The organism is Sphingobacteriaceae bacterium GW460-11-11-14-LB5, assembly GCA_002151545.1.
In the GTDB taxonomy this organism is placed as follows: domain Bacteria; phylum Bacteroidota; class Bacteroidia; order Sphingobacteriales; family Sphingobacteriaceae; genus Pedobacter.
The window spans coordinates 4786735-4844405 of sequence record CP021237.1; the positions used below are offsets into that span (position 1 = coordinate 4786735).

Genomic DNA, 57671 nt, shown 5'->3' on the forward strand with positions numbered 1-57671 from the left:
ATTTCTGTTGTTTAAACTTTTCAAACTTATTATTAGGAATATATCCATTATATTTATAAAGACTCTCGTAACCAATGCACTTTTCTTTATCTAAAAACTTAATGATTTTTGCTGGATTGCCACCAATAACACAATAACCATCAGCAAAAGACTTTGTCACTACTGATCCCGCACCAACAATGGTAAAATCTCCCAGTTCTACATTAGGTAAAATGACTGAATTCATACCCACCCAACAATATTTTCCAATCTTTACAGTACCTTCCAAATGCTTAGTTGTATCATAAATATCATGATTACTGCTAATAATCCCAACATTCGCAGCAATTTGAGAATAGTCTCCTATAATTATCTTTCCCATGCCCTGAATATAACATCCAGGCATCATCCCAGGTGATGTTTCAATTCCTGCTTCAATATTTTTAGGATAAGTAACAATACTTGTAAAGTGAACCTGCCAATAGGCAGATCGGTTGAATCCTAATATTTTTTGAAAAAAGAAATACCTAAAATTAATAGGGGTCTGTGTATTTCTTGTTTCATAGATACACCTTGTAAATGGGAGGGTTTTGATTATACCCCAATATATATTCTTTATTATCCTTTTCATATATCTGATACCAAAGCTCTTTTTTTGGAAAGTTGAAATGACCGCACTAAATAGATGATATATATTATCGAAAAATTGATCGCATAAAGTTTCACTGTAAGTAATATATCTTTATAAATAACTGCTCCAGTATATAAAACTAAAGCAGTGCTAAATAAGATATAAATATGCCAAATAAAGTCTTCTTTCTGTTTGTGTACAATATAAAATATAAAGCTTAGCGGGCTTGATATGAATTTGAAGAAAAACATGAAAAGTAGGATGTCTAGGAATTTCCCCGCTGGAGCCCATTGATTTCCAAATAGCAAAACTATGAAATGATCTCCAAATAAGTATAATAAAATAAAAGGAAATACTGAAATCGCTAACATCTTTTTCAAAGTACTCAGATACGCCTCCTGGCAACTACCAGTCTCTCTATAATCTTTAGCAGCTCTTTCTTTAAACACATCAAGAATAGCTCCTGCCAATAATGAGATTGGAATATTCAAGAGTGTAAGAATAAATGAAAAATATCCTGAATCTTTTGGATTAAACAACCATAGAAAAACAAAAACTGGCATTTGTGCACAAAGTACATTCATCAATTCAGCAGGTAATATATACATTGGGAACTTAGCATATTTTTTTCCAACATTCTGATACTGCGCCCTCTGTTCTGTGCTTATCGACAATGATGATTTCATCTCGATAGTCTTTATCTTGTATCTTAAAAAAAGATTTGAAAACAAATGGCTCAAAGTTAACGCCGAGGCTAAGAAAATTGCTGTTGGAAAGAAGAAACCTATCGATACGGCAAATGCCCCAAATAACACGCTCCTCAAAATCTTATTGAGAGAAAGTACTGTAAACTTCTTTTCCCTAACAAGCCAATAGTTTAATATCTGAAATGAGCTTAATAAATATGTTGCGATTGGGATAATCAGAAATATCCATCTGTGCTTATCTTTAATCCCAAATATTGAATTCAAAAAATCAAGTGGCAAGGCGATCATAAAGATTGCTATGATACCGCAAACAGCAAGATTAATCCAATTACAGAGATGCATCAGGTCGATAACTTCATTCTCTGTATCCGGAAGCATTATTGCAAGTTCGTACTTACCTGTTGATAAAATGCTCAAAATGCTAATGGATGCCAAAAAGCCAGCATAAATACCATATTCTGCCGGTCCAAATTGTTTTGCGATGACTGGAATAATCAGAAAAGATATGGCCTGTGCCATTGCTGTGCCAGAAAATAATTTAAGAATATTTTTGTCATATTCTCCAAGTCGTAATCGCATTTGATTTAGCTTAGTTTCCAGCCTTATATATTCTTTCGATAATATCTACAACCTTTAATCCTTCTAAGGCATTTGTAGTTATATTCCCATTTCCATTAATCACATCTACAATATTTTCATAAATATAGTGGTGATTTGCCGCCGAACCTTTATAAGGGCCGTAATCATTTGGTGGATTACTTTCTTTTAATACAGGCATTTCATAATCCTTAATATGGCAATACTCTACTTCATTCATATATTGCCCGCCTACTTTAAGCGAACCGTTTTCAGCGATAACAGTGATTGAGCTTTCCAAATTCTTATTCCACACTGCTGTTGAATAGTTTAAAGAACCCATTCCACCATCTACAAAGTCGAAACTAACAAAGCCCGAGTCCTCAAAATCTGTACTTGTATGGTGACTAAAATCATTGAGTTTTCCTTGAATATTATGTATATCGCCAAAGTACCAATACATTAAGTCAATAAAATGAGAAAATTGTGTAAACAAGGTACCTCCATCTAATTCTTTCGTTCCATGCCATGAGCCTGGTTTGCCCGTTTTAGGATCTGGTTTATAATATCGATCATCTCTATTCCAATAACAGTTGATCTGAACCATAAATATTTTGCCCAGTATGCCCGCTTCTAAAATGCCTTTTAACCATTCTGATGGAGGCGAGTAGCGATTTTGCATTACGCAAAAAACTTGCTTATGTTTATGTAATGCCTTAAATATAACGCGTTCACAACCAGCTTTAGTTAAAGCCATTGGTTTTTCAACTACGATGTGGCAATTACGATCTAATGCTTTAATTGCCTGTTCTTCGTGAAATCCGTTTGGCGTAGCAATAGAGATTACATCAATCTCTAAATTAGATTTTATTAATTCATCAATCGAAGAGAAAAATTTAGCTTCTTTATATGCTTCAATGCCAAGCTCTTGTGATGATTTGGTATCACATAATGCAACTAGTTCACAATTTTCATTGCCTTGAATCATACTTGCATGACGTTTCCCAATATGCCCACAGCCTATTACTGCAAATTTTATTTTTTTGTCAGTTTTCATTCTATTTAACTCTGATTACTAAATTATTTTCTAACTTATATTCTTGTCCACTCTCTTCACATATTGCGATGCCACTATTATCGAAATTTAATCGATGTCCGTACTCGCTTACCCAACCTATTTGTTTAGCAGGATTACCTACAACTAATGCATATGGAACTATCGTTTTGGTAACAACAGCACCAGCCCCTATAAAAGCAAACGCGCCAATATCGTGGCCACAAACAATAGTTGCATTCGCACCAATTGAGGCACCTTTTCCAACATGAGTTTTTGAGTATTGCCCTCTTCTATTTACTGCACTTCTGGGGTTAATCACATTTGTAAAAACCATTGATGGCCCTAAAAAAACATCATCATCACAAGTAACGCCCTCATAAATTGAAACATTATTTTGAATCTTGACGTTTTTACCTAACTCAACCCCTGGAGAAATCACCACATTTTGACCTATATTACAATTTTCACCAATTATACAGTTTGACATCACATGCGAAAAATGCCAAATTTTAACTCCTTCTGAAATATTTGCCCCCTCATCTATCACAGCTGTTTCATGTGCGAAAAATTTACTATCCATCTATTTAAAAAAGTTAATTATATTTTCAATAATGTAGTCTTGAACTTCAGTTTTCATTTCGGTATGGATAGGAAGAGAAATCACTTCCCTGCATAATCTTTCCGCAACTGGGAAATCTCCTTCATTATAGCCATAAACCAAATAAGCTTCTTGTAAATGTACCGGAACAGGATAATAAACCATTGTGGGGATGCCATTATCCTGAAGATATTGCTTGAATTCATCCCTTCTTCCATCCTTAACTTTACAGGTATATTGATTAAATACATGCGTAGAATAACTTGCTCTGGCCGGAATAACAAGGCCATTCAGACCTGAAATCATTTCATCATATTTTTTGGCTACCCCTTGTCTGGCAAGGCTGTAGTCATCTAAATATTTAATCTTCACATTAAGTATAGCAGCCTGCACAGTGTCTAATCTCGAATTAATACCAACAACTTCATGATAGTATTTTTTTCGCTGACCATGATTGGCAATGATATGAATTTTTTCACCCAAGGCTTCATTTTGGGTCAGCAAAGCGCCACCGTCGCCAAAACAGCCCAAATTTTTTGATGGAAAAAAAGAGGTAGTGCCAATATTACCAATGGTTCCTCCAAAGGCTTTTGAGCCATCCTTAAAAATGTATTGAGATCCCATGGCCTGAGCTGTATCCTCGATAACAGCAATACTATACTTCCTGGCGATAGCTAAAATCGCTTCCATATTGGAGCATTGACCAAATAGGTGAACAGGAATAATCCCTACAGTTTTATCTGATATCAGTTCTTCAAGTTTCGTATGGTCTAACTCGAAAGTATCTTCTGTAACATCAATAAATTTAGGGATAAGCCCTAATAAGGCAATCACCTCGACAGTTGCAATATAGGTAAAGGCAGGAACGATAATTTCATCACCGGGTTTAAAGCCCAAGGCCATCATAGCTATTTGAAGTGCATCAGTCCCATTTGCACATGTTACCGCACTGTTAACATTGTTATATTCTTTTAGGCTATTGCTGAATTGCTTTACCTGTGGCCCGTTTATATATGCTGCTCCTTCTACTGCCTCCAGCAATGCCTGATCAATTTCTGATTTGATTTTTAAATATTGACCTTTAAGGTCTACCATTTGGATGGCATCTTTCATAACTTTAATTTAGAATTTTATCACTGATTAATTTCCCAATCGACAATGATGAAGTTGCGGCGGGAGAAGGTGCATTCCTAACATGAATGATATTTGCATTTTGAAGAATATTAAAATCATCTATTAAATTTCCTTTTTTATCACAAGCCTGCGCTCTAACACCTGCTCCACCTTCAACCAAGTCACTCTGATTGATCTCTGGTATTAGCTTTTGTAAGGAACGGGTAAATGCTGCCTTTGATAAAGACCTATAAATTTCGCCCATCCCAGTTTGCCCATATTTCGCAACAATTTTCCAGAACCCGGGCCAGGCTAATGTATCACCCATATCTTTCAAACTGAAATCACTGAATTTATATCCTTCTCTTTTAAAAGCCAGAACAGCATTTGGTCCAGCTTCAATTCCACCGCCAATCATTCTGGTAAAATGAACACCTAAAAATGGAAATTCCGGATCGGGAACTGGATAGATTAAATGTTTAACTAAGCTTTCGCGCTCAGTTTTCAATTTGTAGTATTCGCCCCGAAAAGGTATAATTCTAAGATTATTGTCATCCTCCGTTAAAGAGGCTATGCGATCAGAAAATAGTCCACCACAACTTACTAGTTTAACAGTACTGTATACTTCAAGATTAGTCTTAACAATTATGCACTTACTATCTTGTTGAATCTTATTAACTTCCTGGTTAAAAGATATTTCCCCACCAAGTGCCATAAAAAGTTCTAAAATCTTTTCTGCCATTTTCGGATAGTCAATGATACCTGTTTGTGGAACGAAAATTGACTCTAATGCAGCACAGTGTGGTTCAATCTCTCTACTCTCAGCAGCTGAAAGTCTTTTCAAACCTTTTAAGCCATTTTCAATCCCCCTCTGATAAATGTTGTTTAAACCAGGTAGCTCTTTTTGATCTGTAGCGACAATAATTTTCCCACAAATATCATAAGGAATCTCATGTTGTTGAGCAAACTCAATTATAGATTGATAACCCGAAATACAATTCTGAGCTTTCAGACTTCCTGGTTTATAATAAATACCACTATGTATAACACCACTATTATGGCCAGATTGATGCTTTGCAACACCATCTTCCTTATCTAAAATTAAAACATTTAACTCAGGTTGAGCAATTTTTAATTGATAGGCAGTAGATAAACCAACAAGCCCTGCACCAACAACGATGATATCATATTTTTTAATTGACATGAAAATAATTATAATCTACCATCAACAATATTCCTATCAATAAATGATTTAGTATCAAAAATTACTGCCCCCTTATCTTTATAAGTCTGAAAATCGATAGATAAAAACTCATTGTGCGATACTGCCACAATGATGGCTTTATAATCAGTTCCATTTAAACGATCAATAATTGGCACGTTATATTCATGTTGCACATCTTGCGGATCAGCCCATGGATCATAAATATCCACATCCAATCCAAATTGTAATAATTCTTGATAAATATCAATTACCCGCGTATTCCTCGTGTCAGGGCAATTTTCTTTGAATGTAAAACCTAGTATTAAAGCTTTGGATCCTTTAATAAGATGTCCCTTACCTATCATTAATTTAATAACCTTGTTTGCGACGAACATGCCCATGTTATCATTAACTCTTCTGCCAGATAATATTACCTGTGGATGGTAACCTAAAGACTCTGCTTTATGCGCCAGATAATAAGGATCTACACCAATACAATGCCCGCCTACTAAACCAGGTTTATATTTGAGGAAGTTCCACTTTGTTCCAGCGGCCTCAATTACATCTGTGGTATCTATACCTATTCGATCAAAAATTAAAGCCAGTTCATTAACAAAAGAAATATTTACATCTCTCTGTGCATTTTCAATAGCTTTACTGGCTTCAGCAACCTTTAAACTTGGAGCTTTATGTGTGCCGGCAGTTATAATGCTACTGTATAAGTTGTCAACAACTTCAGCAATTTGAGGTGTAGAACCAGAAGTTACCTTTTTTATTTTAGTTAATGTGTTTACTTTATCTCCTGGATTGATTCTTTCTGGAGAATAGCCGCAATAAAAGTCCTCGTTAAATTTTAGCTGGCTAAATTTTTCCAGTACTGGCACACATTCCTCTTCTGTACAACCAGGATATACAGTTGATTCATAAATCACGATATCACCCCTCTTTAATATTTTGCCAAGCATTTCTGATGCTTTTAGCAGAGGCGTTAAATCTGGAGCTTTAAATTGATCAATAGGGGTGGGAACTGTTACTATATATATGTTACTGCTTTCTATGGCACTAACAGCTGAGGCAAATGACAATCCTATACCATTCTTAACGCGTACACTTCTAAGCGTTTCTAAATCGGCCTCTTGTGTGCGGTCTTCGCCATTATTCAGTTCTTCAACTCGTTCCTGGTTGATATCAAACCCAATAACTTCATATTTTTTAGCAAACTCTATAGCAAGAGGTAAGCCTACGTAACCTAAACCAATAATAGCAATCTTATGTTTACTCATTTATAAATTTTTATTAAAATCTAAAGCATATGTGCATTTAAGTACACTAAAACATTTATTTGATCTTCTAGTCTTACAACAACAAAATCAATTTTCTACTTAAATATCTTTTGATACCATTTTAAGTCCGCACTTTGTCCATAATTACCATAGCCATAACCATAGCCATAATATTTACTGACAATATCATTTACCACTATTCCAAGGTTCTTCATTTTCTTTGTCTGATATAGGTCTTCAACGATTTTCAACTGATCCTTTTGCGTAATTTTTTGTCTAACAAGGTATAGCGTTACATCAGCATACCTTGAAAGTAATTGCGCGTCAGCTATTATACCTACTGGCGGAGCATCCATAATGATATAATCAAATTCCTTCTTTAATTCCTCAATAAGCTTTGGTACATGCTCATTCATTAAAGTCTCAGCCGGATTAGGTGGTAGCGGCCCCGATGAAACAATATATAAATTTTTATTAATCGATAAAGGCTTAACTATATCGGTCATCTTGATTTCAGAATTTATAGTAAAATTACTAAAGCCCATATCATTGCGAACAGCCAGTTTAGCGGAGAGACCTGGTTTACGTAGATCCAATTCCATTAACAGCACTTTTTTACCAGCTAATGCTAAAATATTACCCAAATTAATTGCGGTGAATGACTTACCTTCCCCGCTCATGCTTGAAGTTAAAAGAATAACTTTTTCATTTTCTGTCTTTAAGTAAAATGAAAGATTGGTTCTTAACGCCCTGAACTGCTCTGAAATGGCAGAACGGCTCTGATTCGCAACAATTAAATTATCTTCACTCAAATTATGACTGATTTCACCAATTACAGGAACATTAGTAAGGGCCGCAATCTCCTCCTTTGTTTTAATACTGGTGTTTAACAACTCTTGGCCGAAAATAAATGCTATGGGAATAACTAACCCCGCGAGTAGTCCGATCAGGTAAAAAAGACTTTTCTTTGGGCTTATTGGGTTAACATCAGATTTCGGGGGATCGATGGTCTTCGCAATTGAGATATTAGAAGTTTTAGAAATATTAGTTTCTTCAGCTTTTTGCATCAAAAATATATACAATTCCTGTTTAATTTGCTGATTTCTGGCTAGTTTTAAATAATTCTTTTCAATTTGTGGAACACCAGAAATTTGATCCTCTGCAGTGTTTAATTGCTTTCGAAGTTTATCTCTTGTAAATAAAGCAGTTTTTTTAGTACTTTGGATATTGGAAAGCATATTGCCACGCAGCTCTGCAATCTGCTTGTCTATATTTTGAATAAATGGACTTTGCTCTGTTAAACCTAGCAACTGTTTTTCCCGTTCAATGAGCAAAGAATTATAATGCTCCATAATATTGGAAAAAACCATATCCTGAGGGATTAGTGCCGAAGGAAATACTTTTTTATTGTCTACGTTATTTTTCAAATATTTTTCAAGTTCATTGATCACAGTAACCTGAGTTTCGGCCTTGGCTAATTCTGCAGCAAAGCCCCCAGAGTTTTGAACCAATAACTTACCCTGCTCACTCATATCAGACAACCGATTCCGTTGTTTAAAGGATTCTACTTCATTTTCAACATCACCCAGTTCAGAAGCAATCACATTTAATCTTTCTTTAATGAAACGGTAAGTGCTGTCAGCTACAGCATTTTTATCGTTCAAATTGGACTGTGTATATTTTTTTATCAAAGTATTTAAAATATCTTCCCCTTTATTAGGTAGCGGATATGAAAGTCTTAAATCGATGATACTTACCTGCTTATTACTTGCAGCAACAGCCAGTAATCCCATTAAGGAAGCTACTCTGGAATCTATAGAACTAATGGTAACATAATATTCACTATTGTCTATTTTATAGTTTTGGTTAGGCTCAATTTGTAATATTCCTATTCCATTAACTTTAAAAGGTTCATTCCATCCAATCTCCTTTTTAAAATCCTGGGCGCTTATTAAAAATTTATTTGCTGATACCTTAACTACATCTAATTTAGTGGTGCTAATCGTATCTACCCCTTTAATTATATTAATTTTAAATGGTGCCTCGTATAATTCCCGGCTAACAAAATCTGTTTTTTTTGAGTATACAATGTTTAATTGCATTTCCCGGACTACCTGTTCCATCAGAAATCTTGTTTTTAAGATCTCGATTTCATTGTCAACAGAGTTTTTAGAGCCCATTAATCCACCTAGGTCCATCAGTGCCGTATTCTGCTTTGCAATTCCACCGCCCTTCTGATCGTCATTTACAATTAGTTTAGCTTTGATCTGATAGCTTGGTGCTGTATATTTCCCATATATAAAAGCAAATAGCAGGCAAACGAAAATACTAACTAGACACCAAACCCATTTGTCTAAAAGTTTACTAAAAATATCTTTTAAATTAAGCTCAAGCTCATCCCGGCTTTGCACTGTATTCATTTCTGGAGGGTTATTCATTAAAGATTGCTATTATTTAAAACTAGAAATGGCTAGAACAATTACAGAAATTACCGAAGCGATTAAACCAATGGTTTGAATCTGGGCTGAATTTGTTGCTGCAACTTTTCTTTTATTGGGTTCTACATAGATAACGTCATTCTGTTTTAAATAATAGAACGGACTGCTAAAAACACTACTGGAATTAAGATCCAAACGAGCAAACTCTTTTTTACCATTGTTATCGCGAACAATTAATACATTTTCTCTTCTCCCGTAAATGGTTAAGTCGCCAGCTAAACTTAAAGCATCCAAAATCGTAACCTTTTCATTAGGTAAGGTATATGCGGAAGGCGCGTTTACCTCACCCAATACACTCACTTTAAAGTTAGCAAAGCGGAGTTGTACATTTGGTTGTTTGTAAACATCAGATGCTTTTTCGCGAATGAGCTCTCTTGCTTGGTAAGTAGTTAAACCGACAACCTTTAATTTCCCGATAAGGGATAATTCGATTTCGCCATTTTTGTCGACTAAAAAGCCTGTATTTTGTGTCGATACACTGTTATTGGTATTGCCTCCTAAGGTAGGTGTTGCTGCGGCTTGATTAATAATTGCTCCGCTCTGAGGATTAAGTGTGAAAATATTAATACTTAAGATATCGTCAGGTTGTATTATTGGCTCTGTGAAAGCGATTGCACTATCTAAGCTAGCTTGTTTAACAGACTGAATGTCCTGAAAATAAGCAATTTTTTTATTGCTAACACAGGAAAAGGAAAGGGTAATCGCAAAAAACAGAACTGCCAACTTCGATCCCTTATTCACATTATTTCTTTTATTCATAGGTATAAATCTGTCCTAATAATATTGTAGATTATGAACAGTTTGCAAACTTAATCATTTAATTGTAATATCTAAAAGGCATAATTTCAGATAATCTTGATATAGTTTAATTGTGAGCGTTAATCATAAAAATAATGCCAGAATTTTAATCCTGATTAGAAGTAATTATTCATGAGGCTAAAACCGATCCAAAAATTTCTTGATTTTTAAAATCATAAAAACCAATCAAATCGTAAAGTCTTCCAGACTGGACTGCTTCTGTTAATGTATTTAAATGTTTATCATGATGTAAGTCAGTACCTGCAAAATCATACATTTTTTCCTTCAAAAGCAATTCTGCCAGATGTTTAACATCTTTACCATAGTAGCCTAATACCGAAAGTAAATTAAGCTGCAGTAAACACCCTTTTTCTTTAAATCGTTTTAATCGGCTTTTATCTTTAAAATAAAAAGTATAACGTTCTGGATGGGCCAATACTGGCCGATATCCTTTAATTTCAATATCAAAGATCGTTTGACTAATGCGAGGACTTTCTGATAAGTATGACATTTCGATCAATAAATGTTTTTGATCTAACGTACACAAATGTCCATCTAAGGTAAAATCCTGATCGACCATATATTCTGCCCCAGCACCCAATTTGGTTATTATATTGGCTTGATTAAGTGCTGTTTGTAAATTCTGCTTGGCCTTGGCTATACTTTCTGGTGTATTGGGATAAAGTTCTTTTAAGATATGTGGCGTAGCGATCAATTGCTCAAAACCCAGTTCAGTCAGTGATTTCACAAATCGAACAGAAGTTGCCACATCTGGAGAACCGTCGTCAATACCAGGTAAAATATGCGAATGCATATCCACCCCAAGCCAGGAGATATCGGTAACTTTATTCTTTTTACTAAAAAAACTTAACATATAACTTAACGGGTGATTGGGCTATAGTACTAAAAACATCATTTAACTCCTAAATGCCCTCATGGTAAAGGTCAGCATATTTATATACCTTAACAGAGACAACAATATTCGTACATACTTAACTGATAAAAAACAAATTTATTACGCAATATGCATCTAGGCATCCGGATTAAAAATAAAGGTAGTAATTAGGATTGTAAAAGTAGACGAAATAAGACAATAAGTAGATCTTTTTGAAATTTTTAATAAAAAATTAATCTGCTTAAACTAAATAATCTAAACAGTAGATAATTCGATGCATTAATAGCTTTTCCTTAACAAAATCATAATTATTAGGATCAATGCCAGCAATTGAAATATACTCCAAATTCAAAATAAATTTTACTTCTCCAAGGATAATTTGTTCATAAGTATTAACATAGATTACCTTTCGGTAATAACAGTGTAGCCTATTGTTTTTCCAGTATTTTATCTTTCGTTAAAAGGTGCTGATAAATGGATTGAAGCATAAGCTCAATACTATTTAAAGTTTTATAGTTGCCCCGTTTTTAGATATTCCATCCTTTTTCATTAAATGAGAATCAGATATCACCGTAACTTTTGCCTTTAAGTAAGTGATAGGCGATTCAAGGTACAGAAAAAGAGAAGTTATCAAAGGGCTACATAGTATAGAGAAAACCTAACGTTAAAGTGAAGCCTGTATCAATCCTATCTTATCTTTGATTTTCGCAATATAAAGATTCTTTGATTAGGGCAAAAACGACAAACGAAACACCCACGCACAACTCCGCTCTTTTGGCGAAAAACTAGAAATCTCCAACAAATGTAGTTGTATCTATTAAAAACCAATGAAAATATGACATAAATAGACTTACTTAATTTGCTTAAGCAGATAACTGCCATAACCACTTTTAACTAGTGGAGTAGCAATAGCCCTAAGCTGTTCTGCATCGATAAACCCCATGCGGTAAGCAATCTCTTCGATACACCCAATCTTTAAACCTTGTCTTTCTTCGATAATCTGTACAAATTGTCCAGCTTGCATTAACGAGGTAAATGTTCCGGTATCTAACCATGCAGTGCCTCGGCTCAATACACCCACTTTTAATTTACCACGTTCCAAATAAACACGATTAACATCAGTAATCTCATATTCACCACGGGGAGAAGGTTTAATATTCTTGGCAATTTCAACTACCTCATTATCGTAAAAATATAATCCAGGTACCGCATAACTTGACTTTGGTTGAACAGGTTTTTCTTCAATGGAAATAGCTTTGTTGCTTCCATCAAATTCAACCACACCGTAACGTTCCGGATCTGCCACCTGGTAAGCAAATACCACCCCTCCATCAGGATCGGAACTGGCTTGTAACAATTTAGCCAATCCGTCACTATGAAAAATATTATCGCCCAGCACCAGCGCCACTTTATCTTTACCGATAAACTCTTCTCCGATCACAAAAGCCTGTGCTAATCCATTGGGCTCTGCTTGCACCGCATAACTGAATTTACAGCCCAATGAAGTGCCATCACCCAATAGCTTCTGGAAATTAGGAAGATCATGCGGAGTAGAGATAATCAGAATTTCTTTTATTCCAGCCAACATCAAGGTAGAGAGCGGGTAATAAATCATTGGCTTATCGTAAACCGGCATCATCTGTTTACTACAAGCGAGTGTTAAGGGATGCAAACGGGTTCCGCTGCCACCAGCTAAGATTATACCTTTCATATTTTAGTCATTAGTTCATTAGCCATTGCTTCATTGGTCATTACAGACCTAAATGAATAATGATGCCTATTTATTGTATTTTAATTTGTTTTATACACTCCACCAAGCTATCTCTCCAGTAAGGAATTTCAATATTAAATGTACTTTTTATTTTAGATTTATCCATTACTGAAAATGCGGGACGAGTTGCATTTGTCGGGTAAGCAGATCCAGGTATCGGATTTACCTTAATTTCTGTTTTACTGATATCAAATATGGCTTTCGCAAAGTCGAACCAGGACGTTACTCCTTCATTGCTATAATGGTAAAGGCCATAGCTAGTTTGACCGGATTCAATAATATCATAAATAGCATTAGCCAGATCGATTGCGTAAGTTGGTGTACCTACCTGATCGGCTATGATATTCAGTTCATCACGTTCAGTTCCCAATTTCAACATGGTTTTTACAAAGTTATTGGCATATTCTGAATACAACCAGCTCGTACGGATAATAAAGTGAGCTGGTAATCTAAACGCTACTGCATTTTCACCATCCAGTTTCGTTAGGCCATAAACATTGATGGGCCTAGCCTCATCATCTTCCTTAAGCAATTTCACTTCATTCCCTTCAAAAACGAAATCGGTTGAAACATGAATTAAAGTCGCTCCTTTTGCTAAACAGGCCGAAGCCAGATAAGCGGCACCAGTCTCATTAATGGCCTTGGCCAGATCAGCTTCATCTTCAGCCTTATCAACAGCGGTATAGGCCGCACAATTGATTACAAAGGCAGGTTGTTCCCTTGCTAATAGTTTATTTAAGCCACCCTCATCCAGAATGTTGGCATATTGTTCGGCAGGAAAAATAACTTCAGCTATCCCCCTGCGTTCGGCTACCGTTTTTAAACATTGACCTAATTGCCCGCCAGCACCAATTACTAATATTTTGTTCATATATACTGTAAAGCTGAGAATGGTTTTAGAAGTAAATCTTTATCAGACACGGCCTGATCCTGTTCAGGGATTAGCCAATCGATATTCAGATCAACGTCGTTATAAATTACCCCTGTTTCTGAAGCTTTATTAAAAAAATTATCGCATTTATATAAAAATTCTGCCGTTTCGCTTAATACTGAAAAGCCGTGAATAAATCCTCTTGGGATATATAACTGTAATTTATTCGCTGCGCTTAAACGTATGGCAAAATGTTTACCATAAGTTGGCGAGCTCGGGCGTACATCTACCGCAACATCGAGTACTTCTCCTTTGGTTACACGAACTAGCTTAGCCTGTGCAAATTCTCCGGCTTGGGCATGCAAGCCCCTAATTACACCGTATGAAGAATAAGATTCGTTGTCTTGGACAAACCTGCCCGACAAACCCGTTTTTTCTTCAAAGGTATTTTGATTAAAACTTTCAAAAAAATAGCCTCTTGGATCTTCAAATATCCTCGGCTTAATAATCAGACAATCTTTTAATCCTGTTTGTTCAATTTCCATTATTTATGACTGTACTGCTGTTCGTAATAAGATTGATAATTACCTGAAGTTACATTATTTAACCAGTCTTCGTTTTGAAGATACCAGTCTACTGTTTTGGCCAAACCCTCTTCAAACTGTAAACTCGGTACCCAATCCAATTGTTTTTGGAGTTTACTAGAATCAATGGCATAGCGCAGATCATGCCCGGCCCGATCGGTTACATAAGTAATCAGTTTAGCTGATTCACCAGCTTCCCGACCCAATTTTTGATCCATAATTGTACAAAGCAGATTAATCAGATCGATATTTTTCCATTCGTTATGCCCACCAATATTATAAGTGTCACCGGTTTTCGAATTGTGGAAAATCACATCAATTGCCCTGGCATGGTCTTCTACCCATAACCAATCACGTACATTCTCTCCTTTACCGTATACAGGTACCGGTTTGTTATTTTTAATATTATTAATCGCTAATGGAATCAGTTTCTCTGGAAAATGATGAGAGCCATAATTATTAGAGCAATTAGAAATTACACAATCCATACCATAAGTATCATGGTAGGCCCTTACAAAGTGATCTGAACTCGCTTTCGAAGCAGAATAGGGGCTATGCGGATCGTAAGCGGTGGTCTCGGTAAACATACCTGTTTCTCCTAAAGCGCCATAAACCTCATCGGTACTTACGTGGTAAAAACGTTTTTTATTATAGTCACCTTTCCAATATTCGCGGGCTGCATTTAATAAATTTACAGTACCAATAACATTAGTAATGACAAAAGCTGTAGGGTCAGAAATAGAGCGATCTACATGGCTTTCTGCCGCAAGGTGAATCACTGCATCGAAGTCTTCTGATTTAAACAGATCAAACATCGCATTAGCATCTGTGATATCTTCTTTTACAAATCTATAATTTGGTTTATTTTCAATATCGCTTAAGTTAGCCAGGTTACCTGCATAGGTAAGTTTATCTAAGTTTACGATCTCATATTGAGGATAGTTATTTACAAAGCGACGGACTACATGAGAGCCTATAAAACCAGCCCCTCCAGTAATTAAGATTTTTTTCACGGTATAAGAGATTTATAAAATGCTAAAATAGTTTACATAAACTAAAAAATCACTGTTTTTTAAACTAAAAACAAAAATGAACAAATTTTGTAAACTCATTTGCACTTTTAAATACTGAATAGGATCTGTATAAGCCTATTAGCATACCATTTAATTTAAAGACGGCTATATATTGTACTATGAATTAAAACAGAATTGCTTCAAATCGGATTAGGCCAATAATTGAATGAAATAACCACCAAGATTTAAGAAAGAAATAAAACTACATTGCCGCTACTGAACTTTCAAGCTCCTTATACCACTCTTCGCCGTATTTACGGATCAGCGGTCCTTTCAAAAAACTGTATACAGGAACTTTCAATTCGCGGCCAAAGGTACAGGCATCGTGGCAGATGTGCCAACGGTCGTAATTTAACACATCAAATTCCGGATATTTGGTTATCCGGATAGGGTAGAGGTGGCATGAAATCGGTTTCTGCCAATCTACAATACCTTGTTCATAGGCTTTCTCGATAGCACATTTGGTAATGCCACCTTCGAACAGTACATAAGCACATTCTTTATTTTTATCTACGCAAGGTGTAGTTAAATCGCCATCTTCATCCACTACATATACGCCCTGCTCTTCTATGGCCTTAATGCCTTTTTCATTTAACAGGTGTTTTATCTTTGGATAAATCTCTTCTAAGATAGCCTTTTCATCATTATCCAGCGGTGCACCCGAATCACCTTCCACACAGCAGATCCCTTTGCATTTGCTTAAATTACAAACAAAGTTTTCTTTCAACACGTCTTCGTGCACTAGCACCTGTTCAACTTCTATCATCATTATTCTTTTGCTAAAGCATATTTCAGCCCAGTGGCCGATTTTAATTCCATGGTTACCGCCCCCACCAATATCTCTACCTGAGCCTTTACGGGTACGCGGTTTCCATCGTCAGTTACCCAAAGGTATAAGCGGCTATCTTTTTTAAATATCCTGCCAGGTTTTATCGACGGACTAAATTTTAAGCAACGGATATTCCCTAATTTACTCTTAATGGTTTCTTTACCCACATATTCAACCTCTAAGGCAGAAATTTCATCGCCTAAAAAATAGTTCAACTTAAACTTATCACCAACTTTGATTTTACCAATATCCAGGCTTCGGGCAAAGTAATAAGCCGAAACCAAATCAAAAGTCTGATCAGTCGGTGTCGTAAAGGTTCCCCTGTTCGAAACTACTTTTTTAGCATTTTGTGTAAAACGTGCCTTATCCTGGCGCCTGTAGCTAGCCTCTCGTATATTTTCCTGGTAGAAGTATGGCAAGAGACTGGTTTTATCGATATACGAATCGTAATGATCTCTTATCTTGTAAAAAACATCAAAAGTTCCTGAAGTCTGCGCGTCGACTGTAAGTTTATAGGTAGACCTGTTATCAAACTTTAAATCAGAGTTTGTTACCTTAATGGTGGCCTCTGCCGCGGTAATAAATCCGTACCTTAATTTATATTGTAAAACTTCGCCTTCCTGAAACACTGCTTCTTTCTTCAGGGGAAGTTCCTGAGCCATTGTGATCAGACTGCATAAGCCTGCCGTGAGGGTTATCAATAATTTTTTCATTGCTTTTGTACTCATTTGTGTGTGTTGTTGGGAAAAAACCATTTCCTAAAAAATACAGTTAAATTCTTTCCTCTATGAAGATATACAAAAAGCAAACCAAAATTTAATCTTTTCTTTTATATACAGGAACGGTAGAGCAGGGCTCGCCAAACATAATGCTTTTTACTACTGGGGTAAGCAGGTTGGTTACCTCTACATAGGCTGAAACCGGAACTTCGATATCGCCACATCCTTTTACCACTACACGTTCGTTAGCATAATCCTGGGGATTAATTTTAGCCAATGCCTTGGTAAATAAAACCGCTTCTAAAGTATTTAAGTCGCCAAATACCACTTCATTGGCATATGGTTTTAATTTATTCGCCAGCAGCATGTAAGCCCAGGTAGGAACAATTGCGTCAGCCGAACAGATAATGGCTACATTCTTATCCTGATATTGCGCCCAATCGTGATTTTTAATAAACTCTCTAAAATCCTTTTCCCTTAACATTAAACCATGAAATAGATTATCTACAATATCATAAACCACTCTTTCGCCTTTATGATAAAAATCCTCCAGATTTAAGGTTATTAAACCGCTGTTAGCTACTTTATTAATGATGTTTTCCTGAATTTCCATGGCCTTAAATAAAAAAACCGTTCCGACTAATCATCGGAACGGTTACAAAATTACGTATTTTCTGCTTAATAGAATTTCACGCGATTGTCTTTTATCTTCGCATTTTCCTGTAAAGCCTGGAAAGCTGATCCTAATGAACGTTGTCCTAAACTTAACATCATGCTTTCTTTCTGTTTAAACATGTTGGCAATTGGTGCAGGGCTTGTAAATCCATCAACTGAAAACACATAAACACCACGCTCACCCTGAACAGGAGCAGATAATTTACCTGGCTGTGAACCGAAAACGCTTCCTACTAAAGCATTTTCCTGTGCTACACCTGGAATTACCGGATTGGCCATAACTACATTCTGTACTGGATTAACCGGACGTGCTACTTTAGCTGCAACCTGCTCGATACTTCCTTTACCTGCGTTAGCTAATTTTTCTTTTAATTGTTTTGCTTTAACGGCATTAATTACCATCGGCTCAATTTCTTTCTTCACATCAGCTAAAGATAAAATACCTTTTGGACTGATTGTAGTTAAACGGGCCACCACATAAGCATTGCTCATGGTATAAATTTCAGGTAATACATCACCTTTATCTGCTGCGTAAGCATCTTGAATTAATTTACGTGGATTATCCAGTCCAGCCGCAAATCCTTGTGTTGATGCCACCTTATCAGCAACCGCAACCTTTAATCCTTTTTGTGCAGCAAATTTGCTAAAGTCGTTACCTTTTACTTCAGTTAAGAAATTGCTTGCAGCTTTGTAAGCCGCTGCCTGGGTTTTGCTACTTGCATTTAATGCTTTTTCTACGTAAGCTAATTTAGCCACTTTAGATGAACCGATTTGTTTTTCGATTTTAAGCACGTGGTATCCGAACTGAGATTTTACTACTTTAAGATCTCCTGTTTTGCCATCAAATGCTGCATTCTCAAACTCAGGTACCATAGCACCACGGGCAAAAGCCGGCATTTCACCACCTTTATCTTTTGAGCCATCTACACTGTAGGTTTTAGCCAGTTCTCCAAAGTTAGCACCTTTTAAAATTAATGCTTTTAATGAATCTGCTAACTTCAATGCTTTATCTTCACCACCTACTTTAGCCGGATCGATTAAGATATGGCTTGCTTTTACGGAGTCAGGAGAGATACGGGTAGAAACTACCTTTACAATTTTGTATGAATTACCTGTTAATTTAGGACCATAAAAACCGCCTGCTGGTAACGCAAACACTGCTGAATCAACCGCAGGATCTAATTTACCTTTTGTGATATAAGTAAACGGAACTTTTACGTCTGAATTGATTGCTGCGAAAAGCGAATCGTTTTTAGCTACCTGGAAATCAGCAGCAATTTTATCCACCTGAGTTTTGATGGCTAATGAATCGGCTTTTGTTGGACTGATACTGAAAGTAACATATTCGAAAGCACGTGTTTCTTGTGGATTGTTGAAACGTGCTTTGTTCTGATCGTAATATTCAGAATAATCGCCATCTGTTAATTTAACTGAGGCATCTGGAATAGAAGTATAATCTAAACTTACATATTTAAAGTTAGCCAGTTTATTGCGGTTGGTATACTCATCTGTAGCTTCTAAAGAAGTTACGTAAACCGAATTACGGATTAAATTAGAATATTTTGTTTGCAGGGCCTGATTTTTAATTTCTTCCTGTAACATATTAGACTGTTGCAAAGCCTGAGGTTCTTTCGATTTTAGAAAGTTCATCAAAGTAGCACGGTCTAACTGTCCTGTTTGCGGATTAGAGAAATATTGTTTGATTAGCGGGCTAGGGTTTTGACCTTGCAATAAATCTAACAATTCATCTTCAGAAACGGTTAAACCTAAACGGTCATATTCTTTAGTTAACAAAACTTTCGCTAACTCTGCATTCCATGCCTGATCAACAGCCATAGCAGTCATCTGTGCATTTGCACTGCCGCCATATTGTTGTTTCATTTGGTTTACACCTTGATCAACCTTTGGTCCGAATTCATCAATATTGATATCCTTACCATCAATAGACCCTACAACTTTTTGATTTGCCGACCAAAAAGGTTTACCCACGTTAATTGCATCACCTACTAAAAATGCAACAATTGCAAAACCGATGGCAAAGACCAGAATATAGCCTGCACGGTTACGCAAAAATGTCATTAATCCCATATTGTAATTATAAATTTATTTAGTTCTTTTTTAAGAGGGCGCAAGATACAAATTTGCCTCAAAAAAGAAAACACAAAATTTTATTTATCAAGCGCTTAATTATTAGGGCAATGGATGAGGTAATATGACCAGGAAAAGATGATGGATTTAAGGTTAAAATTGGCTTCAAAACTATGGAGATTTGATCAGGTTCTTCATACCTTATCCATCTTACCTCCCACATTTTACATCACGTTAAGGCGCTACACCTTCCTTCATATTCAATTCACCGTTTCCGCTATCCATTTCATAAGTGCTAAAATCCTGCGGAGCTTTGAAGTTAATACCTTCGCCAATGCTACCATCTACCCCTTTCACATATACCCTTTGATTGGAATAAAAAATCTTTTTCGATTCATCCCAGATTAACTCTTGTGATGAAAAAGTATCGCCCTTACTGTTTTTTACCACCACATTCTTCCTGAATTCGGTTTTGAGCTCATTATCTTTCCGAATGGCATAATCGCAAACTAGGTTTCCATCAACAGTTCCGTTCGGATTATAAAAATCGATGCTCACCCCTTTAATCATTTCCTGGTAAGTACTTCCATTACTAGGGGTAACCTTATCCATTATCGGGGCGTAACCTTTCGCCTTAATTCTGGCCGAATCGCTATAAGTAATGTCGACACCGATGGTTCGGTCTCTGCTTAAGATTACTTTATTTGAAGAAACTGCATTGGCATTTTTTAGATCGTCGTCTCCACAGGAAGCCAGAAAAAAAGGCAACATCAGAAACAGACCATATAAAAATGTTTTCCAATTCATTAGTCTACACGGTACTTACGGAACCAGGTATCATTCAGGGTAAAACCTAAGTGGAAATTAATATACTGCTCTTTAACCAGATTATTATTTAATGTTCCTCTTTGTCCGAGTTCTGTTGTAAAGTTGATTTTATAAAATGCTGTACCACCGTTGGCAGTAGGTAAAGGGAAGCCAAAACCTAATGATGCACCCATTTGTTTAATATCCTGATTACCGATTTTAATGTAGGTTTTATCGTAATTAAATCCAATGCGATAGTCTACACGTTTCATGTAACTGTTATAAGAAAACGCATCTGGCGTCCACTGGCCACCTAATGATGCTCCCCAGCTATCCTGCAAACCCTGGTTTACATTATTGATGCTGGTTGCAGCCCATTTGCCCATTCTAAAATCGGCACCAATCATCCACTTATCATTTTGCTGGATAGAGATCCCAAAATTGTGGGTCAATGGTAAAGTAAGGTTAGATCTTCCGTTATTCACGATATTTAAGGTATCGGCTGCAGGGTTTTCATTACCGCTTTGATCTCGGGTGTATAAGGTAGCAAAAGAAGTTTGTGTTGAATTTATTTTCCCTGAGGTGCTTCCAGAATAACCCAGGGTCATGATTGTTTTCTTACCGATATTAAAATCGTACTGGATACCATAAGAATAATTAATTCCACCAACACTGTTTTTATTCTGAAGTTTGGCGTTATAAGCACCTACCGATTGAAATTCGGTAGCCCGCGTAGTTTGGAGATTACCAAAAATATATTCCAGGTTACCACCAATTCTTAAATGATCGCCAAAACGATAACCATAACCTAAGTAGGCTTTTGATAAACCACCCTCGCCTTCATAAAGCTGATCTAAAGTGGTTGTATCTACTTTGGTCGTGTTTCGATAAGAATAACCTAAATCCGAATAAGGTAAAATACCAAAACTCAGGGCCGATCTTCTGGTAACAGGAGCCGCAAATGCCAAATGGCTAAAAGTAGAGTTGAAACTCGTTTCCTTTAAATTGTTTCGCGACAGACTGGTTAAACCAGCACTCATGCCCACATCAATAGTGGTTAAAGTTATTCCCGCATACGATGAAGGGTTTTGCATATTGATATAATTGAACCCTGTTACTTTACCTACTGCGGTAGAAATTCCACCCATTGCTCTAAGCTGGGGCAACAAAGATCCCTTTATATTTCCAAGTCCATATCTTGAATATGGTGATGAAGTGGTAACCTGTGCCTGAGCACTTAAACCACAAACTAGAAAGAGTATGGCTGCAATATAATTTATTCTTTTGTACATTTTAATCTGCAATAGCTTCATTTAATCCTTTTAATACTAAGTAAGGATCTTTTATAATTTGAGGCGCAAAGATGCTGTTTTGTAATTGTTTATACAAAAAATTAGCATCACCCCCCGTTATAATTACCTTCAGAGCACTTTCTTTTTTATTATTTAGGGCAATAAAGCCTTCAATTTCGTTTATTATTCCTTGTAAAACGCCGTTCTTGATTGCCGATTGTGTATCAGTACCTTCCACAATATCTTCATTTGCATCCCACTCAACCAAAGGTAAACGGCCGGTAAATTCGTGCACAGCCTTAAAACGCATTTTAATACCAGGGCTTATACTTCCGCCAAAATATTCCTTTGAGCTGGTTAAAACATCGTAGGTAATACAAGTACCGGCATCAACCACTAAACTTGCATTTGCCGGATGTAAGCCATTTGCACCTAAAACAGCAGCCCATCTGTCTAATCCTAAAGTAACCGGCGTTTTATATCTATTTTGTACACCATTCGTTAACAGGGTTGAAAAACGGATATAACCAGTATGCTTTTTTAAAAATACTTCTAAGGGCCCAATTTCCTGGCTAACACTACTGATGATGGATTTTGCCGGCGAAAACTTCTCGATCAATTGAGCCAAATCAAGTATTCCAATTTTATTGAAACGCTGATGATGAACAATTTCCTTATTTTCAAAAACAGCAACCTTAACAGCAGAATTTCCAATATCAATGCTTAGCCTACGCATTTAAAATCTCCCACTGCAAATAATATGTTCTTAGAAATTCCAATGATTCCATTTTTTATCCATCTTAATTAAAACTAAAAAAGCTTTAATTCTAAAATCATGCACAAAGCTATTAATCTTTGTCAAGTTTCGTTCTAGTTATTTGTTAAAAAAGGTTAAACAAACAGAAAATACTGTATCGAAAGCACAAATAAAACGAACAATGTTTCGTAAAACCAGCGTTTTTTGGCATTGCTAAAATAGTAGGCTAACAGTACCGATCCGGGTGGTACGCACAGCAAAAAATGCCAGGTCCTGAAATCGGGTTTAAGGTAAAAACTAGCTGCTGAAATAATAAACATAAAAAACAACAGCTGAAAACTTTTCCTTGTACTGATAAAACTCCTGAAGAAATTTTCGCGGAGCTGTAGCGACGCCAGTATGATAATTACCGTTACCGGAATCAGCACCAGATAATCGTTATAGTTGATTTTAAAAACCGAAGGGAACTTATTGCCTAATGGTTTCCAGATTTGATAAAACGAGCTTAAATTATCTTTCCAGTAATAAAATACGGCCAGAAAAAAGAAAACCGTAATAAAGCCAATTAAACCCGCCACCCATTCGCGCCAGTTAAACGACCTGAAAAGCAACAGCGCTAAAAAGATCATAAGCAACATCGTCATAAACGGAAAGTAGATCAATGTTCCAACCCCTATAATCATCCCGATATCGAAAACAGTGGTAATGGAATTCGCACTTTTACCCAGCTTTAAAAACTTATCTATAATCCAGATTAACAGAAAATTACACAACAATGCCGGACTCAGAATCATAAATGGCATAAACAAGCTTGTTCCTGTGATAAACATCAGCCCCGGAAGGAAACTCGGTTTGGTCAGTAAATTATGGTTATTAACAACCCGGTTGAAAATTAGGGCCTGAACATAAACCAAAAGTGCTGCAATAAAAATATTGGTATAGGGCGTAAAGGCGTTGTCTAAATCTATATTGATCAGTAACCGGGCAAATGGCTCCAAAAAATCAAAGTTCAGCTTATCGTGCGTTTCATGAAAAATGGCAATACGCAAAAAGAACGTGTATGCCAGCAAGAATACGAGGTTAATTGGATTTAGCTTTCTAAACTGATTAATCATGCCTTTTTAAAGAGTAGGCAAAGTAAAGAAAATAATTTAACAGTAGCAGAAGAAAGATGAAGCGCGGAGAACAGTAAGCGTTGAGCGCATAGCAGAAAGATCAAAGAGAGGATCTACATTGTCATCTTAATAAATACATCCAAATGCTGGTCAGTCTGAGCGGAGTCGAAGACCTTTTGCAGGCAAAACAAAATGAGTTTTTTAGAAAAGCAGGTTCATGTACTTTTCGGTTAGGGTAGTCCTGCCATACGCTTTACCTCACTACGTTCAGTGCCCGCTCTTGTCAGGTTTAGATTACGTAGGATTGTACCACGGATTAGAATACATACACCGAAATATCAAAGCAGATAGGCGTCTAAATGGTCCTCGTTTGTAACGAGGATTAGCTAGATCCGCATTTGTAATGCGTGATACCAGCACGATCTGCAACAAACCATGCCCAAATTGTTGCTGTACGTTAAATAACCCTGGGAGTAGCTGCTACCCGCATTCATTTCCAAAATCAGACCAGTAACTCAATTCATCGTAAAGATCCTTCGACTACGCTCAGGATGACAATAATGAACTTTGGACTCAGGACTGAAGACTTAGGACTAAAAACTAAACCCTCGCATATTTCTTCACCATATCATCAATAATCTGAGCCGTCTCATCCGGAAAATTAAACTCATGCTGTTGAGGATTTTCTACCCAGTTTTTAATAATTGGCAACCAGTTTCTGGTACTTCCCCATATTACAGGCAAACCAAACTGCTTTAAGGCATAGGCGTTACACTGCTGTTCGAACTGGAAGCGCATCGGTGCCACGAGCAATTTTTTCTTTAAATAAAGTGCTTCTGCGGGGCCTTCAAAACCACCGCCGGTGAACAAACCTTCGCAGGTGGCCAGACTTTTATTAAATTTTTCGTTGTTAACCGGCTCTACAAAAACATTCCCTTCCCGGTAGGCAACTTTACTGTGTTTAGAGAAAACCTGCCAGGTAACATTTGGTAGTTGTGTAAAGAGCTTGACCAAACGTTTATCATCAATGGCTGGAAGATAAACGGTATAATGTCCTAAATTTTCACTTTTCAGATTTCGGATTTCTGCCCTGATTACGGGTGTATGGATAAAAGTATCATAACGATCGAAATGAAAGCCAATGTGGTATTTAGTTGGTGCATAACGGCTCAAAATAAGCTTTCCCCAGTCTAAAGTTCTTGGACGTGGCACTTTTTTAGATTTAAATGCCGCCTGGTGACTCAACGATACACATTCTATGCCCTGCAGTTTACAGGCCCAGGCACTTACAGGTTCAAAATCGTTAACGATTAAATTGTACTCTTTAAGCGGTAACTGCTTCATATCTTTCCTAAAGCGGAAAAGATTCATGTTCAGCCATGTTTTAAAGTGATCTACTCCACCTTTTTTTCCAAAGATAAAACTGAATCCATGCAATTGGTATTTCACGGGCTGACTGAGTTTCACATCGGCCTGTGTTCCACTTACTAAAATATCCAATTCGCCATATTGTTGTAACAAAGGAATGATTTCCCTTGCCCTGCTGATATGACCGTTACCTGTTCCCTGTATTGCGTAAAGTATCTTCATTTATGCCCGAATATCTAAAATTATTGGGCAATTTCATATTTTATATTCTGTAAAAGAATATTTATGTCCAGTTTACTTTTTAAATCCTCGGCATCAGAAAGGATTCCTTCGTCTAACTCATCTTTCGTAAAATGTTGGTGCTCGTACTTAAACACTGTCCATTTTTGGTTTTCATATTCTAAAGCGGTTAAACTTTCTACCCAATCGCCGCTGTTCAGGTAAACCACTTTCCCGTCTTCGGTGGCAATTTCACGTTGTTCAGCCTGATGGATATGACCACAAACCACATAGTTATATCCCTTTTCAATCGCCAGTTCAGCTGCAGTTTGCTCAAAACTATTGATGAACTTAACGGCATCCTTAAATTTAGCTTTGATTTTTTTCGAAAAGCTCATCTTTTCCCTGCCAAATGCGGTAAGTACCCAGTTTACAAAACTATTAATGAGGATCAGTGTATCGTAACCAACCGCACCAAGTTTGGCCAGCCATTTAGAGTGCTGCATGGTTACATCGAAAACATCGCCATGAAAAAACCATGCTTTTTTACCGTCAAGTTCTAAGATCAATTTATTCTGGAGGTGGAAAGTCCCCATTTCCATGCCGTCGAATTTACGGAGCATCTCATCATGATTTCCGGTCAGGTAGTGAACCTGCACCCCTTCTGATACGAATTTCATCAGTTTACGGATCACTTTCATGTGCGATTCGGGCCAATAACTTTTGCTAAACTGCCAGATATCGATGATATCGCCGTTTAAAATCAAAATTTTGGGCTTTATGCTCTTAAGGTATTTTAGCAATTCTTTGGCATGGCAACCATAGGTACCTAAATGTACATCGGAAATTACGACTACATCGACAGTTCTTTTATCCATAAACGGGAAATTTAGGGGGGAAGGATTTTGTTACCGCCCGGTTAAAGCAGTTCAGAGATAAATTAGTTGGGTTACCACTCCTCTTCCTCATCGAGTTTTACCTCAAAGGGGCTAAAGAAATAAAGTACAACAATTAATAAGCATACGGCAAAGAATGATTCTAACATATCATCTGATTTACATTACAAAGGTAAGACTCTGTATATCAAACAAATGTTACGACATTGTTAAATTATTATTCCATTTGATAAAGAATGTTAAAATGACATGTTAAGGCTTTTGGTTCAATAGTTCATTAGTCATTGGTTCATTAGTTCATTACTCACCGTCGCCATTGCAAAGATGGTCTGTAAAGTGGAATGCAATAACGCATTGGTGTCTGTCATGCAAGAAGTAAGTATATCTATTGTCAGTCTGAGCCTGTCGAAGACCTTTACTTGTCGAAAACAAAAAAACATTTGTCCTTCGACAGGCTCAGGATGGCAATCGAGGTATGGAAATCGACTTTGGACTGGAGACTATTGACTAAGGACTCCTTAATAGATCCTGAAACAAGTTCAGGAGGACGATCGCAAGTGTGAATGCTCAGAATCGCATGATGCGCAGTGAATTTATCTTAAAAGTCCTTCGACTCCGCTCAGGTTGACAAATCGAGGGATGGAAATCGACTTTGGACTGGAGACTATTGACTAAGGGCTCCTTAATAGATCCTGAAACAAGTTCAGGAGGACGAGTCCGAGGGAATATTCTGTATTTCCTTGGCAAAAATACACAGGCAACAAAAAACCCCGCAAGATCAAAATCCGCGGGGTGTAAATCTATTTGAGAAATTACTAAGCTTTAACGGCTTTCTTTTTCTTCTTTTCTTCTGAGTAAAACCCAAAACCTAATCCGGCCAGTAACAAAATCGATCCTGCCAAAGAGATTTTCTCTCCGGTGTAATACGATGTCGGGTGGAAAATAAACTCAAGTTTATGGTTACCTGCTTCTAATTGCGCTGCACGTAAAACATAATCTGCCCTGAAATAAGGCTTTTCAACACCGTCGATGTACATTTTCCAGCCTTTATCATAATAAATCTCTGAAAACACCGCAATTACATCCTTAGCGGTTGAGTATTCGTAAGTTAAATGATCAGGGTTATAGTTGGTTAATTTAATAAAACCTTCCTGACCAGTTCCTAAACGTTTGGTATCGATCGAGCTTTTGAAACTTTCGTCAACAATCGCTTCCTTCTTAGCATCAAAACTGCTAATGGCCTTCATTTCTTCATCAGCGTTTTTAGCAAACTGCACACTTTGTACAAACCAGGCATTACCCGCAGCCGTTGCATTACGCTGCATTTTATACGATCCGTTTTGGGGATCCTGCGTAATGATATACTTCGTATTCAACATATCCAGCACATCCTGGTTAATGCTTTTGGTTAACTGGTTATCAACCAACTCCTGAAAACGCTTTAATCTTGCTGAGTGGAAACCACCAACTGTTTTATGGAAATAAGAAGTTTCTGCGCTTTTAAACGGATCGCCCAACGACATATCGAAAACCCTGAAATTTGGATCTTTATCGGCTGAGATAAAATTATCTACGTCTCTTGGCTGATAATGATTATCTAAATCAGATTTACTTACAAAATTCTGGTTGTTTAAATAACGGCGGTCTACCTGCCACAAATCAATTAAAACAAATAATGCCAATAAACCAAAAGCCAATTGCATGTTCAATTTTTTGGTAATGAAAGCCCAGGTAATTCCAAAACCAATAGCAACGAACAATAAAGAACGTAAAGCATCAGCACGTGCTAAAGCCACACGGTCAGCAACTATGCCGTTCAAAATCTCCATTGCAGCGCCTCTGTTATTTTGTAATGCCTGTGTTAATGCCTCTAATAGTTGTGGTTGGTTAGCCTGTGTGAAACTAAAGAAAGCAGTAGGAATAGCTGCAATAATTAAGGCAAATCCACCGGTTATACCAGCTGACCATGTTAAACGTTGAACCAAATATTTTTGATCATATTTACCTTCCTGTGCTTCCTTAACAGCTAATATTGCCAGTAATGGCACTAACAAGCCAACTACGGCCAAAATGGATTCTACTGCTCTAAATTTATTGTAGCCTGGTAAGTAATCGAAGAATATATCTGAAATAAATGGCAGATTACTTCCGAAAGAAAGGAACAACAACAAAATACTCGATCCTAAAATCCACCATTTCCAACGATGTTGTACAATAAACAATCCGAAAACAAATAGGAAGCAGATAATTGCACCGAAGTAATAAGGGCCTGCAGTACCTGGCTTTTTACCCCAGTATTGGTTAGCGCCAAGATTCTGTGCAACATAACCAATTGCTTGCCTTGGATCTACACCAGAAAGATTTTTTTCAACTGCTTTATAGGTATTGCTTTCAGGTTTAATAATTTCGTCGATACTACTTGCTCCTCCATAAATATTTGGAATCAAGAAAGAGAAACTCTCTCCAACCCCCTGACTCCATTGATAAGCATATTCTTTATCCAAACCATTTGCAGGTTCAGCTTTATCGGTAGTTAAATTAGATTTTCCTCGAATGGTTTCTTTGCCATACTCGTAGGTTGTCCATAGGGTACCTGCATTTACCAGAACTGATAGAAAAATACCTGCAACAATATAAGCGACAGACTTACCAAATGCTGGAAGCTGTTTTGCTTTAAAGGCATGATAAAGTTCTATACAGCCTAGAATAAACAACGCTATAAATAAATAATAGGTCATTTGGATGTGGTTAGAGCGGATTTCTAAAGCCATAAACAGTGCAAGTAAACTTCCACCAACCAAATACCGGCCCCTTAAGATGAGAATAATAGCGGCTAAAATAGGAGCAAAAAAGCCAATTGCTAATGCCTTATTGCTATGCCCAGCTGCAATAATGATAAAATTATAAGAGGTAAATGCAAATGCAATTGCCCCCGCAGCAGCAAGCCAAGGGTTTATTTTTAACACACAAAATAATAGGTAAGCGCCTAAAAGGTATAATAAAACTGTTCCAACAGGATCAGGGAATATGCCCTTAATTACATCGATGCCGTATGTTGTGATATTAAGGGGGTACTGTACCCAAATCTGATAAGCTGGCATACCGCCGAACATTTGATTGGTCCAAAGCGGGCCCTTACCATCTTTTGCCTTAATATCCATAATTTCTTTTTGCATGGCCTTAGCCTGCAAAACATCGCCCTGTTGTGGTGCTTTACCCTGCAAAACAGGACTGAAGTAGGCAAAAGTAATGACTACAAAAAATGCAATAATGGCTAAGTGAATGCCATTTTTATTAAACCAGTTATTCATTAAGGTTTGTTTAAGTTTAAACGAACGTCAAAAATAAAAAAATGGGCGGTATAAAAAAGTAATAAATTAAATGCATGCTGAATAAAAAATTAGATTTGTAACCAGGAATAAAAATTCAACCTATTTATTATGAGAAAGTTTGTCGTTACAATCGCTCTTGCATTATTATCTTTTTCTTCGTTTTCGCAAATTGTAAGTTTGAATACCAATGAAATTAAAAAGCTGAAAAGGCAGCTCAAAAATGATGGGGAAACCAAAAAACTATACTCAGGCTTTGAAAAATCAGCATTAAATTATCTAAACGAAAACCCCAACCCAATTGATACCATCAGAACTGAAGGATTATTAAAAGGAAATCCAAAAAAGGAAAAAACCAGATTAGCCCTGGCTGACATGAACAAAATGTTTGCATTGGCCTTACAATACCGGATAACGGAAGATCAAAAATATTTAAACAAATGTGTAGAATTTCTGAGTGCATGGGCGAAAATCAATAAACCCAATGGCGATCCTATTGACGATACCAATCTCGATAAAGCCATTGAAGCTTACGACCTGATTAAAAAAGATATCCCAGCAGCTGATAAAAAACAGATTGAACAATGGCTTACTGAAACGGCTTTAGCAGAAATTAACAGCAAACGCATGAAAGCGGGGAGAGCTACTGCCATTAATAACTGGAACGCTCACCGTCTAAAAGAGGTTGGCGAAATTGGTTACACCTTAAACAATCAGCATTTTATTAAATGGACCATCGACAATCTGAAAAGCCACATCAATATCAATTTATATCCTGATGGAACAAGTTTGGATTTTAAAGAGCGCGATGCCATGCATTACCACATTTACGACCTGGAACCAATGCTGAAACTGGCCATCATGATTGATCGGGCGAAGGGCACCAACTTTTATACCTATGAGTCGCCTAAAGGATCATCGATCAAAAAATCGGTAGAATGGATGATCCCATACATCAATGGCGAAAAACAGCATGAAGAATATGTAAATACGACTGTTAAATTCGACCGCGACCGGGCAAAGAATAATGAACCTGGATTTGCACCGGGAACGATGTTTAAACCAGATTTGGCTTTACCTGTATTAAAACTATCTGTCTATTTCGATAGGGCACAGGCTGAGCTGTTAAAAAAAGTAAATAACAATGAAACCAATTGGCAAATGCTGCTGGATAAAATACAACGAGAAAGCCAATAAATCCCAACAAATAAACTTTCAATAATTCTTGAAAGTTTGAAAATAAATTTATCTTTGTGTATGGAATTAGCAGCAGCGAAATTAAAATTTATAGAAGCATGGGGTAAATTAGGCTCTGAATGGGGAATTAACCGCACCATGGCCCAGGTACATGCATTATTGCTAATTTCTCCCGAAGCGCTTACCACCGAAGAAATCATGGAAGCGCTCAGTATTTCAAGAGGAAACGCCAACATGACCCTCCGCGACTTAATCGGATGGGGCTTAATTGAAAAACAACACAAAGCCGGCGAACGAAAAGAATACTTTTTTGCAGATAAAGATGTTTGGAATATTTCCCGTCAGGTAGCCAAAGAGCGTAAAAAAAGAGAGCTAGAACCGGTTTTAAAAGTTTTAAATGAGCTGTCAACGGTAGTGGGCGATGAAAAGGACCCCGCGTTTAAAACCTTCAAAAAATCAGTAAACGATATAAATAAACTGGCCGTCAATGTAGATAAAACCTTGGAAACGATGCTTAAAGCAGAAGAGAGCTGGTTCTGGGGCTCGGTATTGAAGGTGTTCAAGCCATAACTATTTATGCCTTGCACTATCATTAAATTGCCAAAGCACATTAATAATTTTCCAGGTGCCATTTAATTTAACCAGGTGCATATAATCGATCCATTCATCTGCAATTAATTTAACTGAAGCTGTTTTCTCTGAGATATCAAGCATTTTAACTTCTTTTTTAGGAACAGCGGGGAACTTGTCTTTTTTGCGGTTGTAGTTTTCGGCTAAGATAACCATCGATTCTGCAGAGGTTTCACGAACATAATCTTTATTGGTTTCCTTGTCTGTCCAAAATGTTCTTTTAACAAGCCTCGGATGCAAAGCCTGCTCCATTTGTTTAGGATTTGGGTTATGTTGCGATTCTATGTAATCAAGAGCAGCACGTTTGATTGCTAAACTATCCTGTTTGGTCTGGCTAAAGCATTTCTTACTGATGATCCATAAGGAGATAAAAACAATAAAATATTTCATAACTGAGCGTGTATATCTGGTTTTCGAGTTGAGGCATTAAACTTAGACTATATATTTTGAATTTTAAACAAAAAACCCTGAAACAAGTTCAGGGTTCTTTTTATTTCACTTCTTCGTAATCTACGAAGTCGCCGAGTTTATCTGTTTTACTTTGATCAGGCTTTGGAGGCATATAATCTATCGAAATAGAGCCTTCAGGTTTTGATCTTCTTTGTTGTTGCTGCCCTGTTGCCTGACTTTGCATTTTGCTGGCCAGGTTATTAAACAGCATTGGCAGAATTAACCTAATCAACATTCTGATCAGCCAAAGTACCAATATTGCGATGAAAATGAATTTTACTAATGCCATTCTTTAAATTACTGTTGTTACAAATATAGACGTCATAAAATTTATTTTGTTACTTATTTAGCCTTTAATTGCATTTTGATTACAAATATAATACGCAAATAAGCCTGCAAAGGTTTTAATAACCTCCCATTTAATCTTCAATAATTTCAGCTACACGGCCTACCTGACCATCTTCGAGCCTCACTTTTATCCCTCTGGAGTGAAATGCGGATGAAGTAAGCAGATCTTTCACTACACCATAGGTGATGTTTCCCGATCGCTGATCTTTCTTCAAAATAATCCCGACTTCTAATCCTGGATAAATGTCTTTTCTGTTTTGCCCGTCCATTCTGCTGTAATATGATAATAATTAAAGCTTCAAAATTCCATAATTATTTTCAGTGTTAAGGTAATTTACTGAAATCTATTTCAGGTTTTTTACCGGCAGTGCTTCTGGTAAAGATTTTTCTTGGTGTGGTATAGTTGTTAAAAAAGCCACTGTTCTTCAAATAGAAGGCGCCTTTATCTAACCCACCCTGATAATCCATCCGGTATCCTTTTGCTCCAGTGTTGTCAGTCGTAAAGCGGGCAGATTTTAATTCAGTCCAGGTTCCTTTATCATCGCAGATCCATTGGTTATCAAACAAAACTTTACGCGACAGGTCGCCCTGTACAGGTGAGAAGTTTTCTAAAAAGGAATGGAAACGTTTTAAATAAGTTTTAGTTTGTGGCCTGGTAAAACTGGCTATTAATTGCCATTTGTTGGTTTCGGGTGCGAAGAAATAAGCGGTATAAGTGGTTAGGCTATCTTTTCCGGGTACGCCATGCAATAAAAATTTATAGGTGTTTCCTGCTTTCCACATATAATTCAGGTAGCTCTGTCCTCCAGCGCCTTCATTCCCAAATTCTCCTGTGTGTACACCTTCGCCTTTCTTTAGCATTCTAATCTTATGTGATTCGGGAATACTTTTAGGGTCATCAGTACTGAAAGGGCTCCATACCGAAAACAAGATGTGTCGTTCTGTAGGGCTATTTACCTGCATACCGAAATAACCCTCGCCAAATCCATTTGCCATAAAGTAAGAACCTAAAATATCTTCTCCTTTTGGTACGGTTACCTCATTGTAATACCACTCTGCATTTACATTTTCTGGTTGCTGATAGTTCAGGTGAACCGATGGCCCACGTCTGCCCCAATGAAAAAAGTTGCCTTCATTGTTTTTAACGTAAGCGGTTTTGCCTTCAATAGCTGTACCGCCGATGGATAAAGTCTGTATCGAGGGAAATTTGCCGGCACTTTTGCTTATTCCTTTAATGGTTAAGGCTACGTAACCTGTGTCTTTAATGCTCCATTCGCCAATCTTACCGTCAAATGGCTTGGTTTCATCAAAATTTACCTTTTTGGCTTGGTTGTTAATGGCAAATTCCACCACCGATTGCCCATCTAAAACAGGTTTGTCGCTTAGCGATACCGTTACTGTACCAGGCTTGGAAACCCTAAAATAAGCTGTAAAATATTCTTTCGGATTAGACCAGTTAACAATTCCTCTGTTAGAAAGGGTTCTTTCAGCATCTTCATGTAAGGAACTGTAAGCATTGCCTGCAAGTGGGAGGGATATTGTTGTCGCATTTTGGGCATAACTTTTAAGTCCCAGGGCGCCGAGTACGATCAGCGTGACTAGTTTTAGAGATTTCATTTGATGATTTTTAGATAACTTATTGAATTGCAATTCTAAGTCAAATTATCTAAAAATCAATCTTTAAAACCAAATCGTTACTTACCGAATTTTTCGTTGAACATTTTCTCCAGGGCAAACATTTCATCACGCAATTTTGCGGCCTGCAAAAAGTCCATATCTTTTGCTGCTTTCTGCATGTCCTTACGGGTAGTATCAATTGCCCTTTGCAGTTCCGCTTTACCCATATATTGAACAATCGGATCTGCAGCAATACTGATTTCTGCATTTTCGACATAGGCCCTTGCTTTATTATCACTTGCCTTTTGCGAGAAATCGAGCACCGAGGTTTGCTCTAAAATGGCTTCTCTTGATTTTCCAACTGTTTTTGGGGTAATACCATTTTCGAGATTGTAGGCAATCTGTATATCTCTACGCCTGTTCGTTTCTGATATTGTTTTCTCCATACTATCTGTAATGCCATCAGCATACATAATTACACGGCCTTTATCGTTCCGGGCCGCACGGCCAATGGTTTGGATGAGCGATTTCTCCGAACGCAAGAAACCTTCCTTATCGGCATCTAAAATAGCCACTAAGGTAACTTCGGGTAAATCTAATCCTTCACGCAGTAAGTTAATTCCCACTAAAACATCGAATTCTCCTAAACGTAAACCACGAAGAATTTCTACACGTTCAAGGGTTTTAATTTCAGAATGGATGTACCTGGTTTTGATATTTAAGCGATCGAGGTATTTTGTCAGTTCTTCAGCCATACGTTTGGTTAATGTGGTAACCAAAATACGTCCGCCATCTTTTATGGTAATGTCTATTTCATCTAAAAGATCGTCAACCTGATTAATAGCAGGTCTGATCTCAATAACAGGATCTAACAAACCTGTGGGTCTGATTACCTGCTCTACTACCACACCTTCTGATTTTTCCAATTCATATTCGGCCGGAGTTGCACTTACATAAATGGTTTGCGGCGCAAGGGCTTCAAACTCGTTAAAGTTTAAAGGTCTGTTATCAAGTGCCGCCGGCAAACGGAAACCATACTCCACCAAAGATAATTTCCTCGATCTATCTCCACCATACATGGCCCTGATCTGCGGAACGGTAACGTGACTTTCATCGATCACCATTAAATAATCTTCCGGGAAATAATCCAACAAACAGAAAGGACGCATGCCAGGTTGCCTTCCATCAAAGAAACGTGAGTAGTTTTCAATTCCAGAACAATAACCCAATTCCTTCATCATTTCGATATCGAAGTTGGTACGTTCTTCCAAACGTTTTGCTTCCAGCAAATGTCGGTCTGCAATTAACTGGTTTTTGCGGATTTCCAGCTCTTCCTGTATTCCCCAGATCGAAGAATTGAACCTATCTTTCGGTGTAACGAAAAGATTGGCAGGATAAATAGCCATATCTTCTAATTTCTCGATAGTTTTTCCGGAAACGGGATCAATTGAAGACAGTTCTTCAATGTCATCACCGAAAAAAGAAATGCGGTAAGCATGGTCAAGATAGGCTGGAAAAATATCAACGGTATCGCCTTTAACCCTAAAGGTTCCGCGTTTAAAGTCTGTTGTGGTTCTGGAATATAAAATCTCCACCAAGCTATGCAAAAATGCATTCCTCGAAATCCGTAAACCCACGCCAAAACGGAAAACCATGCGCGAAAAATCTTCGGGATTACCCATACCATAAATGCAGGAGATAGAGGATACCACGATGATATCCCGTCTGCCACTCATTAATGACGATGTAGTACGTAAACGGAGTTTTTCAATCTCCTCGTTTATGCTCAGGTCTTTCTCGATATAAGTATTGCTCGATGCAATAAAAGCTTCAGGCTGATAATAATCGTAATATGAAACAAAATAATTAACCGAGTTTTCAGGGAAGAAATTTTTGAACTCACCATAAAGCTGGGCCGCCAAAGTTTTATTATGACTCAAAATCAGGGTAGGTTTTTGCGTCTGCTCAATTACATTGGCTACCGTAAATGTTTTTCCCGATCCGGTAACCCCTAATAAAGTTTGATAATGTTCGTTGGCATTTACGCCATCTACCAATTGTTTTATAGCGTTGGGCTGATCTCCGGTAGGTTGATATTCTGAGGTGATTTTAAATTTCATGGGTAATCAAACTTAGTTAAAATTGATCTTTAAATCAATTTTAATGTTCTCTCCTCCGCTTATAAAACATAAACGGTTGGCAGGAAATATACGGTTTAGGCTGCAAAGTCTAAAACAGGAGAAAGTCAGAAAAGTTGGCGTAATAAGAAATTTATTCCCATCAGAATTTTATAACCTTCAATACCCAGATAGCCTTTCAGATAGATTAAAGACATATCAACCTAGTAAATCGAAAGTTTAACTTCTGATTTACTAGGTTGATTCTTAGTATTACACCTCAATAAAAATCCCCATTGAAAAAATTCAACGGGGATTTCTCAATCCTTTCGACAAGCTACGATTGACAGATTCTAAAATCGGCGTCATCTCGACCGGAGCAAAGCGCAGTGGAGAGATCTTTGAGCTATATTAAAAGATCTCTCCACTGCGGTCGCTTAGGATGGCGACATGATTATTTACCCGCAGCAGCTTGCATTGGGTTTTTACCAACCGATTGGCCTCTTACTGCTCCGCCAGCTTTGGTTTTATATACTTTAAACTTGCTTTCTTTTGCCTTGCCACCCCAGCTGTTATTTGAGGTATCGATATCTGCAGTTTCGCGCAGTGGATCGATTAAAATAGAGGCTACTTCTTTATTTTTAACATAAAACTTAGCTGTTTTCAATTCATTATGTCTCCAAATCTGCGCCGGAATACGGTCTATTTCTTTTGTTCCGTCTTTATAGGTAAACTCAACAATTACAGGCATTACTAAACCTCCTTTATTGCTAAAACTCAGTTCGTAAAGAAATTTATCTCCATATTTGTCCTGCTCCGCTGAAGGAACAGCTTCCTGTGTTGCAGCGGTTTCCGTTTTAACAGCTACAGTGGTATCAACAGCAACCATTCCCCTATCATATTTATAGTAGAAATCTTGAGCTGCAGGCGTTTTATCTACATAAAAATTAATTTTCTTATCCTCACGGTTCCTGATTTTCGAAATATCCTCAAAGGCATTAACAGCAGGTTTATCAATTTTAACCATTTTCGATTTGGCTTCCGGTAAATCTTTCGGGAAATCGGCTTTCGCAAATTTTACGCTATCTAATGATATGTCGCATGGATCGGTTCCATAAAACCAACCTCTCCAAAACCAGTCTAAATCTTCACCACTGGCATCTTCCATCGTACGGAAAAGATCAGCAGGTTCAGGGTGTTTAAAGGCCCATCTTCTCGAGTATTCTTTAAATGCATAATCGAAAAGTTCTCTTCCCATGATGGTTTCGCGAAGGATATTTAAACCAGTAGCAGGTTTAGAATAGGCATTCGGACCGAAACGGGTAATATTTTCAGAGTTGGTCATAATTGGTTCCAGTTCATCCTTTGGCAATTTCATATAATCAACAATGGTATATGCAGGCCCTTTTTTACTTGGAAATTTGTTATCCCAAAGCTCTTCGGTTAAATACTCCACAAAAGAGTTTAATCCTTCATCCATCCAGGTCCACTGGCGCTCATCACTATTGACAATCATAGGGAAGAAGTTATGTCCCACCTCGTGAATAATTACACCTAACATGCCATTTTTAGTGCTTTCGCTGTATGTTCCGTCAGTATCTGTACGGCCGTAGTTAAAACAGATCATCGGATATTCCATTCCGTTTGCGGCTTCGATACTTTGTGCAACCGGATAAGGATAAGGGATAGTAAAATCTGAATAGGTTTTAATGGTATGTGCCACCGCGCGGGTAGAAAACTTGCTGTAAAGATTGTATGCTTCTTTTCCATAAAAACTCATACACATTACCGTGTTGTTATTGGCCTGAATTTTTTGAGGCATGGCATCCCAGATAAACTTGCGGGAAGATGTCCAGGCAAAATCGCGGACATTATTCGCATTAAAAACCCAGGTTTTTTTAGCGGTAGATTTTTTGGTTTCTGCAGCTTTAGCCTCAGCCAAGGTTTGGATTTCTACAGGTGCTGCTGCAGTTTTGGCCGAATTATACCTGCTTAATTGTGTAGGATTTAAAACAGCGCTATAATTGATACACTCTCCTGTTGATCCCACGAGGTGATCAGCCGGAACTGTCATTTGAACTTTAAAATCGCCAAAGGTTAAGGCAAACTCGCCTCTACCTGTAAACTGATGGTTCTGCCATCCCTGAAAATCGCTGTATACACATAAGCGTGGGTACCACTGCGTCATGGTAAACAGGTAATTTCCGTCTGTTGGAAAAAACTCATAACCTCCACGGCCACCTACACTCATCCGGTCAGAAATTTTATAGTTCCAATCGATGTTGAAGATAAATTTTTGACCACTTCTCAGCGCTACAGGTAAATCAACCCTCATCATGGTTTTGTTAACCGTGTATGGTAAGTTTTTACCGGTTGCATCGGTTAATTTGGTAATATTTATTCCATAACCGTTGTTGCCTGTTGCACTTAACTGATCTAAGTTTTTAGTCGTTCCCGTGGCAGGCATTTTAGTTGCATCCTGATAATTGGCATTTCTATCTGTGCTATGCTCGTTTTCATCAAGCTGCAACCAGACATAAGTTAAAGGATCGGGAGAATTGTTGGTATAAGTAATCGTTTCAGATCCGGTTAACAACAGATTTTTTTCATCCAGCTCACATTTAATGTTGTAATCGGCACGTTGCTGCCAGTATTTAACTCCTGGCGCTCCGCTGGCGGTACGTTGTTCATTAGGTGTTGGTAAAATGGTGCCTAACTGCTCAAATTTATTCCCATGGTTACTCCCCGGGTTATTCTGGGTATTTTGAGCCATAGCTACACTAGCAGAAAAGAATAGCAGGCCGGTTAAAGTAAATAGTTTATTCATTATACGGTTTATTAAAAAGGAATTCGTTCTAAAGCCATTTTTAAAGCCAGGCTAAATACGGCTGCTGATATAAATAAAACCCAGCTCATACGTTTGATGCGGGTATAGTTAAAAATTAAAAAGGTAATCAGTAAGATGATAATCACCATAAAAATCTGTCCGGCCTCTAAACCTACATTAAAACCAAATAGCCCCCAGCCAATGTTCTGATCTTTGGCCAGCATTATCCGGATGGAGTTGGCAAAGCCCATTCCGTGAATAAGTCCAAAGCCCAGCGCCAGGAAATAATTGATCTTGATTGATTTTAAAGAAAAATTCTTTCTAAACAAATTGCTGATCGCAGTAATGACAATGGTACAGGGAATTAAGAATTCTACCCATTTACTATCAAACCTGATGATATCCAGTACACTTAAAAGTAAGGTAAATGAATGGCCAATGGTAAAGGCTGTAACCAGTATAAGTACTTGTTTTAAATTGACATAACTGTAAATAGCAACCAGGGCTAACACAAACAGCTGATGATCTAAAGCATCGGCACTGATAATGTGCGCCCAACCCAATTTAAAATAAAAGATAAAATCCTGTAGCGGCATGAATAATAAGCTAACTATTGAGAATGAAATAGTTTACAATAGCTAAAATTATATTTTTAATTACAAAAACCCGAAATATCCTTCAAAAAAACCCTAAATACCAAATTTGTTACCAATTTTTAACTCATTTAATGCTTTTTGACGAAGTTTTGTCGTAAATAACTGGGTTTACAGTTGTAAACAAAATTGTTGTTTAATATACCTGGCCAATGCGGTAACTTGGTAAAACTATTGGTCTTTTATTCAACACTATGCTTTGGCTTAAATATTATTTACAAAAACCTGAGAAAGGTTTCGATCCGGTTCCAAAAGCTTTTGCAGAAAAATATGCAGCAAATGAATACCAAAAAATCGACAGCAAAGTAATTGATGCTATAAAAACCCACCTGGGCGATTTCGAAGACAAAACTTTACTCGATCTTGGTGCCGGTCCGGGACAATACAGTATTGAATTTGCCAGGAGGGGAGCAAAAGTGACCTGGCACGACATTAGCCGGAATTATTTAACCATAGCAAAAGCTAAAGCTAAGGAAGAAAATATGGTTATAAATTTTTCGTTGGGTTATTTAGAGGAAGCCCAGGGCAAGTTCGATATAATCTTTAATCGCATATGTTGGTATTACTGTATCAATGATTACCGCTTTGCAAAATGCATCTACAATTTAATCAAAAAAAATGGCTACGGTTTTATAGTGGTCAACAATGAGAAATATCACAAAGAAGAACTGGCAAAAGAATCGGGTTTTAGAAAATTAGCCATTCAAACGAGTTATTGGCTCAATGAAAATTTTAATATTAAACTTAGCCATGTTCATCCATCCCACAAAAAACTCAGTAAAATATTCGCCAGCTTAAATTTCAGACACTTACATTTAGAACAATGCGGGCACAACACCTTAATTACATTTAACAAATAGATGATTATCTGTTAACTTTGCTGCCTTAACTTTTTTAAGGAAAGATTTAAATATGTTAATGCGTAAATTAAAATATAGCCTTTTGCTTTTGTGTGTTGCTTTTTTTGCTGTCGGCGCAGGAATAAAACATCCCTTGCATGTAAGCACAACTGAAGTAAACTTTAATGCAAAGGATAAAACTTTAGAAGTAAGCTGTAAAATCTTTTCAGACGACTTTGAGGCCATTTTAGCCAAATTATATAAACAGAAAACCGATCTGAGCAATCCGAATATGAAAAGCGCGATGGACGAACTGGTAAAAAAATACCTGCTTGCTCATTTACAGCTAAAAGCCAATGGTAAAGCTGTTGCCATGAACTACATCGGATTTGAGATCGACCATGAGGCTACTAATATTTATCTTGAAGTGGAGAAAATTTCGTCTATAAAATCGGTTGAGGTGAGTAATTCTATTTTATACGATATGTTTGACGATCAGATGAGCATTGTACATATTGTAAAAGGCACCATCCGTAAAAGCACCAAAATCCTTTACCCTGAAAAAAAGTTCACCGCAAACTTTTAATTGTAATTTTTGTATTAGATAACGGTTCAATGTTAAATTACCGTTAATTTTAGAAGCAATATTATTGAAGTTAATATCTGCTGAGAAATATTTCTTGTAATCTTTTTTTAAATACCGTGTTGTTAAAATAAGTTATGCATCTAATCATCTTCTCCAACATATTAACGCCTCGGATAAAATATATCTTTAACTTTATTTTTAAAGATATTCTTAAAGCAGAATTAGAATTTACGGGCAATAGCCAATATTTTCTAGAAAGCAACCACGTCAAAATCAGTTATGGCGAGGAGCCTTTAGGCGAAGAACTTTTCTTTAAAAGCACCGCTTTACTCTTTTCCAACAAATTAGAAGAAATTAAACCCAAAACGATCTCTTTTGGCGAGTATCAGGCTCCATTTCCGGTTGCTCAATCGGCCTTACCTTTCGATGTTTTTGCAGCCTCTTTTTTTATATTAAGCCGTTATGAAGAATATTTTTATCCCAAAAAAAACGAAGAAGATTTTAAGCCATCAAAAAGCTACCAGCACAAATGGAAGATTTTAGATAAACCGGTTATTGATGAATGGGCATTGATCATTAAAAGTCTGATCAAAAAAAAACATCCGCATTTTAAGTTTCATGAAAAGAAATTTCAACACCAACCAACCATACATTTCAATATATTGCCCAACTTACCTGAGGGATTATTAAATAGAACCAAATTTATTTTCAGTGCGCTCTTTAAAAAAGAAAACAATTATTTGAGTTCGAAATTTGACAGGCTAACAGGAATAGGCATTAACAATGAACAGGTTTTAGCTGAGGTGAGCCAGCTATTTTCTTTAAAAAAGAGTACCCCCCTTTATTTTGTCGATTTCCCTGATGTACCCATCAATTACATTAAGATAAATGGTATTTCAAAAACACTTAGCGGCCAATCAGTTGGATTATTAAGACCTTGCGCAAGCGATAAGGAAAAAATGTTCGAGATTAAGGAAGGCTTGGTCAAGCTCAAAAAAATTCATCCAAACCCCGTTCCGGTAAGCAGTCAACAACTGGAAGTTTTAAAATTCCCCATCTGTTATTTAAACATTCTCAATTCTGGCATTACTTCCGATTATTCTATGGGCTACAGCAATGTATTGGGCTTTAGGGCCGGCACCTGTACACCATTTAGCTGGTATGATCTTCAGCTTGAAAAAGTAACGCCTTTAATCGTTAATTCTTATTGCCTCACCGATCATATTCTTCAATTTTTAACACACGAAGCAGCGGTTAAAACAGTGCGCCAATATATCGATGCAGTGAAGGTGGTAAACGGTACCTTTTATAGCAGCTGGAACCTAAAAAGCCTGTCGGCAAATGCCAAATACAAAAAATTAAAATCGCTGTTTGGAGAAATGCTGAATTACGCCGGAAATTGATTTTAGTTTAAATTATTCGGCTTAAAATGATTAAATTTAGTGATTAAATCTCCCGCTGGGATAAATCATTAAGATACCGGAAAACAAATATGATGATCTTTGATGTAAGCAAGACGAAAACTATCGCCAATACCTTTATTGCCGAACTTCGGGATGAAAACATCCAGAAAGATTCGATGCGTTTCCGCAAAAACATGGAAAGGCTTGGGGAGTTTTTTGCCTATGAGATCAGTAAATCACTTCAATACACGAGCAAAGAAATTGTAACCCCATTAGGTGTATCACCTTGCGAAGTTTTAACTCAGCAGCCTGTTTTGGCTACGATACTCCGGGCAGGCTTACCGCTTCAACAAGGTTTGCTTAACATCTTCGACAAAGCCGATTGCTGTTTCATTTCAGCTTATCGCAAAGTAAAAAAGAGTGGTGATTTTGTGATTCAAATGGATTACATTTCTACACCGGATTTGGAAGGTAAGGTATTAATTATGGCCGACCCAATGTTGGCTACCGGACAAAGTATGGTAATGTGCTGTAAAGAACTGATCAACCGTTATAAAGTTGCAGAACTTCATATTGTTGCCGCAATAGCCAGTACAGAAGGTGTTGCCCATGTGCGCGCTAATCTGCCCAAAGCAAAACTTTGGCTTGGTGCCATTGATGAAGAAATGACCAGTAAATCTTACATCGTGCCTGGGCTTGGCGATGCTGGTGATCTGGCATACGGAGAGAAAGTTTAATTTTTAGTCCTCAGTCTGAAGTCCTTAGTCTAGAGTCCTTAGTCAAGAGTCTTTAGTCCAAAGCTAAACCTCCTTATAAAACAATTAAGTGAACATCCTCTTTATATGCAGTAGAAATAAATGGCGTAGCGCCACTGCCGAAAACATCTATAAAAGCCATCCTGAACACGAGGTCAGATCAGCAGGAACAGCGCCCTCGGCCAGAATTAAAATCAATGCAAAATTGATAATCTGGGCAGATCTCATTTTTGTGATGGAGAAAAAACATAAGCGAAGAATCATAGAACGTTTTCCCGAAGAAACCGGTGAAAAGGAAATAATTACACTCCATATCTCTGATGATTATCAATACATGGATCAGGAACTTATTGAAGAGTTAAACGCAAAAGTTGCCGATTATCTATAAATCAAAAGATCATTAGGCTACCTTTGTGAAAATCATCACTCATGAAAAAGCACATTTTCTTCGACCTTGACCACACCATTTGGGATTTTGACCGTAATGCCGAAGAAACGTTAAATGAGCTCTACCAAACCTACAAATTAGATGAGCTGGGTTTAAAATCATGTGCCGATTTTATCACCACATATACCGAAAATAACCATCAGTTATGGGCCGATTACCATTTAGGAAAAATCACCAAAGATTTTTTAAGATCGGAGCGGTTCAACAAAACGTTTATTCAACTGGGTGTTCATCCCGATGCGGTACCTCATCAGTTTGAAGATGATTATGTAAATATTTCACCCACTAAAACTAATTTGTTCGAAGGGGCTGAAAATGTTTTGGGCTATCTGCAGCAAAAATATACCCTGCATATTATTTCTAACGGCTTTAAGGAAACAACCTTAACCAAAATGAACCTTTCGAATCTTAATCCATATTTCGAAAATGTAATTATCTCAGAAGATGTGGGTGTAAACAAACCCAATCCTATTATTTTCGAATATGCGCTGGATAAGGCCAAAGCTTTAAAAGCAGAAAGTATTATGATCGGCGATAGCCTCGAAGCCGATATTTATGGTGCATTAAACTTTGGTATGGAGGCTATATTTTTTAATCCTTTACAGAAAAAAAAGCCCGAAGATGTTAAAAGGGAAATCGTTCACCTGGAAGAATTATTAAAACTTTTTTAGCCTTACTCCTTTTTTGTTTCATTTTGGCATTTGTTTGGCAATAGCTCAATACACACACAAATGAAATCTTTATTATGATGAAAAAAACCATCTTTTTAGGATTGGCAATGCTTTTTGCTACCCTAACTTTCGCTCAAAACAACCGCAGTGCTGCCGAAGTATTTCTGCAAATCGTTAACCCAGGCAAGTATAATGTATATTTAGATGAAGAACTGGTTGGGTCAGCCAATGGCAGGTTCCGTTTTTATAATGTATACAATTCAGCACCCATGTTATCTATTATTCAGGGCAATACCGTCGTACTAAAACAGAGAATTAAGGTTATTCCACAACAAAGGCTTGTACTAAGTTTTGAAGATAAAAGGTTAACTACTTTAAAACAGCTAAATATCTATCGCAACAGACAATATGCCTTAAACGATTTTGACGGTTATACCGGAGATTATAATACCGGTATTGTTCCACCAGTTCAACCACAACCTGATTTCAATTATAGATTACTCTCTGAGGAGGCTTTTCAGACTTTTTTAAACCAATACAAAAAAGAAAGTTTTGATGATGGCAGAACAAGAATGATCAATGTGGTGAGTAAAAATGCCTCACTGTTAAGTGCTCAGGCCAGGTTGCTATTAAAATCCTTCGCCTTTGATGACGAACGTTTGAAAGTAGCCAAGAATCTTTACAAAACCGTTGCCGACCCACAGAACTATTTTAGCTTATCTGATATTTTTGTTTTTTCATCTAATAAGGACGACTTCTTAAAATATTTGGAGAAGCAGTAAATCGGCTTATCTTTATTGAATGAAGGCTGCAAAAATAAAGGCATCGATACATAAAATTGTCGATGCCTATAAATCGAAATTATCTCACTATGATGAGGATATTTTTCAAACCACGCCACCCATTGATGGCTGGAGCTACAGTGAAGTATATTCGCATATTTTCGATTCAAGCCTGCTCTCCTTAATTGCACTCGAACGCGCGGCAAGCGGTAAAGGCGAAAACAAAGCCACGCATTTTATTGTAAAACTGATTTTGGTTTTAGGTACCTTACCACCGTCAAAAAAGTATAAAGTTCCGAAAAGACTGGCCGAAAGGGTAAAAAAAATCAGCAAAACAGAAGCGCTCGATTTTATTTTAGAGTTTGAAAAAGGGCTTGATGATAATTACCCTGCAATTGCCCATGCACAAGCCGATTGTAAAACAAAACACCCGCGGCTAGGCTACTTAAATGCCCGGCAATGGCTAAGATTTATTGAAATTCATTTAAAACACCACCTCAAACAGTTAGAAAGAATAGAAAAGAGTTTTTAGGCGTAAATTAATTTCACCATATTTGAGTATACTAAATTCATCGCCATGAAAACTGCTTTTTACTTATTCGCATTAACTATACTTTGCGCCTGCAATAGCGAAAAGAAAGAAACTGCTCAAGCGGTTATTCCAACACCTACCGGGATACAAGGCCTCCAGAAAAGCAATGCTGTTCAACCCGCAGCACAAAACGCCAAAACCAACCTTATTTTTAATCCACCACATGGCGATGCCGGGCATACCTGCGCGCTAGCGGTTGGTGCACCATTAAACCAAACAGCGGCAGTTCAACCACAAAAGAGTGTTAGTCCGCAACCCGTAACTGTTCCGGCACCACCTGCAGTAAATACCTCAGGCAAAAAATTAAATCCTAAACATGGAGAACCGGGCCACAGATGTGATATTGCGATTGGCGCCCCTTTAGATAGCAAACCCACCCAGATCGTGACCACACAGCCTGCAGTAAAGCAAACGGTAGCGATAAAAACAGGCAAGGGCTTGAACCCACCTCATGGACAGCCTAACCATAGGTGCGATATTGCTGTTGGTGCACCCTTAAATAGCAAACCTGCGCAGGCTGTAACTACGACACCTGTTCCAGTTCCTGACACTAAAACTTCAGAAACAAAAGCACTGGAGACCAAGAGTGAAGGGAAATAATAGGACATACTTCATGTAAGTAACGCATTAAAATATTTTGAATTTGGCCTATCTAACTTAACGCACATTTTTTTACATCTTTGCGTTAATGAAATTACCCGCCATAAAAGGTTTTGACGAAGAAGCATTTAACAAGTATTTAAAAAATACGGGATGGGTCATATTTGGCAAGGGGCTCAGCCTTATTGTAAACGTACTAATTACAAGCTACCTAGGTCCTATTTTATTTGGAGATTTAAGTTTTGGATTGTCTTTGGTGGCAATACTTGCTGCAGTAGGCGCCTTAGGACTTGATACTTTCATTATCCGTGAAATTATTCAGGAGCCGAATAAGCGTGATGAAATTCTGGGGACTTCATTATGGCTCAGAATAGTTACAAACGGCTTGCTTATTCCTATTGCAATTGGTATTTACTTAATCAGCCACAATTTATCATCAAATCCCGGTACTCCCTTAACCTTACTTATTGGTCTACTTGCTTTCGCATCTTTTTTTAAATCATTTAATGTTATTGATGCATACTTTCAGTCTCAAGTACAATCCAAATACGTTGTACAGGTCCAGAATGTATGTCTGGTTACAATTTCAATAATTAAAGTAGCTATCATTGTTTTGTCGCTTCCCTTAATCTATATTGTCTTCGCATATGTTTTAGAAGGATTGATCTTGGCAGCAGGCCTGATAATTGTTTATCAGAAACGAGGCTTTAGTATTTTCAACTGGAGTTTTGACAAACAACGGGCGAAATCCTTATTAAGAAAATCATCGCCGCTCATCCTTTCGGCGGTAATGGTTTCCATTTACATGAAGATAGACGTGGTGATGCTAAAAAGCATTGGCAGTAAAGCCATTGGGATTTACAGTTCTGCACAAAACCTCAGCGAGGCATGGTATTTCATTCCGGTTGCAATTGTTACCTCTGTATTCCCTGCTTTATTAAATGCCCGAAAAACAGATCTGGACCGTTATCAAAAGCGGCTTAAAAACCTTTACGATCTACTAATTTTTATAAGTTTACCTGTTGCTTTATTTATCAGCTTTTTTGCTGCAGATATTATTCACCTTATTTACAGAGGCAAATATGATGGCGCTGGCCCCATGCTTTCCATTCATATCTGGTCGGGGATTTTTGTATTTCTGGGTACTGCAAGTTCTCAGTATTTAGTTGCCGAGGGCTTTACAAAAATCTCATTTTATAGAACAGCCGCAGGTGCTATAGTCAATATTCTGCTAAATCTTTGGTTAATTCCAAAATATGGCGGTGTAGGAGCATCAGTTGCTACCCTAATAGCCTGCTTTGTATCTACATTTTATCTTTTATTAATCCCTAAAACAAGACAACAGGGTATAATGATGTTAAAATCATTATTTTTGGTCACCGCATTTCAAAAAATATTTAAACGTTGAGTACTCTTAAAGCATTAACCACATTAATTGCTAAGCCAGGCAGGCTTAAGGCATTATTATCATACGGACATAAGGGCTACCTGAACAGCATTGGCTGGTTCACGGCTTTTGATAAAAAACAGGCAGTAGACGGTCAGGGAAAAGCATTGCCTTGGGTAACCTATTCGTTTATCGATTTTATTAAAGAACGTATTAACAAAACACAGCATATTTTCGAGTATGGCTCTGGCAGCTCTACTATTTTTTATGCCGAAAGGGCTGGATCGGTAACTTCTGTAGAGCATGATAAAGGCTGGTTTGATAAAGTTAAAAATACAAGTCCGGCCAATGCCGAAATGATCTTTTGCCAATTGGAAAAAGATGGAGAATATGCTAAAAAAGCAACCTTGCTTGATAAAAAGTTCGACATTATTATTGTTGATGGGCGTGATCGTGTAAACTGTTGCAAGTATAGTGTAGCAGCATTATCAGCAAATGGTGTATTGGTTTTGGATGATAGTGAGCGTGAAGTGTATAATCCTGCCCGTGTGCTTTTAAAGGCTCAGGGGTTTAAAGAAATCAGTTTCAGTGGGATTTCACCAGGTCTTTTTTACGAAAAAGCAACCTCAGTTTTTTACAAGCAGGATAATTGTTTAGGTATTTAAATCAGTACGCATCATGTTAAGCGAAGAAGTAAAAACGGCCTACGATAATTTTTATACCAATAGTGATGTAGCATGGAGAATGCTCGGTGCAAAATATAAAGCACAAAACATTATTGATGTTTGCAAAGGATTAAAACCTAAAAAAGTGCTCGAGGTTGGCGCCGGAGATGGCAGTATTTTACATTTTTTAAATGAATGGCATTTCACACCAGAATTGTATGCTTTAGAAATTGCGCAAAGTGGTGTCGACATTATAAAAGACCGTAACCTTGCTAGTTTAAAAGAAGCGCAGACTTTTGATGGATACAAAATTCCTTATGAAGATGATACTTTTGATTTGATTATTCTTGCGCACGTTTTAGAACATGTAGAACACGAAAGGATCCTGATCCGTGAATTGAAAAGAGTAGCCAAATATATTGTAGTAGAAGTACCTAAAGATTATCGTTTCGGTGTAGACCGTAGAATGAAACATTTTCTGGATTACGGGCACATTAACATGTACACGCCTACTTCATTAAGGTTTTTGTTGCAGAGTGAAGGTTTAGAAATTTTAGAAGATAAAGTATCAATGACTGCGCCAGAAACGGTAAAGTTTAATGAGTTTATCAATAGAAAAGCACCAAAAACGTTTGCTAAAAACTTAAAAATCGAGCTAGAATACCGGATCAAAAAGACTTTAGGTAACTGGTTTGGGAAGAAAAAGCAAGAGCAATTTGCTAATGCCTATACCGTGCTAACCAAAAAATCTGACCATAACTTACATATATTTTAGTGATTAAATGAGCGTATAGAGGCGAAGATCTAACCAAACTTATATGAACCTTAAACTTCTTATAAGGTGTAAGCCGTAACTGAATATACTGTTATCTTAATATTGGAATTTCATTGTGGCCATTTGAACCATATAAGAAATAGAAGAAAATATAAGTGTAATAGCTCCAACTACAAACTTTAGTTCAATAATAGAAAGTGCCAAAACATATGCTAAAAACATAAGAATAGAACTTGAATACCGGGTAAAAAAACCTTGTGTAATTGGTTTGGAAAGAAAAGACAAGAGTAGTTTGTTAATGCCTATACTTATATGAACCTTAAACCCCTTATGTGGTGAAACCGTAACTGGATATGTTATCTTAATAATTGAAATTTCATTGTGGCCATTTGAACCATATAAGAAATAGAAGAAAATATAAGTGTAATAGCTCCCACTACAAACTTTAAATTCAATATATTGCAATAGAAATTAAATTCTGTTAAAAATACATCCCTAGTTAATTATTTAATAAATACAAGGAATGTTATTAACTAGAAATTACTTAAAGGACTTAGTTTACAAGGTAAACGGAGCAGCCATTGAGGTTCACAGAACATTAGGTCCAGGGCTTTTAGAATGCACTTATCATAAATGCATGATTCACGAATTGGAAATCAGAAATATAAATTTCAAATCAGAGTTAACAGTCCCAATAGATTATAAAGGATTATTGATTGATTCAGAACTAAGGTGTGACTTATTAATTGAAGATGCTCTGGTAGTTGAGTTTAAAGCTGTTGAAAATATTGCACCAATCCATGTGGCCCAGCTACTAACTTATATGAAATTACTAAGGCTACCACTCGGACTAATGATAAATTTTAATTGTTTACATATCTTTTCGGAAGGCCAAAAAACATATGTAAACGAGATATATGAATCAATTTATTAGTATATTTTTGCTTTAACTTATATGAACCTTAAATTTCTTATATGGTAAAAGGTGTAGCCAACTTATTATTATGGTTAACCCTATAAAGCTTCAATCGTAAAACAAATGCAAAACCTTGCCCCAATAGCACTTTTCGTATATAACCGTCCGCAGCATACCGAGCGTACGTTACAATTCCTGCAACAAAATGAATTGGCTGCACAAAGTCATCTGTATATCTTTTCCGATGGTGCCAAAACCGTGCAGGATGAAGAAAAAGTTGCTGTGGTAAGAAAGATTATTAAAAAAGCCGAAGGTTTTAAATCGGTTAAGGTAATCGAAAGTAAGGCCAATGCAGGCTTAGCCAATTCGGTAATTGCAGGTGTAAGCCAATTAATAGCAGAACACGATCAGGTAATTGTTTTTGAAGATGACCTCGTTACCTCTCCACATACTTTAGCCTATTTCAACAATGCTTTAAATCATTACCGCGAAGAGGAAAAGGTAATGCATATTGGAGCCTACATGTATCCCTTAAAATCAGATAAACTTTCGCAATCTTTTTTCTACAGGGCAGCCACAAGCTGGGGCTGGGCCACATGGGGAAGGGCATGGAAAAACTTCGAACCCGATATTGACGTTCTGATAAAACAGTTTGATAAAAAGAAAAGAACGGCATTTTCCATCGATAATAAAATGAATTTCTGGAAACAGATGCAGGAGTTTAAGAAAGGGAAAAACAACAGTTGGGCCATAAGATGGTATGCTTCTATCTTTCTAAAAGGAGGCATCACACTTAATCCATCGCAATCACTCGTGAACAATATTGGGCATGATGGCACAGGTGTACACTCAGGAATAAACGACATCTATAATGTCATTATCAACCCCAAACCAATTGTCGAATTTCCAACCGTAATAGCTGAAGATCCCATAGCTTACAAAGCCATCAAAAGCTTTTTGATTAAACGGAAAGGCAATATGGTAACCCGTGTCAGGCGTTTTGTAAAAGAAAAGCTGGCGCAATATTTTTCAAAAAAATAATTAATCCACCACCATTCAGGTAGATCATCATAATGAGCTGATATAGCTTGTTGTTGTAGACAATTAAAAAAATGACAAACCTTTTTTTAATTGGCCATGTTGCTTATATAACATCGAAACTATAAAAATAAAAAACATGAAAACGACAACAGCAACAGCAGAGACATTAAACGACCTCATTCAAATTAATAACGACCGTATTGAAGGTTATGAAAAAGCGCGTCAGGAATTAAAAGACGGAGACGCTGATTTAAAGACCTTATTTTTAAATATGATAGGCGAAAGTCAAAAATATAAAATGGCTTTGGCTACTGAGGTAGCGGCATTGGGCGAAGATATTGAAACAGGAACGACCAATTCGGGTAAAATTTACAGGGCCTGGATGGATGTTAAAGCATTATTTACTGGTCATGATCGTAAAACCGTTTTAAACAATTGTGAGTTTGGCGAAGATGCTGCTCAAAATGCATACAAAATGGCACTGGAGGAAGAAGGTATTCCTTCAAATATCAGAGATTTAATTTCAGACCAAAAAGCATCGCTAAGAACATCTCATGATGAAATTAAAAGATTACGTGATGCGCAGGCATAGGTGAATTAAATATAAAAACGGAAAAAGCTCCTTCGATTAATTAATCGAAGGAGCTTTTTTTATAGTATACCGTCATGCTGAACTTGTTTTACAAGTAGAGGTATTATTTTTAATTGTCTTGTAGCTACTACGTGGTCAGCATCTATCCTGCTAGACTTTTAAGACCCTAAAATAAATTACCTTCAGTGACCTCGCTAAAGCTAGGTTGAGGGTGACGAATGTTTATTCTAATATTAAGATTCCAATTCCCGATCTAAGTGTTCGGTAACCCGTTGAATTGTATTATCGATGGTGTTACTTAAAATTGTTAAATAAGAACCCTTTTTAGCGGTTTCGATCGCAATCTGCAAACACTCAGTACTTTTATTGTTGATGATGATTTCTTTATTCGGATCAACTTCCTTAATGCCTTTCACCAGCAGGTCAACCAGTTCTTGTTGTTGTCTGCCACGGAGGTATTTCTCCTGACAAACATAAATTTTATCAAACATCTGTGCAGAAATGCGGGCAGTTTCGATAATATCTTCATCTCTTCTATCCCCTGTTGCCGAAATAATACCTACATGTTCAGTAGCTTCAACCCCTTGCAAGAAACCTTTTACGCCATTAAATCCATCCGGGTTGTGTGCAAAATCGACCAATACTTTAAAATCTTTGAACCTGAAAATATTCATCCTTCCCGGTGTATGGGCTGCTGAAGGAATAAATGTTTCTAACGATAAACGGATATCCTCAGGTTTATAGCCCCATAAATAGGTTGCCAGCGTTGCTGCAAGCACATTCTGAATCATAAAGTTTACAGACCCACCGAAAGTTAAAGGAATATGGGTGGCTTTATCTACCCTTAATTTCCAGTCGCCGGTTTTAATGGTAATGTATCCGTTTTCATAAATAGCTGCGATACCGCCTTTTCTACAATGTTCTTTAACGACAGGATTATTTTCATCCATGCTGAAATAAGCCACATTACAACGGGCGTCTTTGGCAATACGAACGCAATAACCATTATCTGCATTTAATACCGCCCAGCCTTTACGGCGCACTGCCCCAATCACAACAGCTTTAACCCGCGTTAAATCGTCCAGATTGTGGATATCAGAAATACCCAGGTGATCTTCCTGGATATTGGTCACTACGCCAATATCACAGGCATTAAATCCGAGCCCTGCTCTTAAAATTCCGCCCCGGGCAGTTTCCAGTACGGCAAACTCTACTGTCGGGTCTTTTAAAATAAACTCGGCACTTACCGGTCCGGTGGTATCACCCTTCATCAACATGGTATTGTGCACATATACCCCATCACTGGTGGTAAAACCTACGCGTTTACCATTGCTGCGGATAATGTGCGCAATTAATCGCGTGGTAGTGGTTTTTCCGTTTGTTCCGGTTACCGCAATAATTGGGATTTGTGATAACTTTCCTTGCGGATAAAGCATATCAATAACCGACGCAGCTACATTTCTAGGCAAACCTTCACTTGGTGCCAGGTGCATCCTAAATCCAGGTGCTGCATTTACCTCTAAAACCACCCCGCCATTTTCGGTTAAGGGTTGGGTAAGATTCTGCGCCATAATATCAATACCACAAATATCCAATCCGATTACCCTCGAAATCCTTTCACAAATAAAAATATTCTGTGGATGTACAATATCGGTTACATCGATAGATGTTCCACCAGTACTTAAATTTGCAGTAGATTTTAGATAAACCACTTCTCCCTTTTCAGGAATGGTTTCTAAAGTATATTCTTTTTTGGCCAGCAAATCCAAAGTATCACGGTCAACAGCAATTTCTGTTAACACATTTTCGTGACCATAACCACGACGTGGATCTTCATTCTCCTTATCGATTAACTCCTGAATGGTGTGAATTCCATTCCCCTTAATATGCGCAGGATCGCGTTGTGCCGCAGCAATTACTTTATGATCGATCACCAGCACACGAAAATCGAATCCGGTAATAAATTTTTCTATAATTACCTTTCTCGAATAGGTTTTGGCATATTCGAAAGCGGCAACAGCATCTTCCATCGTTTTCACATTAATGGTTGCACCTTTACCATGGTTGCCATCAAGTGGTTTAAAAACTAGAGGAAATCCAACTTTTTTAACGGATGCTTCCAGATCATCAGGATTTGAAATGGTTACCCCAGAAGCCACCGGAATGGCCGCTTCGGTAAGTAAACGTTTTGTTTCTTCCTTATTGCTGGCAATATCTACGGCAATGCTACTGGTTTTTTCAGTCATGGTTGCCCTAAAGCGAACCTGGTTTTTACCATAGCCCAATTGTACCAACGAACTTTTATTCAGCCTGATCCAGGGAATACTTCTGCTAACGGCTTCTTCCACAATAGAGCCTGTACTTGGCCCCAATGCTTCCAGCTCGCGGATTTCTTTCATCCTGCGGATATCGTGCTCTAAATCGTACTCTACGTTATTAATCAGGGCTTCGGCAATCTTAACTGCAGCTTCAGCAGCATAAACACCAACTTTTTCTTCCAGATAACTGAATACCACATTATAAATACCTTCCGTTTTAGTTTGACGTGTTCTGCCAAAGCCAGTTTCCATTCCGGCCAGTGTTTGGATTTCTAAAGCAATGTGTTCAATTACATGCCCCATCCATGTTCCTTCTTTCACCCGTGTAAAAAACCCGCCTTCTACGCCTTTAGAACAGCGGTGTGTAAACATGCTGGGCAACAATTTTTCTATCCGTTCACTAAACCCTTCAATCACGTTGGTTGGCTTTTGCTCTAAATCTTCCAGATCTAAGCGCATCTGGATTAATTTTTTCCGGCTAATTGACCATATATTTGGCCCTCTTAATACTTGTATGTTTGATATCTTCATGTAATGTTTTGTTCGTTTTTTATTTAAACAAGCGTTTGGGATGACCTTTTTAACTCAATTTTTAGAATGAAATTGATGACTGTAAATTATGCATTTATTTTGAAATTAGACGTCCCATTTACCTAAATCAATTTTAACGCCTATTTGTTTTACTTTCAAGCACAAGACCGTTAATTTTATGTTATAATATTTTAACTTTTGTTAATAAATTGAATATTCTTGACAAAAAAAGTCGTGTTTTTTATCTTAAGCCTATATATTTGGGTTTTTTGATACAATTATAATACACAACGAATGGTTCCGAAAGGTAAACTCATCATCATTGGTGGCGCAATAAATACAGGTAGCTTCGCAGAAACGCAATTTGGACTGCCTGATAACATGAATTTTTTTGAGCGTGGAATTTTAAAACGGATTACTACAGAATCATTAAGAGATACCCAATCTCGCTTCGAGATCATCACCACAGCATCATTAATGCCCGAAAAAGTAGGCGAAGAGTATATCAAGGCTTATGCACAATTAGATGTACATAATGTTGGGGTACTTAATATTACCAATCGCGAAGAAGCCAATTCAGATGAAAATTATGAACGTATCAAAGCCGCAGAGGTCATTATCTTTACCGGTGGCGATCAGCTTCGTCTTTCTTCAATTTTTGGCGGGACAAAAATCCACCAGATCCTGTTAGAAAAATATAGAAATGAACCTGTGGTTATTGCAGGTACTTCGGCTGGAGCCGCGGCAAGTTCTAAAAACATGATTTATCAGGGCAGCAGTAAAGATGCCTTACTTAAGGGAGAGGTTAAAATTACCGGTGGATTAGGTTTTATTGATGATGTTATTGTAGATACACACTTTGTTCAACGCGGCAGAATTGGTCGTTTGTTATACGCCGCCGCCAGCAATCCTGGTATTTTAGGCATTGGGCTCGGCGAAGATACCGGACTTTTCATCTCTGATGGCCATACCATGGAAGCCATTGGTTCAGGTATGGTGATTTTAGTAGATGGACGTAATATGGCCGACACCAATTTAACTGATGTAGAAATGGGACAACCTGTTTCCATTAAAAACATGGTGGTACACGTCATGTGCGATGGCGACGTTTATGATTTAACAGACCATAGTTTAGTGATCCATCATCCAAAGGTTGTACCGATAGCCTAAAAAGGTTTAAGGTGGAAGGTTTAGGGTTTAAGGCCTAAGCCTATTAAATGTCTCAATACTCAAATCTAGCAGATGAAACTAATCATACATGGCGGCTTTTTCAGCGAATCGTCTACCAACCAGGAAACAAAAAAAGCTAAACAAGATGCATTAGCTTCGATTGTTACGCTCGGACACGAATACCTAAAAACACATACCGCATTAGAGACCGTGGTTTATACGGTTGCTTTGCTGGAAGATAATGAGCTGTTTAACGCTGGTATTGGTTCGCAGATCCAAAGCGATGGAAAGGTGAGGTTAAGCGCAGCCTTAATGGATGGTAAAACTGAAAAATTTAGCGGCGTCATTAATGTAGAGGAGGTTAAAAATCCGATACAAATTGCACAACACCTGTTACCTTATGATGACCGGGTACTCAGTGGTGATGGCGCACAACAATTTGCAAGAGCAAATGGATTTGAATATTTCAACCCGATTACCGCGCAGCGCCAGTCAGAATACGAAGCTAAATTGAACCAAAAAAACAATAAAGGAACCGTAGGCTGTGTAGCACTTGATGCAGATGGAAATTTAGCAGCAGCAACCTCCACCGGGGGAAAAGGGTTCGAAATCCCTTGCCGCGTAAGCGATTCTGCTACCGTGGCAGGCAACTACGCTAATCAATATGCAGGTATCTCCTGTACCGGGGTAGGCGAAGATATTGTAAGCGGTGCTTTAGCCGCCAAAATTGTAACCCGTGTTACGGATGGATTTTCTTTAAAGGATGCATCAGACAAATCCTTTGCCGAACTGAAAGCTTTTGATGGCTTTGCAGGCATTGTAGGCATTTCTGCTGCAGGCGAAGTATACCATTGCGACTCGCATCCATACATGGTTTGGGCATCTTTTGATGTTAATTTACAGGTATTTAGCTAAAATTAGATTTAAAGTATTATTTTTGTTGCATGACCAAGATTGTATTGGCTTTAATCGGCCTTTTTGCATCATTACAACTACAAGCTCAAAACATAGATAAATCTGAGATCCAAGAACCTAATGGTAGTGCTATAAATATTGCAGTATCTAAATTTGATTTGGAAGACGGCAATTCTTTTTTTGAGGAAGCAGAAGACTTAGAGCGAAAAGGCGATTACAATGAAGCCCTCACCTTATTTGGCAAAGCAGCTTTCGAATATAATGCCGTAAAAAACTTCAACAGGTACGGACAGGCCGTTATCAAGATGAGCAGTATGCATTATCAACTTGGCCGTTTCACGGATGCGGAGCAGATTCTTTTAAATGTGGCGTTAAAAAATTATTCTAAAACTGGAAACAGAGCAGGCGTAATGAACACGTATAATCTTTTGGGCAAAGTTTACCTGGCCAATACCAAGTACACCCAATCCATGTGGTTTTACACCCAACAAGGTATTCTGGCAAAACAGTTAAAAAGCAATAATTCTTACATTGAATCCATTTTAGGCATTGTTCAGGTTAAAATTAAAAAGAAAGATTTTACCCTTGCACTGAGAGACCTGAAATCGGCTGAATGGCTGGCCAACTCTATCAAAAGCACGCAATACAAGGCACAAATCAAAGATGCCAGAGAAATGATTGCCAGCAAAACCACCAGCAAAAAGGTAAATCCTAGCTAATTTAAATATTTATTTTCCCGTAAATCTTACTACATTACCCATCATATAGGCTTTAAAGGTCTGTAATTGGTCAAATTTTGAGTGTCAATCAAAACAAAAAATAACGCGCAACGTTCTACATAAGAAATTGTTAAATAAAAAGCTTTTAGTTAGATTTGATAAAGTTTTAACAAGAGACGGTAATAATGCTGTCTCTTTTTTGTTTTTTTGCTAAAATGGTATCATATTGGCTATATAGAATTGGAAATGGATTTTAAATCATTTAAAGAGATGTTAAAGAGAATATTTTTTGTAATTTTTACTGCGGCAGTACTTGCTTGTCATGCTGCACCTAAAACTCAGCCAATGGTTGAGGGTGTTACCAATGTGAAACCAGACGAGCAGCAACAACTTGT

At 37.3% G+C, this 57671-nt stretch carries 54 protein-coding genes (2 of these 54 only partly in view); 21 read left to right on the forward strand and 33 right to left on the reverse strand.

What is annotated here, in order from left to right; all coding sequences use genetic code 11:
* The 25 genes from CA265_19275 to CA265_19395 all read right to left on the reverse strand — a co-directional run.
* A protein-coding gene (locus CA265_19275) for a hypothetical protein (GenBank protein ID ARS41675.1) crosses the window boundary here: on the reverse strand, nucleotides 1-610 show its 5' portion. It extends 17 nt beyond the left edge of the window; the window shows 610 of its 627 coding nt (coding positions 1-610); its start codon is at nucleotides 608-610; its stop codon lies beyond the left edge, outside the window.
* Nucleotides 607-1896, reverse strand: a complete 1290-nt coding sequence (locus CA265_19280; GenBank protein ID ARS41676.1) for a hypothetical protein — start codon at nucleotides 1894-1896, stop codon at nucleotides 607-609. Before CA265_19280 ends, CA265_19275 begins: the two co-directional genes overlap by 4 nt.
* Before the next feature lie 10 nt (nucleotides 1897-1906).
* Entirely contained in the window at nucleotides 1907-2950 is a 1044-nt protein-coding gene (locus CA265_19285) for an oxidoreductase (protein ARS41677.1), read from the reverse strand.
* Nucleotide 2951: 1 nt separating this feature from the next.
* Nucleotides 2952-3530: an N-acetyltransferase gene (locus CA265_19290; GenBank protein ARS41678.1), complete on the reverse strand. Its 579-nt coding sequence runs from the start codon at nucleotides 3528-3530 to the stop codon at nucleotides 2952-2954.
* The gene (locus CA265_19295) at nucleotides 3531-4643 is read right to left on the reverse strand and encodes a transcriptional regulator (GenBank protein ID ARS43062.1); all 1113 of its coding nucleotides are present in this window, start codon (nucleotides 4641-4643) and stop codon (nucleotides 3531-3533) included.
* A gap of 22 nt (nucleotides 4644-4665) precedes the next feature.
* The gene (locus CA265_19300; GenBank protein ARS41679.1) at nucleotides 4666-5865 is read right to left on the reverse strand and encodes a hydroxyglutarate oxidase; all 1200 of its coding nucleotides are present in this window, start codon (nucleotides 5863-5865) and stop codon (nucleotides 4666-4668) included.
* An 8-nt stretch (nucleotides 5866-5873) separates the two neighbouring features.
* Entirely contained in the window at nucleotides 5874-7148 is a 1275-nt protein-coding gene (locus tag CA265_19305; GenBank protein ID ARS41680.1) for a Vi polysaccharide biosynthesis protein VipA/TviB, read from the reverse strand.
* Nucleotides 7149-7243: 95 nt separating this feature from the next.
* Nucleotides 7244-9586, reverse strand: a complete 2343-nt coding sequence (locus tag CA265_19310; protein ARS41681.1) for a capsular biosynthesis protein — start codon at nucleotides 9584-9586, stop codon at nucleotides 7244-7246.
* Between the two features lie 12 nt (nucleotides 9587-9598).
* A complete protein-coding gene (locus tag CA265_19315) occupies nucleotides 9599-10405 on the reverse strand; it encodes a hypothetical protein (GenBank protein ID ARS41682.1) in 807 nt (268 codons plus the stop codon).
* Nucleotides 10406-10574: 169 nt separating this feature from the next.
* Complete coding sequence (locus CA265_19320) at nucleotides 10575-11318, reverse strand: histidinol phosphatase (protein ARS41683.1); 744 nt, start codon at nucleotides 11316-11318, stop codon at nucleotides 10575-10577.
* 871 nt (nucleotides 11319-12189) lie between these two features.
* A complete protein-coding gene (locus CA265_19325) occupies nucleotides 12190-13050 on the reverse strand; it encodes a glucose-1-phosphate thymidylyltransferase (protein ARS41684.1) in 861 nt (286 codons plus the stop codon).
* Nucleotides 13051-13120: 70 nt separating this feature from the next.
* Nucleotides 13121-13981, reverse strand: coding sequence for a dTDP-4-dehydrorhamnose reductase (locus CA265_19330; GenBank protein ID ARS41685.1), 861 nt, complete (start codon nucleotides 13979-13981; stop codon nucleotides 13121-13123).
* Nucleotides 13978-14526, reverse strand: a complete 549-nt coding sequence (locus CA265_19335; GenBank protein ID ARS41686.1) for a dTDP-4-dehydrorhamnose 3,5-epimerase — start codon at nucleotides 14524-14526, stop codon at nucleotides 13978-13980. The genes CA265_19330 and CA265_19335 overlap by 4 nt, the downstream gene beginning before the upstream one ends.
* Complete coding sequence (locus CA265_19340; protein ID ARS41687.1) at nucleotides 14526-15578, reverse strand: dTDP-glucose 4,6-dehydratase; 1053 nt, start codon at nucleotides 15576-15578, stop codon at nucleotides 14526-14528. The genes CA265_19335 and CA265_19340 overlap by 1 nt, the downstream gene beginning before the upstream one ends.
* 262 nt (nucleotides 15579-15840) lie before the next feature.
* Nucleotides 15841-16404, reverse strand: coding sequence for a hypothetical protein (locus tag CA265_19345; GenBank protein ID ARS43063.1), 564 nt, complete (start codon nucleotides 16402-16404; stop codon nucleotides 15841-15843).
* A 2-nt stretch (nucleotides 16405-16406) separates the two neighbouring features.
* Nucleotides 16407-17180, reverse strand: a complete 774-nt coding sequence (locus tag CA265_19350; protein ARS43064.1) for an ATP-dependent exodnase (exonuclease V) alpha subunit - helicase superfamily I member — start codon at nucleotides 17178-17180, stop codon at nucleotides 16407-16409.
* Between the two features lie 103 nt (nucleotides 17181-17283).
* Nucleotides 17284-17799 (reverse strand): hypothetical protein, encoded by a 516-nt coding sequence (locus tag CA265_19355; protein ARS41688.1) that lies wholly within the window; start codon nucleotides 17797-17799, stop codon nucleotides 17284-17286.
* Nucleotides 17800-17864: 65 nt separating this feature from the next.
* The gene (locus CA265_19360; protein ID ARS41689.1) at nucleotides 17865-19949 is read right to left on the reverse strand and encodes a peptidylprolyl isomerase; all 2085 of its coding nucleotides are present in this window, start codon (nucleotides 19947-19949) and stop codon (nucleotides 17865-17867) included.
* Nucleotides 19950-20183: 234 nt separating this feature from the next.
* Nucleotides 20184-20756, reverse strand: coding sequence for a hypothetical protein (locus CA265_19365; protein ARS41690.1), 573 nt, complete (start codon nucleotides 20754-20756; stop codon nucleotides 20184-20186).
* Nucleotides 20756-22069, reverse strand: coding sequence for a hypothetical protein (locus CA265_19370; protein ARS41691.1), 1314 nt, complete (start codon nucleotides 22067-22069; stop codon nucleotides 20756-20758). The genes CA265_19365 and CA265_19370 overlap by 1 nt, the downstream gene beginning before the upstream one ends.
* Nucleotides 22050-22784, reverse strand: a complete 735-nt coding sequence (locus CA265_19375; GenBank protein ID ARS41692.1) for a pantothenate kinase — start codon at nucleotides 22782-22784, stop codon at nucleotides 22050-22052. Before CA265_19375 ends, CA265_19370 begins: the two co-directional genes overlap by 20 nt.
* Before the next feature lie 155 nt (nucleotides 22785-22939).
* The gene (locus CA265_19380; protein ID ARS41693.1) at nucleotides 22940-23920 is read right to left on the reverse strand and encodes a beta-carotene 15,15'-monooxygenase; all 981 of its coding nucleotides are present in this window, start codon (nucleotides 23918-23920) and stop codon (nucleotides 22940-22942) included.
* A gap of 600 nt (nucleotides 23921-24520) precedes the next feature.
* A complete protein-coding gene (locus CA265_19385; GenBank protein ARS41694.1) occupies nucleotides 24521-25510 on the reverse strand; it encodes a glycosyl transferase in 990 nt (329 codons plus the stop codon).
* A 20-nt stretch (nucleotides 25511-25530) separates the two neighbouring features.
* The gene (locus CA265_19390) at nucleotides 25531-26385 is read right to left on the reverse strand and encodes a UDP-2,3-diacylglucosamine hydrolase (protein ARS41695.1); all 855 of its coding nucleotides are present in this window, start codon (nucleotides 26383-26385) and stop codon (nucleotides 25531-25533) included.
* 833 nt (nucleotides 26386-27218) lie between these two features.
* A complete protein-coding gene (locus tag CA265_19395; protein ARS41696.1) occupies nucleotides 27219-29714 on the reverse strand; it encodes a hypothetical protein in 2496 nt (831 codons plus the stop codon).
* Between the two features lie 129 nt (nucleotides 29715-29843).
* Here CA265_19395 and CA265_19400 point away from each other — a divergent pair, with 129 nt between their 5' ends.
* Nucleotides 29844-30929 (forward strand): hypothetical protein, encoded by a 1086-nt coding sequence (locus tag CA265_19400; GenBank protein ARS41697.1) that lies wholly within the window; start codon nucleotides 29844-29846, stop codon nucleotides 30927-30929.
* A gap of 60 nt (nucleotides 30930-30989) precedes the next feature.
* A complete protein-coding gene (locus CA265_19405) occupies nucleotides 30990-31499 on the forward strand; it encodes a transcriptional regulator (protein ARS41698.1) in 510 nt (169 codons plus the stop codon).
* Here the strand turns inward: CA265_19405 and CA265_19410 are convergent, their stop codons facing one another.
* The 7 genes from CA265_19410 to CA265_19440 all read right to left on the reverse strand — a co-directional run bounded on the left by CA265_19410 (nucleotide 31500) and on the right by CA265_19440 (nucleotide 39514).
* Nucleotides 31500-31949, reverse strand: coding sequence for a hypothetical protein (locus CA265_19410; protein ID ARS41699.1), 450 nt, complete (start codon nucleotides 31947-31949; stop codon nucleotides 31500-31502).
* A 100-nt stretch (nucleotides 31950-32049) separates the two neighbouring features.
* Nucleotides 32050-32298, reverse strand: coding sequence for a DUF4834 domain-containing protein (locus CA265_19415; GenBank protein ID ARS41700.1), 249 nt, complete (start codon nucleotides 32296-32298; stop codon nucleotides 32050-32052).
* A gap of 130 nt (nucleotides 32299-32428) precedes the next feature.
* Nucleotides 32429-32626, reverse strand: coding sequence for a hypothetical protein (locus tag CA265_19420; GenBank protein ID ARS41701.1), 198 nt, complete (start codon nucleotides 32624-32626; stop codon nucleotides 32429-32431).
* Nucleotides 32627-32681: 55 nt separating this feature from the next.
* Nucleotides 32682-33974, reverse strand: coding sequence for a nematoblast specific protein (locus CA265_19425; protein ARS41702.1), 1293 nt, complete (start codon nucleotides 33972-33974; stop codon nucleotides 32682-32684).
* 77 nt (nucleotides 33975-34051) lie between these two features.
* Complete coding sequence (locus tag CA265_19430; GenBank protein ARS41703.1) at nucleotides 34052-36094, reverse strand: excinuclease ABC subunit B; 2043 nt, start codon at nucleotides 36092-36094, stop codon at nucleotides 34052-34054.
* A 451-nt stretch (nucleotides 36095-36545) separates the two neighbouring features.
* Nucleotides 36546-38918, reverse strand: a complete 2373-nt coding sequence (locus CA265_19435; protein ARS41704.1) for an aminopeptidase — start codon at nucleotides 38916-38918, stop codon at nucleotides 36546-36548.
* 11 nt (nucleotides 38919-38929) lie between these two features.
* Nucleotides 38930-39514 (reverse strand): HupE / UreJ protein, encoded by a 585-nt coding sequence (locus tag CA265_19440; GenBank protein ID ARS41705.1) that lies wholly within the window; start codon nucleotides 39512-39514, stop codon nucleotides 38930-38932.
* 251 nt (nucleotides 39515-39765) lie between these two features.
* Here CA265_19440 and CA265_19445 point away from each other — a divergent pair, with 251 nt between their 5' ends.
* The 15 genes from CA265_19445 (at nucleotide 39766) to CA265_19515 (ending at nucleotide 51623) form a co-directional block, all read left to right on the forward strand.
* Nucleotides 39766-40431 (forward strand): hypothetical protein, encoded by a 666-nt coding sequence (locus tag CA265_19445; GenBank protein ARS41706.1) that lies wholly within the window; start codon nucleotides 39766-39768, stop codon nucleotides 40429-40431.
* Between the two features lie 52 nt (nucleotides 40432-40483).
* A complete protein-coding gene (locus tag CA265_19450) occupies nucleotides 40484-40996 on the forward strand; it encodes a hypothetical protein (GenBank protein ID ARS41707.1) in 513 nt (170 codons plus the stop codon).
* A gap of 134 nt (nucleotides 40997-41130) precedes the next feature.
* Nucleotides 41131-42399: a hypothetical protein gene (locus CA265_19455; GenBank protein ID ARS41708.1), complete on the forward strand. Its 1269-nt coding sequence runs from the start codon at nucleotides 41131-41133 to the stop codon at nucleotides 42397-42399.
* A 92-nt stretch (nucleotides 42400-42491) separates the two neighbouring features.
* Nucleotides 42492-43136, forward strand: a complete 645-nt coding sequence (locus CA265_19460; protein ARS41709.1) for a uracil phosphoribosyltransferase — start codon at nucleotides 42492-42494, stop codon at nucleotides 43134-43136.
* 88 nt (nucleotides 43137-43224) lie between these two features.
* Complete coding sequence (locus CA265_19465) at nucleotides 43225-43542, forward strand: protein tyrosine phosphatase (GenBank protein ARS41710.1); 318 nt, start codon at nucleotides 43225-43227, stop codon at nucleotides 43540-43542.
* Between the two features lie 41 nt (nucleotides 43543-43583).
* Complete coding sequence (locus tag CA265_19470) at nucleotides 43584-44273, forward strand: noncanonical pyrimidine nucleotidase, YjjG family (GenBank protein ID ARS41711.1); 690 nt, start codon at nucleotides 43584-43586, stop codon at nucleotides 44271-44273.
* 74 nt (nucleotides 44274-44347) lie between these two features.
* Nucleotides 44348-45055 carry a hypothetical protein gene (locus CA265_19475; protein ID ARS41712.1) on the forward strand — a complete coding sequence of 236 codons (708 nt, stop codon included), beginning with the start codon at nucleotides 44348-44350 and terminating at the stop codon, nucleotides 45053-45055.
* A 19-nt stretch (nucleotides 45056-45074) separates the two neighbouring features.
* Nucleotides 45075-45587: a hypothetical protein gene (locus CA265_19480; GenBank protein ARS41713.1), complete on the forward strand. Its 513-nt coding sequence runs from the start codon at nucleotides 45075-45077 to the stop codon at nucleotides 45585-45587.
* Between the two features lie 45 nt (nucleotides 45588-45632).
* Nucleotides 45633-46247, forward strand: a complete 615-nt coding sequence (locus CA265_19485; GenBank protein ARS41714.1) for a hypothetical protein — start codon at nucleotides 45633-45635, stop codon at nucleotides 46245-46247.
* An 88-nt stretch (nucleotides 46248-46335) separates the two neighbouring features.
* Nucleotides 46336-47655 (forward strand): polysaccharide biosynthesis protein, encoded by a 1320-nt coding sequence (locus tag CA265_19490; protein ARS41715.1) that lies wholly within the window; start codon nucleotides 46336-46338, stop codon nucleotides 47653-47655.
* On the forward strand, nucleotides 47652-48299 hold the full coding sequence (locus CA265_19495; GenBank protein ID ARS41716.1) for an FkbM family methyltransferase: 648 nt from the start codon (nucleotides 47652-47654) through the stop codon (nucleotides 48297-48299). The genes CA265_19490 and CA265_19495 overlap by 4 nt, the downstream gene beginning before the upstream one ends.
* A 13-nt stretch (nucleotides 48300-48312) precedes the next feature.
* Nucleotides 48313-49074, forward strand: coding sequence for a methyltransferase type 11 (locus CA265_19500; protein ARS41717.1), 762 nt, complete (start codon nucleotides 48313-48315; stop codon nucleotides 49072-49074).
* Between the two features lie 523 nt (nucleotides 49075-49597).
* The gene (locus tag CA265_19505; GenBank protein ARS41718.1) at nucleotides 49598-50008 is read left to right on the forward strand and encodes a GxxExxY protein; all 411 of its coding nucleotides are present in this window, start codon (nucleotides 49598-49600) and stop codon (nucleotides 50006-50008) included.
* Between the two features lie 105 nt (nucleotides 50009-50113).
* Nucleotides 50114-51031 (forward strand): sugar transferase, encoded by a 918-nt coding sequence (locus CA265_19510; GenBank protein ID ARS41719.1) that lies wholly within the window; start codon nucleotides 50114-50116, stop codon nucleotides 51029-51031.
* A gap of 136 nt (nucleotides 51032-51167) precedes the next feature.
* Nucleotides 51168-51623: an aldehyde dehydrogenase gene (locus CA265_19515; protein ARS41720.1), complete on the forward strand. Its 456-nt coding sequence runs from the start codon at nucleotides 51168-51170 to the stop codon at nucleotides 51621-51623.
* A 233-nt stretch (nucleotides 51624-51856) separates the two neighbouring features.
* On the opposite strand, the gene CA265_19520 is transcribed toward CA265_19515, so the two are convergent.
* Complete coding sequence (locus CA265_19520; GenBank protein ID ARS41721.1) at nucleotides 51857-54472, reverse strand: cyanophycin synthetase; 2616 nt, start codon at nucleotides 54470-54472, stop codon at nucleotides 51857-51859.
* A 294-nt stretch (nucleotides 54473-54766) separates the two neighbouring features.
* On the opposite strand from CA265_19520, the gene CA265_19525 reads away from it, so the two are divergent.
* The 4 genes from CA265_19525 to CA265_19540 all read left to right on the forward strand — a co-directional run.
* Entirely contained in the window at nucleotides 54767-55642 is an 876-nt protein-coding gene (locus tag CA265_19525) for a cyanophycinase (protein ARS41722.1), read from the forward strand.
* 72 nt (nucleotides 55643-55714) lie between these two features.
* Nucleotides 55715-56557: an asparaginase gene (locus CA265_19530; GenBank protein ARS41723.1), complete on the forward strand. Its 843-nt coding sequence runs from the start codon at nucleotides 55715-55717 to the stop codon at nucleotides 56555-56557.
* A gap of 29 nt (nucleotides 56558-56586) precedes the next feature.
* Nucleotides 56587-57276: a hypothetical protein gene (locus tag CA265_19535; protein ARS41724.1), complete on the forward strand. Its 690-nt coding sequence runs from the start codon at nucleotides 56587-56589 to the stop codon at nucleotides 57274-57276.
* 246 nt (nucleotides 57277-57522) lie between these two features.
* A protein-coding gene (locus tag CA265_19540; GenBank protein ID ARS43065.1) for a tail-specific protease crosses the window boundary here: on the forward strand, nucleotides 57523-57671 show its 5' end (the start). It continues 2041 nt past the right edge of the window; 149 of the gene's 2190 nt are visible here — the first part of the coding sequence; the start codon lies at nucleotides 57523-57525; its stop codon lies off the right edge, out of view.

What these genes read in the sequence shown, in the direction of transcription:
- CA265_19485 (ARS41714.1), top strand. Translation starts at nt 45,633, where the DNA reads ATGAAAACTGCTTTTTACTTATTCGCATTAACTATACTTTGCGCCTGC.
- CA265_19475 (ARS41712.1), top strand. Translation starts at nt 44,348, where the DNA reads ATGATGAAAAAAACCATCTTTTTAGGATTGGCAATGCTTTTTGCTACC.
- CA265_19525 (ARS41722.1), top strand. Translation starts at nt 54,767, where the DNA reads ATGGTTCCGAAAGGTAAACTCATCATCATTGGTGGCGCAATAAATACA.
- CA265_19315 (ARS41682.1), bottom strand. Translation starts at nt 10,405, where the DNA reads ATGAATAAAAGAAATAATGTGAATAAGGGATCGAAGTTGGCAGTTCTG.
- CA265_19370 (ARS41691.1), bottom strand. Translation starts at nt 22,069, where the DNA reads ATGAAGCTATTGCAGATTAAAATGTACAAAAGAATAAATTATATTGCA.
- CA265_19450 (ARS41707.1), top strand. Translation starts at nt 40,484, where the DNA reads ATGTTAATGCGTAAATTAAAATATAGCCTTTTGCTTTTGTGTGTTGCT.
- CA265_19325 (ARS41684.1), bottom strand. Translation starts at nt 13,050, where the DNA reads ATGAAAGGTATAATCTTAGCTGGTGGCAGCGGAACCCGTTTGCATCCC.
- CA265_19395 (ARS41696.1), bottom strand. Translation starts at nt 29,714, where the DNA reads ATGAATAACTGGTTTAATAAAAATGGCATTCACTTAGCCATTATTGCA.
- CA265_19345 (ARS43063.1), bottom strand. Translation starts at nt 16,404, where the DNA reads ATGATAGAAGTTGAACAGGTGCTAGTGCACGAAGACGTGTTGAAAGAA.
- CA265_19455 (ARS41708.1), top strand. Translation starts at nt 41,131, where the DNA reads ATGCATCTAATCATCTTCTCCAACATATTAACGCCTCGGATAAAATAT.
- CA265_19480 (ARS41713.1), top strand. Translation starts at nt 45,075, where the DNA reads ATGAAGGCTGCAAAAATAAAGGCATCGATACATAAAATTGTCGATGCC.
- CA265_19390 (ARS41695.1), bottom strand. Translation starts at nt 26,385, where the DNA reads ATGGATAAAAGAACTGTCGATGTAGTCGTAATTTCCGATGTACATTTA.
- CA265_19405 (ARS41698.1), top strand. Translation starts at nt 30,990, where the DNA reads ATGGAATTAGCAGCAGCGAAATTAAAATTTATAGAAGCATGGGGTAAA.
- CA265_19425 (ARS41702.1), bottom strand. Translation starts at nt 33,974, where the DNA reads ATGAAATCTCTAAAACTAGTCACGCTGATCGTACTCGGCGCCCTGGGA.
- CA265_19505 (ARS41718.1), top strand. Translation starts at nt 49,598, where the DNA reads ATGTTATTAACTAGAAATTACTTAAAGGACTTAGTTTACAAGGTAAAC.
- CA265_19510 (ARS41719.1), top strand. Translation starts at nt 50,114, where the DNA reads ATGCAAAACCTTGCCCCAATAGCACTTTTCGTATATAACCGTCCGCAG.
- CA265_19385 (ARS41694.1), bottom strand. Translation starts at nt 25,510, where the DNA reads ATGAAGATACTTTACGCAATACAGGGAACAGGTAACGGTCATATCAGC.
- CA265_19515 (ARS41720.1), top strand. Translation starts at nt 51,168, where the DNA reads ATGAAAACGACAACAGCAACAGCAGAGACATTAAACGACCTCATTCAA.
- CA265_19360 (ARS41689.1), bottom strand. Translation starts at nt 19,949, where the DNA reads ATGGGATTAATGACATTTTTGCGTAACCGTGCAGGCTATATTCTGGTC.
- CA265_19440 (ARS41705.1), bottom strand. Translation starts at nt 39,514, where the DNA reads ATGCCGCTACAGGATTTTATCTTTTATTTTAAATTGGGTTGGGCGCAC.
- CA265_19310 (ARS41681.1), bottom strand. Translation starts at nt 9,586, where the DNA reads ATGAATAACCCTCCAGAAATGAATACAGTGCAAAGCCGGGATGAGCTT.
- CA265_19410 (ARS41699.1), bottom strand. Translation starts at nt 31,949, where the DNA reads ATGAAATATTTTATTGTTTTTATCTCCTTATGGATCATCAGTAAGAAA.
- CA265_19490 (ARS41715.1), top strand. Translation starts at nt 46,336, where the DNA reads ATGAAATTACCCGCCATAAAAGGTTTTGACGAAGAAGCATTTAACAAG.
- CA265_19445 (ARS41706.1), top strand. Translation starts at nt 39,766, where the DNA reads ATGCTTTGGCTTAAATATTATTTACAAAAACCTGAGAAAGGTTTCGAT.
- CA265_19320 (ARS41683.1), bottom strand. Translation starts at nt 11,318, where the DNA reads ATGTTAAGTTTTTTTAGTAAAAAGAATAAAGTTACCGATATCTCCTGG.
- CA265_19415 (ARS41700.1), bottom strand. Translation starts at nt 32,298, where the DNA reads ATGGCATTAGTAAAATTCATTTTCATCGCAATATTGGTACTTTGGCTG.
- CA265_19430 (ARS41703.1), bottom strand. Translation starts at nt 36,094, where the DNA reads ATGAAATTTAAAATCACCTCAGAATATCAACCTACCGGAGATCAGCCC.
- CA265_19350 (ARS43064.1), bottom strand. Translation starts at nt 17,180, where the DNA reads ATGAAAAAATTATTGATAACCCTCACGGCAGGCTTATGCAGTCTGATC.
- CA265_19375 (ARS41692.1), bottom strand. Translation starts at nt 22,784, where the DNA reads ATGCGTAGGCTAAGCATTGATATTGGAAATTCTGCTGTTAAGGTTGCT.
- CA265_19295 (ARS43062.1), bottom strand. Translation starts at nt 4,643, where the DNA reads ATGGTAGACCTTAAAGGTCAATATTTAAAAATCAAATCAGAAATTGAT.
- CA265_19305 (ARS41680.1), bottom strand. Translation starts at nt 7,148, where the DNA reads ATGAGTAAACATAAGATTGCTATTATTGGTTTAGGTTACGTAGGCTTA.
- CA265_19535 (ARS41724.1), top strand. Translation starts at nt 56,587, where the DNA reads ATGACCAAGATTGTATTGGCTTTAATCGGCCTTTTTGCATCATTACAA.
- CA265_19400 (ARS41697.1), top strand. Translation starts at nt 29,844, where the DNA reads ATGAGAAAGTTTGTCGTTACAATCGCTCTTGCATTATTATCTTTTTCT.
- CA265_19500 (ARS41717.1), top strand. Translation starts at nt 48,313, where the DNA reads ATGTTAAGCGAAGAAGTAAAAACGGCCTACGATAATTTTTATACCAAT.
- CA265_19420 (ARS41701.1), bottom strand. Translation starts at nt 32,626, where the DNA reads ATGGACGGGCAAAACAGAAAAGACATTTATCCAGGATTAGAAGTCGGG.
- CA265_19300 (ARS41679.1), bottom strand. Translation starts at nt 5,865, where the DNA reads ATGTCAATTAAAAAATATGATATCATCGTTGTTGGTGCAGGGCTTGTT.
- CA265_19520 (ARS41721.1), bottom strand. Translation starts at nt 54,472, where the DNA reads ATGAAGATATCAAACATACAAGTATTAAGAGGGCCAAATATATGGTCA.
- CA265_19365 (ARS41690.1), bottom strand. Translation starts at nt 20,756, where the DNA reads ATGAATTGGAAAACATTTTTATATGGTCTGTTTCTGATGTTGCCTTTT.
- CA265_19460 (ARS41709.1), top strand. Translation starts at nt 42,492, where the DNA reads ATGATCTTTGATGTAAGCAAGACGAAAACTATCGCCAATACCTTTATT.
- CA265_19355 (ARS41688.1), bottom strand. Translation starts at nt 17,799, where the DNA reads ATGGAAATTCAGGAAAACATCATTAATAAAGTAGCTAACAGCGGTTTA.
- CA265_19335 (ARS41686.1), bottom strand. Translation starts at nt 14,526, where the DNA reads ATGGAAATTGAACAAACAGGATTAAAAGATTGTCTGATTATTAAGCCG.
- CA265_19435 (ARS41704.1), bottom strand. Translation starts at nt 38,918, where the DNA reads ATGAATAAACTATTTACTTTAACCGGCCTGCTATTCTTTTCTGCTAGT.
- CA265_19285 (ARS41677.1), bottom strand. Translation starts at nt 2,950, where the DNA reads ATGAAAACTGACAAAAAAATAAAATTTGCAGTAATAGGCTGTGGGCAT.
- CA265_19380 (ARS41693.1), bottom strand. Translation starts at nt 23,920, where the DNA reads ATGATTAATCAGTTTAGAAAGCTAAATCCAATTAACCTCGTATTCTTG.
- CA265_19330 (ARS41685.1), bottom strand. Translation starts at nt 13,981, where the DNA reads ATGAACAAAATATTAGTAATTGGTGCTGGCGGGCAATTAGGTCAATGT.
- CA265_19280 (ARS41676.1), bottom strand. Translation starts at nt 1,896, where the DNA reads ATGCGATTACGACTTGGAGAATATGACAAAAATATTCTTAAATTATTT.
- CA265_19290 (ARS41678.1), bottom strand. Translation starts at nt 3,530, where the DNA reads ATGGATAGTAAATTTTTCGCACATGAAACAGCTGTGATAGATGAGGGG.
- CA265_19530 (ARS41723.1), top strand. Translation starts at nt 55,715, where the DNA reads ATGAAACTAATCATACATGGCGGCTTTTTCAGCGAATCGTCTACCAAC.
- CA265_19470 (ARS41711.1), top strand. Translation starts at nt 43,584, where the DNA reads ATGAAAAAGCACATTTTCTTCGACCTTGACCACACCATTTGGGATTTT.